Origin of the sequence: Staphylococcus sp. ZWU0021 (genome assembly GCF_000798895.1) — a bacterium.
In the GTDB taxonomy this organism is placed as follows: domain Bacteria; phylum Bacillota; class Bacilli; order Staphylococcales; family Staphylococcaceae; genus Staphylococcus; species Staphylococcus saprophyticus.
This window is the reverse complement of the sequence record NZ_JTLN01000005.1, coordinates 252,824-310,494: the sequence shown is the minus strand read 5'-3', so window position 1 is coordinate 310,494 and position 57,671 is coordinate 252,824. Positions and strand designations below refer to the sequence as shown.

The 57,671-nt window shown below is 33.6% G+C and carries 56 protein-coding genes, 1 tRNA gene and 1 other RNA gene (2 of these 58 running past the window's edge); 44 read left to right on the top strand and 14 right to left on the bottom strand.

Features of this window, described 5'->3' with window-relative positions; translation table 11 throughout:
* Positions 1 to 632, top strand: partial view of a glycerate kinase gene (locus L987_RS02185; RefSeq protein WP_047502719.1) — the 3' portion only. 490 nt of this gene lie to the left of the window's left edge; only the last 632 of its 1,122 coding nucleotides appear in the window; its start codon lies beyond the left edge, outside the window; it ends in the stop codon at positions 630 to 632.
* 248 nt (positions 633 to 880) lie between these two features.
* Here the strand turns inward: L987_RS02185 and pepT are convergent, their stop codons facing one another.
* From pepT to gdpS, 4 genes are all read right to left on the bottom strand, one after another.
* The gene (pepT, locus tag L987_RS02180; protein WP_011303639.1) at positions 881 to 2,113 is read right to left on the bottom strand and encodes a peptidase T; all 1,233 of its coding nucleotides are present in this window, start codon (positions 2,111 to 2,113) and stop codon (positions 881 to 883) included.
* A 13-nt stretch (positions 2,114 to 2,126) separates the two neighbouring features.
* On the bottom strand, positions 2,127 to 2,627 hold the full coding sequence (locus tag L987_RS02175) for a threonine/serine exporter family protein (RefSeq protein WP_011303638.1): 501 nt from the start codon (positions 2,625 to 2,627) through the stop codon (positions 2,127 to 2,129).
* A gap of 16 nt (positions 2,628 to 2,643) precedes the next feature.
* On the bottom strand, positions 2,644 to 3,405 hold the full coding sequence (locus L987_RS02170; protein ID WP_047502716.1) for a threonine/serine exporter family protein: 762 nt from the start codon (positions 3,403 to 3,405) through the stop codon (positions 2,644 to 2,646).
* Positions 3,406 to 3,742: 337 nt separating this feature from the next.
* Positions 3,743 to 4,813 carry a GGDEF domain-containing protein GdpS gene (gdpS, locus tag L987_RS02165; RefSeq protein WP_011303636.1) on the bottom strand — a complete coding sequence of 357 codons (1,071 nt, stop codon included), beginning with the start codon at positions 4,811 to 4,813 and terminating at the stop codon, positions 3,743 to 3,745.
* Positions 4,814 to 5,208: 395 nt separating this feature from the next.
* Between gdpS and L987_RS02160 the strand changes: the two genes are divergently transcribed.
* Complete coding sequence (locus tag L987_RS02160; RefSeq protein ID WP_002483912.1) at positions 5,209 to 6,267, top strand: glycosyltransferase family 4 protein; 1,059 nt, start codon at positions 5,209 to 5,211, stop codon at positions 6,265 to 6,267.
* 121 nt (positions 6,268 to 6,388) lie between these two features.
* Here L987_RS02160 and L987_RS02155 read toward each other — a convergent pair whose 3' ends face one another.
* Positions 6,389 to 7,030: a YigZ family protein gene (locus tag L987_RS02155; RefSeq protein WP_011303635.1), complete on the bottom strand. Its 642-nt coding sequence runs from the start codon at positions 7,028 to 7,030 to the stop codon at positions 6,389 to 6,391.
* 168 nt (positions 7,031 to 7,198) lie between these two features.
* On the opposite strand from L987_RS02155, the gene fakB1 reads away from it, so the two are divergent.
* From fakB1 to L987_RS02055, 20 genes are all read left to right on the top strand, one after another.
* The gene (fakB1, locus tag L987_RS02150) at positions 7,199 to 8,062 is read left to right on the top strand and encodes a fatty acid kinase binding subunit FakB1 (protein ID WP_047502713.1); all 864 of its coding nucleotides are present in this window, start codon (positions 7,199 to 7,201) and stop codon (positions 8,060 to 8,062) included.
* Positions 8,063 to 8,152: 90 nt separating this feature from the next.
* Positions 8,153 to 9,421, top strand: a complete 1,269-nt coding sequence (locus L987_RS02145; protein ID WP_047502711.1) for a DNA/RNA helicase — start codon at positions 8,153 to 8,155, stop codon at positions 9,419 to 9,421.
* Positions 9,414 to 10,085 carry a ComF family protein gene (locus L987_RS02140; RefSeq protein WP_047502708.1) on the top strand — a complete coding sequence of 224 codons (672 nt, stop codon included), beginning with the start codon at positions 9,414 to 9,416 and terminating at the stop codon, positions 10,083 to 10,085. Before L987_RS02145 ends, L987_RS02140 begins: the two co-directional genes overlap by 8 nt.
* Positions 10,086 to 10,151: 66 nt before the next feature.
* Positions 10,152 to 10,724, top strand: coding sequence for a ribosome hibernation-promoting factor, HPF/YfiA family (gene hpf / locus L987_RS02135; RefSeq protein ID WP_037538957.1), 573 nt, complete (start codon positions 10,152 to 10,154; stop codon positions 10,722 to 10,724).
* Between the two features lie 301 nt (positions 10,725 to 11,025).
* Positions 11,026 to 13,557 (top strand): preprotein translocase subunit SecA, encoded by a 2,532-nt coding sequence (secA, locus tag L987_RS02130; protein ID WP_047502705.1) that lies wholly within the window; start codon positions 11,026 to 11,028, stop codon positions 13,555 to 13,557.
* Between the two features lie 212 nt (positions 13,558 to 13,769).
* Positions 13,770 to 14,892 (top strand): peptide chain release factor 2 gene (gene prfB, locus L987_RS02125; protein ID WP_128424809.1). Its coding sequence is split into 2 segments (ribosomal slippage): positions 13,770 to 13,841 and positions 13,843 to 14,892, totalling 1,122 coding nucleotides; the frame shifts between segments, so codons are not numbered across the junction.
* 374 nt (positions 14,893 to 15,266) lie between these two features.
* Positions 15,267 to 16,220, top strand: coding sequence for a COG3942 and LysM peptidoglycan-binding domain-containing protein (locus L987_RS02120; protein ID WP_011303629.1), 954 nt, complete (start codon positions 15,267 to 15,269; stop codon positions 16,218 to 16,220).
* Positions 16,221 to 16,613: 393 nt separating this feature from the next.
* Entirely contained in the window at positions 16,614 to 17,255 is a 642-nt protein-coding gene (locus L987_RS02115; protein ID WP_002483903.1) for a YfbR-like 5'-deoxynucleotidase, read from the top strand.
* A gap of 5 nt (positions 17,256 to 17,260) precedes the next feature.
* Positions 17,261 to 17,491 (top strand): CsbA family protein, encoded by a 231-nt coding sequence (locus L987_RS02110; protein WP_041784833.1) that lies wholly within the window; start codon positions 17,261 to 17,263, stop codon positions 17,489 to 17,491.
* Between the two features lie 332 nt (positions 17,492 to 17,823).
* Positions 17,824 to 19,806, top strand: coding sequence for an excinuclease ABC subunit UvrB (gene uvrB / locus L987_RS02105; RefSeq protein WP_011303628.1), 1,983 nt, complete (start codon positions 17,824 to 17,826; stop codon positions 19,804 to 19,806).
* 5 nt (positions 19,807 to 19,811) lie between these two features.
* Complete coding sequence (gene uvrA, locus L987_RS02100) at positions 19,812 to 22,649, top strand: excinuclease ABC subunit UvrA (protein ID WP_047502700.1); 2,838 nt, start codon at positions 19,812 to 19,814, stop codon at positions 22,647 to 22,649.
* A 303-nt stretch (positions 22,650 to 22,952) separates the two neighbouring features.
* A complete protein-coding gene (gene hprK, locus L987_RS02095) occupies positions 22,953 to 23,894 on the top strand; it encodes an HPr(Ser) kinase/phosphatase (protein WP_047502697.1) in 942 nt (313 codons plus the stop codon).
* Complete coding sequence (gene lgt / locus L987_RS02090) at positions 23,891 to 24,727, top strand: prolipoprotein diacylglyceryl transferase (RefSeq protein ID WP_002483898.1); 837 nt, start codon at positions 23,891 to 23,893, stop codon at positions 24,725 to 24,727. The genes hprK and lgt overlap by 4 nt, the downstream gene beginning before the upstream one ends.
* Positions 24,728 to 24,736: 9 nt before the next feature.
* Positions 24,737 to 25,213: an acyltransferase gene (locus tag L987_RS02085; protein ID WP_011303624.1), complete on the top strand. Its 477-nt coding sequence runs from the start codon at positions 24,737 to 24,739 to the stop codon at positions 25,211 to 25,213.
* Between the two features lie 25 nt (positions 25,214 to 25,238).
* The gene (locus tag L987_RS02080; RefSeq protein WP_047502694.1) at positions 25,239 to 26,675 is read left to right on the top strand and encodes a tetratricopeptide repeat protein; all 1,437 of its coding nucleotides are present in this window, start codon (positions 25,239 to 25,241) and stop codon (positions 26,673 to 26,675) included.
* A gap of 65 nt (positions 26,676 to 26,740) precedes the next feature.
* Positions 26,741 to 27,685: a thioredoxin-disulfide reductase gene (gene trxB / locus L987_RS02075; protein WP_047502690.1), complete on the top strand. Its 945-nt coding sequence runs from the start codon at positions 26,741 to 26,743 to the stop codon at positions 27,683 to 27,685.
* A gap of 345 nt (positions 27,686 to 28,030) precedes the next feature.
* Positions 28,031 to 28,957, top strand: a complete 927-nt coding sequence (rapZ, locus tag L987_RS02070) for an RNase adapter RapZ (RefSeq protein WP_011303622.1) — start codon at positions 28,031 to 28,033, stop codon at positions 28,955 to 28,957.
* Positions 28,944 to 29,954: a gluconeogenesis factor YvcK family protein gene (locus L987_RS02065; protein ID WP_011303621.1), complete on the top strand. Its 1,011-nt coding sequence runs from the start codon at positions 28,944 to 28,946 to the stop codon at positions 29,952 to 29,954. Before rapZ ends, L987_RS02065 begins: the two co-directional genes overlap by 14 nt.
* 38 nt (positions 29,955 to 29,992) lie before the next feature.
* Positions 29,993 to 30,937, top strand: coding sequence for a DNA-binding protein WhiA (gene whiA / locus L987_RS02060; RefSeq protein WP_047502688.1), 945 nt, complete (start codon positions 29,993 to 29,995; stop codon positions 30,935 to 30,937).
* 238 nt (positions 30,938 to 31,175) lie between these two features.
* Positions 31,176 to 32,021, top strand: a complete 846-nt coding sequence (locus L987_RS02055; protein ID WP_047502685.1) for a YitT family protein — start codon at positions 31,176 to 31,178, stop codon at positions 32,019 to 32,021.
* 116 nt (positions 32,022 to 32,137) lie between these two features.
* Here the strand turns inward: L987_RS02055 and L987_RS02050 are convergent, their stop codons facing one another.
* Together L987_RS02050 and L987_RS02045 are read right to left on the bottom strand one after the other, a co-directional pair.
* A complete protein-coding gene (locus tag L987_RS02050; RefSeq protein WP_231558559.1) occupies positions 32,138 to 32,644 on the bottom strand; it encodes an Ltp family lipoprotein in 507 nt (168 codons plus the stop codon).
* A gap of 471 nt (positions 32,645 to 33,115) precedes the next feature.
* Positions 33,116 to 33,187 (bottom strand) — tRNA-Arg (locus tag L987_RS02045).
* A gap of 153 nt (positions 33,188 to 33,340) precedes the next feature.
* On the opposite strand from L987_RS02045, the gene clpP reads away from it, so the two are divergent.
* Positions 33,341 to 33,925 carry an ATP-dependent Clp endopeptidase proteolytic subunit ClpP gene (gene clpP, locus L987_RS02040; RefSeq protein ID WP_002483889.1) on the top strand — a complete coding sequence of 195 codons (585 nt, stop codon included), beginning with the start codon at positions 33,341 to 33,343 and terminating at the stop codon, positions 33,923 to 33,925.
* 66 nt (positions 33,926 to 33,991) lie between these two features.
* Here the strand turns inward: clpP and L987_RS02035 are convergent, their stop codons facing one another.
* From L987_RS02035 to L987_RS14005, 3 genes are all read right to left on the bottom strand, one after another.
* Positions 33,992 to 34,195 (bottom strand): hypothetical protein, encoded by a 204-nt coding sequence (locus L987_RS02035; RefSeq protein WP_002483888.1) that lies wholly within the window; start codon positions 34,193 to 34,195, stop codon positions 33,992 to 33,994.
* Positions 34,196 to 34,218: 23 nt separating this feature from the next.
* Positions 34,219 to 35,115, bottom strand: coding sequence for a TIGR01777 family oxidoreductase (locus L987_RS02030; RefSeq protein WP_047502682.1), 897 nt, complete (start codon positions 35,113 to 35,115; stop codon positions 34,219 to 34,221).
* Between the two features lie 370 nt (positions 35,116 to 35,485).
* Positions 35,486 to 35,677: a hypothetical protein gene (locus L987_RS14005; protein WP_011303593.1), complete on the bottom strand. Its 192-nt coding sequence runs from the start codon at positions 35,675 to 35,677 to the stop codon at positions 35,486 to 35,488.
* 291 nt (positions 35,678 to 35,968) lie between these two features.
* Here L987_RS14005 and L987_RS02020 point away from each other — a divergent pair, with 291 nt between their 5' ends.
* A complete protein-coding gene (locus tag L987_RS02020; protein WP_011303592.1) occupies positions 35,969 to 36,616 on the top strand; it encodes a DUF4887 domain-containing protein in 648 nt (215 codons plus the stop codon).
* A gap of 113 nt (positions 36,617 to 36,729) precedes the next feature.
* Here the strand turns inward: L987_RS02020 and L987_RS02015 are convergent, their stop codons facing one another.
* Positions 36,730 to 36,957 carry a hypothetical protein gene (locus L987_RS02015; RefSeq protein WP_047502678.1) on the bottom strand — a complete coding sequence of 76 codons (228 nt, stop codon included), beginning with the start codon at positions 36,955 to 36,957 and terminating at the stop codon, positions 36,730 to 36,732.
* A 377-nt stretch (positions 36,958 to 37,334) separates the two neighbouring features.
* On the opposite strand from L987_RS02015, the gene L987_RS02010 reads away from it, so the two are divergent.
* The 12 genes from L987_RS02010 (at position 37,335) to ssrA (ending at position 50,100) form a co-directional block, all read left to right on the top strand.
* Complete coding sequence (locus L987_RS02010) at positions 37,335 to 38,363, top strand: sugar-binding transcriptional regulator (protein ID WP_047502675.1); 1,029 nt, start codon at positions 37,335 to 37,337, stop codon at positions 38,361 to 38,363.
* Between the two features lie 40 nt (positions 38,364 to 38,403).
* Entirely contained in the window at positions 38,404 to 39,411 is a 1,008-nt protein-coding gene (gene gap, locus L987_RS02005) for a type I glyceraldehyde-3-phosphate dehydrogenase (RefSeq protein ID WP_011303589.1), read from the top strand.
* A 131-nt stretch (positions 39,412 to 39,542) separates the two neighbouring features.
* Positions 39,543 to 40,733, top strand: a complete 1,191-nt coding sequence (locus L987_RS02000; protein WP_011303588.1) for a phosphoglycerate kinase — start codon at positions 39,543 to 39,545, stop codon at positions 40,731 to 40,733.
* A gap of 79 nt (positions 40,734 to 40,812) precedes the next feature.
* Positions 40,813 to 41,574 (top strand): triose-phosphate isomerase, encoded by a 762-nt coding sequence (gene tpiA, locus L987_RS01995; protein WP_041079695.1) that lies wholly within the window; start codon positions 40,813 to 40,815, stop codon positions 41,572 to 41,574.
* A 1-nt stretch (position 41,575) separates the two neighbouring features.
* Positions 41,576 to 43,093: a 2,3-bisphosphoglycerate-independent phosphoglycerate mutase gene (gene gpmI, locus L987_RS01990; protein WP_011303586.1), complete on the top strand. Its 1,518-nt coding sequence runs from the start codon at positions 41,576 to 41,578 to the stop codon at positions 43,091 to 43,093.
* A 191-nt stretch (positions 43,094 to 43,284) separates the two neighbouring features.
* On the top strand, positions 43,285 to 44,589 hold the full coding sequence (gene eno / locus L987_RS01985; RefSeq protein ID WP_011303585.1) for a surface-displayed alpha-enolase: 1,305 nt from the start codon (positions 43,285 to 43,287) through the stop codon (positions 44,587 to 44,589).
* A 490-nt stretch (positions 44,590 to 45,079) separates the two neighbouring features.
* The gene (locus L987_RS01980; RefSeq protein ID WP_011303583.1) at positions 45,080 to 45,541 is read left to right on the top strand and encodes a hypothetical protein; all 462 of its coding nucleotides are present in this window, start codon (positions 45,080 to 45,082) and stop codon (positions 45,539 to 45,541) included.
* Positions 45,542 to 45,609: 68 nt separating this feature from the next.
* Positions 45,610 to 45,843: a preprotein translocase subunit SecG gene (secG, locus tag L987_RS01975; RefSeq protein ID WP_011303582.1), complete on the top strand. Its 234-nt coding sequence runs from the start codon at positions 45,610 to 45,612 to the stop codon at positions 45,841 to 45,843.
* A gap of 133 nt (positions 45,844 to 45,976) precedes the next feature.
* Complete coding sequence (locus L987_RS01970; protein WP_047502670.1) at positions 45,977 to 46,717, top strand: alpha/beta hydrolase; 741 nt, start codon at positions 45,977 to 45,979, stop codon at positions 46,715 to 46,717.
* 38 nt (positions 46,718 to 46,755) lie between these two features.
* Positions 46,756 to 49,146 carry a ribonuclease R gene (gene rnr / locus L987_RS01965; RefSeq protein WP_011303580.1) on the top strand — a complete coding sequence of 797 codons (2,391 nt, stop codon included), beginning with the start codon at positions 46,756 to 46,758 and terminating at the stop codon, positions 49,144 to 49,146.
* A gap of 22 nt (positions 49,147 to 49,168) precedes the next feature.
* Entirely contained in the window at positions 49,169 to 49,633 is a 465-nt protein-coding gene (gene smpB / locus L987_RS01960) for an SsrA-binding protein SmpB (protein WP_011303579.1), read from the top strand.
* A 106-nt stretch (positions 49,634 to 49,739) separates the two neighbouring features.
* Positions 49,740 to 50,100: a transfer-messenger RNA gene (gene ssrA, locus L987_RS13365) on the top strand.
* A 90-nt stretch (positions 50,101 to 50,190) separates the two neighbouring features.
* Here ssrA and L987_RS01955 read toward each other — a convergent pair.
* The 3 genes from L987_RS01955 to L987_RS13245 are packed head-to-tail and all read right to left on the bottom strand — an operon-like array spanning position 50,191 to position 52,619.
* Positions 50,191 to 50,733: a hypothetical protein gene (locus tag L987_RS01955; RefSeq protein ID WP_047502667.1), complete on the bottom strand. Its 543-nt coding sequence runs from the start codon at positions 50,731 to 50,733 to the stop codon at positions 50,191 to 50,193.
* Positions 50,734 to 50,743: 10 nt separating this feature from the next.
* Positions 50,744 to 51,850 carry a tyrosine-type recombinase/integrase gene (locus tag L987_RS01950; protein WP_047502664.1) on the bottom strand — a complete coding sequence of 369 codons (1,107 nt, stop codon included), beginning with the start codon at positions 51,848 to 51,850 and terminating at the stop codon, positions 50,744 to 50,746.
* Between the two features lie 28 nt (positions 51,851 to 51,878).
* The gene (locus L987_RS13245; RefSeq protein WP_052190934.1) at positions 51,879 to 52,619 is read right to left on the bottom strand and encodes a helix-turn-helix domain-containing protein; all 741 of its coding nucleotides are present in this window, start codon (positions 52,617 to 52,619) and stop codon (positions 51,879 to 51,881) included.
* Positions 52,620 to 52,770: 151 nt separating this feature from the next.
* Here L987_RS13245 and L987_RS01940 point away from each other — a divergent pair, with 151 nt between their 5' ends.
* From L987_RS01940 to L987_RS01910, 8 genes are all read left to right on the top strand, one after another.
* Complete coding sequence (locus tag L987_RS01940) at positions 52,771 to 52,989, top strand: helix-turn-helix transcriptional regulator (RefSeq protein ID WP_047502661.1); 219 nt, start codon at positions 52,771 to 52,773, stop codon at positions 52,987 to 52,989.
* A gap of 13 nt (positions 52,990 to 53,002) precedes the next feature.
* Entirely contained in the window at positions 53,003 to 53,146 is a 144-nt protein-coding gene (locus L987_RS13870; RefSeq protein WP_197050268.1) for a hypothetical protein, read from the top strand.
* Between the two features lies 1 nt (position 53,147).
* Positions 53,148 to 53,561: a hypothetical protein gene (locus L987_RS01935; RefSeq protein WP_047502658.1), complete on the top strand. Its 414-nt coding sequence runs from the start codon at positions 53,148 to 53,150 to the stop codon at positions 53,559 to 53,561.
* Positions 53,561 to 53,869 (top strand): hypothetical protein, encoded by a 309-nt coding sequence (locus tag L987_RS01930; RefSeq protein ID WP_047502655.1) that lies wholly within the window; start codon positions 53,561 to 53,563, stop codon positions 53,867 to 53,869. The genes L987_RS01935 and L987_RS01930 overlap by 1 nt, the downstream gene beginning before the upstream one ends.
* 87 nt (positions 53,870 to 53,956) lie before the next feature.
* The gene (locus L987_RS01925) at positions 53,957 to 56,299 is read left to right on the top strand and encodes a phage/plasmid primase, P4 family (RefSeq protein ID WP_047502652.1); all 2,343 of its coding nucleotides are present in this window, start codon (positions 53,957 to 53,959) and stop codon (positions 56,297 to 56,299) included.
* Between the two features lie 416 nt (positions 56,300 to 56,715).
* Positions 56,716 to 57,129, top strand: coding sequence for a hypothetical protein (locus tag L987_RS01920; RefSeq protein WP_052190932.1), 414 nt, complete (start codon positions 56,716 to 56,718; stop codon positions 57,127 to 57,129).
* A gap of 89 nt (positions 57,130 to 57,218) precedes the next feature.
* A complete protein-coding gene (locus tag L987_RS01915; RefSeq protein WP_047502649.1) occupies positions 57,219 to 57,419 on the top strand; it encodes a hypothetical protein in 201 nt (66 codons plus the stop codon).
* Between the two features lie 13 nt (positions 57,420 to 57,432).
* On the top strand, positions 57,433 to 57,671 hold the beginning of the coding sequence (locus tag L987_RS01910) for a hypothetical protein (protein ID WP_047502646.1). 379 nt of this gene lie beyond the right edge of the window; the window shows 239 of its 618 coding nt (coding positions 1–239); it begins with the start codon at positions 57,433 to 57,435; the stop codon falls past the right edge of the window.

Sequence of the window (57,671 nt, the reverse complement as noted above, 5' to 3'; positions counted from 1 at the left end):
AGTACATTCGAAAAATAGATACTTCTGCATTAAACTCAAAATTAAAAGATGTTCGTTTTCAAGTAATGTCAGATTTTGATAGTAAATTATATGGTAAACATAGTGAGATTATGCAAACCTATGAAACTTATGGTTTAAGTAGAGAAAATGCAGCAGAAATTGATAATTTAATTTGGTATTTAAGTGAAATATTTAAAAGCGAACTCAAACTCGCGCTTGGACCGATTCAAAGAGGTGGTGCAGGAGGCGGTATTGCTGCAGTGCTAAAAGCGCTTTTTGATGCAGAAATTATGACAAGTCATGCATTAGTTGACCAAATAACACATTTAGATTCATTGATTAAACAGGCGGATTTAATTATTTTTGGAGAAGGTGTCAATGAAGAAGACCAAATATTAGAAACTACAACTGTTCGCCTTGCAGAGTTAGCTACGAAATATGACAAACCATCGATTGCAATTTGTGCAACACCAGATAAATTTGATTTATTTGAATCAATGGGTGTTACATCAATGTTTAATACATTTATTGAAATGCCTGAAAGTTTTACTGATTTTAAAATGGGGATTCAAATTAGACATTATACAGTTCAGGCAATTAAATTACTGAAAACACAATTCAGTACAAATTAAACGTAAAGTGAAACAAGCATATCTTATTTTAAGTCGTATAAACTACCATTTATAGCAATTTAATCAGGAACTAATACTTAGATTAGTTGCATAATGGGGCGTATACTGACAGGATGTATATTTTAGATATGTGGCCATGTTCAAAGTAATAAAAATAGAGCTAATCCATATCGGATTAGCTCTATTTTTTGTATTTGTGTCATAGGCGCTACATGTTTAAAAGTAAAAACAACTACTTTTAGTATTACTTACTTATCGTAAGTATTTACAACTTCTTCAGCTATACCGACTACAACTTGTACTGCTTTTTCCATGACATCAATAGACGCGTATTCGAATGGTCCATGGAAATTGTCACAACCTGTGAAAATGTTTGGTGTAGGTAGTCCCATATATGAAAGTTGAGAACCATCAGTACCACCGCGTATTGGTGCGGTATTTGCTGGAATGCCTAATTTTTCGAAAACACGTTTAGGTATATCAATCACGTGTGGGTTAGGTTCGATTTTTTCACCCATATTGTAATATTGGTCATTAATTTCTACTTCAATAGGTTCATCTTCGAAATGTGAGTTAATATCATTTTTTATTTCGACGAGACGTTTTTTACGTAATTCAAATTCGTTTCTATCATGATCACGAATAATATATTGTAAGGTTGTTTTTTCAACATCGCCATTTATTTTCATTAAATGATAAAATCCTTCATAACCTTCCGTTCTTTCTGGAACTTCATTTTGTGGTAATAAAGCATTAAATTGCTGACCTAATAATACAGCGTTTATCATAGCATCTTTCGCTGATCCAGGATGAACGTTCACGCCATGGCATGTCACGATCGCTTCTGCAGCATTAAAGCTTTCATACTGTAATTCTCCGTACTCACTACCATCCATCGTGTATGCGAAATCAGCATTAAAACGTTCTACATCAAATTCATGTGGACCTCTTCCAATTTCTTCATCGGGCGTAAAGGCTACGCGAATTTTACCGTGTTTAATTTCAGGATGTGAAGTTAAGTATTTTAAAGCTTCCATAATTTCAACTACACCGGCTTTATCGTCAGCACCTAACAAAGAAGTACCATCTGTAATCATTAATGTATGACCTTCAACGTTTTTCATAGCAGGGAATACATCTTGGCTTAATGTACGGTTCGTCTTACCTAATTGAATCGGTGTCCCATCATAGTTGTCAATAATTTGAGGATTTACATGAGACGCGTTGAAGTCAGGTGAAGTATCAATATGTGCCAAAAATCCGACAGTAGGTAAATCGATGTCTACATTACTGTCTAAAGTAGCAAATAAGTAACCTTGTTCGTCAATATCTGTTTCTAATCCCAAATCAGTCAATTCATCGTTTAATAAATTTAATAAATCCCATTGTTTCTCAGTTGAAGGCGTCGTTGTAGATTCTGGATTGGATTGTGTGTCGATTGTTACATATCTTGTAAGTCGATCAATTATGTCTTGTTTCATTTAAAAACACCCCTTAAGCTCTATTATTTATATTATAAGATTTTTTATATGTTTTGCCTTTCATTTTACCATAATGCTGTTTAACACGTGTATAGATATAATAAATGATTTCAGCACATAATATACCGAATGCAATAGCTCCAGAGATTAACGTGACCTCAAGGAAGGTATTCACCGCATGCGTATACTGATTACTTACAAGAAAACGCGTGGCTTCGTAAGCTAAACCACCAGGTACAAGAGGTATAATTCCTGGAACGATAAAGATAATAACAGGACGTTTATAACGTCTACTCATGACATGACTCATAATTGCTAAAATAAAACTACCTAAAAATGACGCTAACACTTTACCTAAATCAGCATCAAAGGATAATTTATAAATAATCCATCCCATGGCACCAACAAAACCACAGGCTAAAAGGAGGCGTCTAGGTGCATTAAAAAGAATAGAAAATAACATTGATGCGAAAAAGCTAATCATAAACTGTAAAAAGTAATAAACAATGAACATTATCAGCACTCCTTTTCTAAAAGATTAATAAGACGATGGCAACACCGGCACCAATTGCAAATGAGGTTAGTGCAGCTTCAACGCCACGTGACATGCCTGCAATTAATTCACCAGCCATTAGATCACGAATTGCATTTGTAATCAATATACCGGGTACTAAGGGCATAACACCGGCAATGGTTATGATATCTTGGTTGTGTGCCCAACCTATTTTAGTGAAGAAAGCAGCGATAGCTATAACAACAGCTGCACTGATAAATTCAGAAAAGAATTTAATTTGAATATAGCGTTGTACATAGCTGAAAGTTAAAAAGGCACCAGCACCAGCGATAATTGCAAATATAAAATCATTAATGACGCCACCAAACATAAATAGGAAAAAGCCACAGGCAATTGCTGCTGCAACAAAATTGGTAATTGATGAATACTGCAAGGAAGCATGGTGTAAATGGATAAGTTCAGATTTTACTTGATCAATATCAAGCTTGTTACTAGATATTTTACGAGACAAACTATTTGTTAATGCAATTTTTTCTAAATCTGTAGTACGTTCACGAATTCTAATGAGTCGTGTATTTGTACGATTATTTAACGAAAAAATGATTGCAGTTGATGTTACAAAGCTATATGTATCATCTAAACCATAACTTGCAGCGATTCTTGTCATTGTATCTTCAACACGATACGTTTCAGCACCGCTTTCTAGTAAAATTCTGCCTGCGATTAATACGACATCAATGACTTTATCTTCATCAATGATGGTAATTGAATCTGACATAGCTTCGCACCTCCTGAATTGTTAATAGAACAATTGAAAGTTTACATTGTCGAATAAAAACTTTCAATAGCGTATCTTACGATAATTAATGTTTTATATAACATTATATATTGTAACAAACTCATTTTCATTACTATACTTATTCAATGCTTTAATTGAAACTTTATTTAGAAAAAGTAAAACATATGGATGAATCGCGCTGTGTGAAGGGCATGGTAGGTGAAAGAAACGTTACATTTATTTTTACGAAAAAAGAGTTTGAGACAAAAATAGATGTCTCAAACTCTTTTTCATTTAGGCGATAGGTGGCTGCATTGAAAATGTAAAGTCCCACTCCCTATAATTTAACAATTGGGTTAAACATGACTTGGTTACGGCCTTCGTTTTTAGCCATATGCAACATATCGTCAGCAATTTTAAACACTTTTCGTTGTGATTTGTAATCATCTGTTGTCAAGTATCCAACGCCAATAGATACGGATAATTTAATGACTTCTTTGTTTGGTAAATGGAATGTAGATTGTTCTACACCGCCACGAATACTCTCACTTAATTTGACACATTGGTCTAAAGTATAATCATACAAAACAATAGAAAATTCTTCACCTCCATTACGATAAATACTAAACTGTTGTGGCACATAGTTTTTAAGTAATTGAGCCACTTGTCTGAGTACAGCGTCGCCCGATTTATGTGAATACATATCGTTCACATCTTTGAAACCGTCGATATCAATCAGTAATAAACCTAAACTTTGGTTATTTTCTTCAGATAAACGAGCTGTTTCATTTAAATGTCTATCGAATTCTTTAACATTACCTAATCCAGTTAAGTAATCTACTTTATCTTCGTTCTCATATCGATTGACTAATGAGAAGAAATGCCAAATATCAACAAAGGTAATAGACGAAGTTATTGTTAAGACAAATGAAATCGGAATTAAAAATAAGACTTCTGTAATCTCGTAATATGGGCTGATTAATGATAAAATTGCAAAAATAACTAATGCAATGACATTTAGTATTTGCAATGAAATGATATCACTTTGTTTTAAGAATGGACCTATCGCACCAATGATGCCTGCTATTACGATAAATATCATAGCAGTAATTATTGTATAATCCCCAATCAGAACATTGACTAAGCCGACAATAAAGGCGGATAGAACAGTGTAAAACATATTCGTATATCTACCTAAAAATAGGATAGGTACAAAGGATAAATAGAGTGTATACTCATTGAATATTGGGACAGGGTACGCAGATAGTAAAAGCGCTACTATCGTCATTAAAACAGTGACATATTCTTTTGAAAATACCATAATTCTATTTTCTGAGTATTGTAGACGATGGAATAAATAAATTCCAGCTACGGTAACAGAAATATTATAGATAATAGCTTCAAACATTTTTACTTTACACTCCTTTAAATAAACACTTAGTTATTGTAAGTGAAAACTTACAATTTGTCATCATGGGGTGAATAGAAAATTCTAACATTCACTTAATATTCATGTTAAAATTATTTTTTAGTGAAAAATTAAAAATTCACTAAAATTGATTTAATAAATAATATCCCTAAATATAACGCATTTATTATCGCACTTCTAGTTGTATAAGTAAAAGCGTATAAGGTATTATAAAGTTATGTAAAAATATCAATTGTGTAATGAGACTATATTTTTATTAGGAAGTATTAAAATAGTCATTTTTGAAGTGAATTCACAATTTAATGAAACAAATATTTTCAACATAGACTTTGAAATTTAAAATAATTAAGAACCATATTAATGAAGGTGAACTGATGTATACATTATTACTAATCATTTTTTCAATGATAGTCAGTTTAATACTTACACCAATAGTCATAAAAGTTTCTCATAAATTAGGGATTGTAGATCAACCGAATTTTAGAAAGGTACATACTAAACCTATTTCAGTACTTGGTGGAACTGTGATACTCTTATCGTTTTTAGTTGGAATTTGGCTTGGACATCCTATAGAAACTGAGGTCAAACCGCTTGTTATTGGATCTGTATTAATCTATTTGGTTGGTTTGATAGATGATATCTATGACTTAAAACCAATTATGAAATTACTCGGCCAAGTAATTGCGGCGTTAGTCGTTGTTTACTATGGTGTTACAATTGACTTTATTTCATTACCTATTGGTCCAACGATACATTTTGGTATATTTGGTATTCCAATAACGGTCATTTGGATTGTTGCCATTACGAATGCGATAAATTTAATCGATGGATTAGATGGTCTAGCGTCAGGCGTTTCAATGATTGCACTGATGACAATTGGCTTTATAGCAATATTACAAGCCAATATATTTATTATAATGATATGTAGTGTATTGATAGGTGCACTTTTAGGATTTTTATTCTTCAATTTCCATCCAGCAAAAATCTTTTTAGGTGACAGTGGCGCACTATTAGTTGGATTTATTGTAGGCTTTCTATCATTACTCGGGTTTAAAAACATTACGTTTGTATCCTTATTCTTCCCAATCGTTATTTTAGCAGTACCATTTATCGATACACTATTCGCTATGATACGTCGAGTGAAGAAAGGTCAACATATTATGCAGGCCGATAAATCTCATTTGCATCATAAATTTTTAGAATTAGGCTATTCGCATCGACAAACCGTGTTATTGATATATTCAATTGCGATACTGTTTAGTCTCTCTAGTATTATATTATACTTATCCCAACCTTGGGGTGTATTCATGATGCTCATACTCATATTCATTACAATTGAATTGATTGTAGAATTTACAGGATTAATTGATGATGATTACAGACCTCTATTGAAATTAATAGAAAATAAAGAGCATAATAAAGATGAACAGTGATAGCAATGAAATTGTGAAACTATAAAACCGACAAGTCAGAGGTTACTGACTTGTCGGTCTTTTTGTACGATTCGGTTTGTTTAAGTACTTGTAAAATAAGACATATATCTATCATTTATATTTAATCTGTTGGTATATCAAACGGTAACCTCATGACTTCGCCTTCTACTAAATCATAATTACCAGACGTTGTTCTATTTAAAAATGCAATAAATTCATCATAGTCAGACGCGACAACATCTATTTGATAACTTACTTTGTCTGTATAACTTTGATCACGTAATAAATAGGACGTGCTTTCAAGTTCATATTCGAATTTCCCTGTTAAATCATAATTAATGGTTACAGTTGTAGGTATAGCGGGTTTAAGTTCTACACGACCAATATCGTAAATAACGTCTCTAACGGCACCACTATAAGCGCGAATAAGGCCGCCGCCACCTAGTTTAATGCCACCAAAATAACGTGTAACAACCACGCAAGCATTATGTATTTCTAATTTTTTTAAAATATCTAACATTGGTACGCCAGCAGTACCGCTTGGTTCACCATTGTCATTGGCTTTTTGTATATTCATTTGATCGCCAATTGTATATGCAGAACAATTATGTGCTGCTTCACGGTGTTTTGTAGACACTTGATTAATAAAGGCTTTCGCATCTTCTTCTGATTCTACTGGTTTAATATGTGCAATAAAACGAGATTTATTGATTACATTTTCAATTATATGTTCTGCTTTTATCGTTATAATTGTGTCTTCCATGTGTAACCCTCCAAATGTCTATAGATTTTATCCATTGTAATAATTTTTATTATCATCGCTACCTTTGTATTATACACTGTATTGAATACAAGCATAAATGTAAAAATAAATTTTCTTTTGGTTGAAAATAAGGTATCATAGTTGTGAGTATAATTGAGGAGGATTAGGATGAAGATTGCTGTCTTGACAGATTCAACGAGTTATCTATCTCAAACATTAATAGACAAATATAATATCAAAGTTGCACCACTTAGTGTCACATTTGATAGTGGTGAGAATTATGTTGAGAATGCATCCATTTCAACAGACGAATTTTATGAACGTATGAAGACCTCAGCTACAATTTCAACAACGAGCCAACCTGCAATTGGAGATTTTCTGGAGAATTTCGAGCAACTTCGCGAAGAAGGCTATACAGATGTCATTTGTGTATTTCTTTCTTCTGGAATCAGTGGGTGCTATCAAACTGCGACACAAGCAGGTGAAATGGTCTCAGACATTAATGTCCATACGTTTGATTCTAAGTTAGCTGCGATGGTTGAAGGTGGATATGTACTTAAAGCGATAGAAATGATTGAACAAGGCTATGAGCCTAAAGCTATCATTGAAGCATTACATGCAATCCGTGAAGTAACAGGTGCAGTACTCATGGTAGATGATTTGAAAAATTTACAAAAAAGTGGTCGAATTACAGGTGCGCAAGCTTGGATTGGAACGATGTTGAAGATGAAGCCAGTGTTAAAGTTCGAAGATGGCAAAATTGTTCCAGATGAAAAAGTAAGAACTAAAAAACGTGCTTTGCGTAAAATGGTTGAAAAAGTGATAAATGAAGTCAAAAATCTAGATGAAGTTACGTTATTTGTAATTGAGGGTGATATTCCTGAAGATTCAGATTGGATTCAACAAGAATTAGAAACTAACTATCCTCAGTACAATATTTATCGTTCTAGCTTTGGACCAGTCATTGCTGCACATTTAGGATCTGGTGGTATTGGTTTAGGGTATATTGGAAGTACCATTCGCACAGATTAAATTAATGAATAAATTAGAGACATGTCACGCCTATTGGGTGTTACATGTCTTTTTTTGGAGGTAAGGCAAATAAAATATTATGGTCGACTTATGTTAGATAAAACGTTACTGACCGATGAAATCATTGATAAGACTTCAACTGGCATTATAAAAAAACATAATCAATGGCAGTGTATGCAATGTCATACGAAAGAACCGCGTCATTTTTATAATTATTATTCAACTATATTAAAAAAAGAAATAGTTTATTGTAGAAATTGTATCAATTTAGGAAGAATGGATAATGTAAAGCCAATATTTATTACAAAATCTAAAAATGTTGCGTCTCAGGGCATATATCAGTTAGATTTCAAACTGTCTGAACAACAAACTTTTGCATCGATAGCAATTCTAAAGGCAATTAAAGATTATGAAACTAAAATTTTATATGCAGTCACTGGTGCTGGAAAAACAGAAATGATATTTGAAGGTATTCATTATGCGCGTAGTAGAGGGGATAATGTCGCGATTGTATCACCAAGGGTAGATGTTGTGATAGAAATTAGTATGAGAATTAAAAAGGCATTTTCTTCAGAACAGATTGATGTACTTTACCAAGGTCAAACACAGCGCTTTGATGGGCACTTTATCATTTCAACCGTACATCAATTATATCGATTCAAGCATCATTTTGATTTAATTATTGTTGACGAAGTAGATGCATTTCCATTAGTAATGGATCATTCATTACAAGAAGCGATTACTCATGCATCAAAAGCGACACACTGTCATATATTTATGACGGCCACACCTCCTAGACATTTATTAAAGAAGATGAATCCGTCTGATGTCATCACACTACCTGCGAGATATCATAGACAGCCATTGCCTGTACCGCGTTTTAAATATTTCAAATTAAAGCAACATAAAATACAATATGCATTGCTGAAGATACTAAAAAAACAAATCTTAACAGAGCGTTATACACTCGTGTTTTTCGATAATATCAATTTAATGAAAACAGCATATCATCGCTATAAAAAGGAAATAACGTCATTAACTTATGTATATAGCGAAGATGCCTTAAGATTTGAAAAAGTTAAAGCTTTAAGAAATGGGGGATACCAAGTCATTTTTACTACAACAATATTAGAAAGAGGATTTACCATGGCCAAATTAGATGTCATCGTCTGTAATAGCCAAATTTTTAATAAGAGTGCGTTAATACAAATTGCTGGTAGAGTTGGAAGAAAGATAGAGGAACCAACAGGGCTCGTATTATTTTTACATGAAGGTATTACTTTACCTATGTTAAAAGCTCGAAAAGCAATTATAGATATGAATCAGTTAGCACTAAAAAAGGAGTGGATTGATGGCTAGGTGTATACAATGTGATGCCAAGTTATCAGAAATGTTCGATGCGCTTAATTTTTATAAAAAACCTGTAAAGATGTGTGTAAATTGTATAGAACTATGGGAAGAAAACAAAATCGTATTGGAAGGTCGTTGTTCAAAATGTCTAAAAAAACTTGATCAAGGGGAGCATAAATGTCTAGATTGTGCGTTCTTAGCTGCTAAATTTCCGTTAATGAATCAATTATATTGTAATTATCAATATAAAGGCGTAGTGAAACAACTGATACATCAATACAAATTGTTAAAAGATGTAGCAATTTGTGAAATTTTGGCAGAACAACTCACACTACCGAAACAGTCTTACGATTTAATTATTCCAATTCCATCTCCTGTAGAAAGAGATATCAATCGCACCTTTAATCCAGTTACTTGTGTGTTAGATAAACTGCGAGTACCATATGAATCTATACTTCAAACTAAGGTGAGGCCTAAACAATCATTATTAGGCAAGCTACATAGAGCGCGATTTGATAATCCATTTGAAGTATCAAAAGATATCAATTTAGAAGATAAAAGTATTTTACTTGTGGATGACATTTATACTACTGGCTTAACGGTTCATCATGCGATTGAAAAAGTATATGTTAGAAAAATCAGAAAATTCGATGTGTTTACGTTTGCACGGTAGACTAAACGTGGTATTATATTAGTAAGCAATATTACCAATATAGAGGTTTTAAAGGAGTCGATGATTATGATCAGATTTGAAATTCACGGAGAGAACCTCACTATTACTGATGCGATTCGCAACTATATTGAGGAGAAAATTGGTAAATTAGAGCGTTATTTTAATGATGTGCCAAATGCAACAGCACACGTTAAAGTGAAAACGTATCAAAACTCAGCTACTAAAATCGAAGTAACAATTCCATTGAAAAATGTTACATTAAGAGCTGAAGAACGTAACGATGATTTGTATGCAGGTATTGATTTAATTAATAACAAACTTGAAAGACAAGTTAGAAAATACAAAACACGTGTAAATCGTAGAAATAGAAATCGTGGTGAGCAAGAAGCATTTGCTTCACTACCAGAAGAAAAAGAAGCAGTTGAAATTCAAAATGATGAAAATGAAGCGGATAATGAAATCGAAATTATTCGTGCAAAAAATTTCAGTTTGAAACCAATGGATTCTGAAGAAGCAGTGCTTCAAATGGATTTATTAGGACATGATTTCTTCATCTTTACGGATCGTGAAACAGACGGTACTAGTATTGTATATAAAAGAAAAGATGGAAAATATGGTTTGATTGAAACAACTGAATAAGACGTTTAATGTAAGGTAAGTAGCATTTATACTATAGCGTTCACGATGATGTTAAATCGTGGACGCTTAATTTTTGCTATGTTACTATGTAATAATTTGAAAGTGATATAGCTATTTGTGTATATTTTTATTGAACAAGATTATAATCAATTATTTTAAAATAAATAGAAATGTAAGTGAACAAGAAATATAATTTCAATGTAAGACACTTTAGACAAGTCAATAAGTGTAAATTTAAGCTTATAGATGATATCATAAATTGTTGTAAGCGAAGAGTTAAAAAGCTAAAGGAGCGAACAGAATGGGTTTTTTATCAAAAATTGCAGATGGCAATAAAAAAGAAATAAAACGCCTTGGTAAATTAGCCGACAAGGTCCTTGCACTTGAAGAGGATATGTCGATATTAACTGATGAAGAAATTAAAGCCAAAACAAGCGCATTCCAAGAAAAATTACAGAGCGAAGAAGATATAAAAAAACAAAACAAAATATTGGATGATATTTTACCAGAAGCATTTGCATTAGTAAGAGAAGGGTCAAAACGTGTGTTTAATATGATTCCTTACAAAGTGCAAGTTATGGGTGGTATCGCGATTCATGGTGGCGATATTTCCGAAATGAGAACAGGTGAAGGTAAAACGTTGACAGCGACAATGCCCGTATATTTAAATGCGTTAACTGGTCGCGGTGTACATGTCATAACAGTCAATGAATATTTATCAAGTGTTCAGAGTCAAGAAATGGCTGAACTGTATGAATTTTTAGGACTTTCTGTAGGTTTAAATTTAAATAGTAAAACAACTACTGAAAAACGTGAAGCATATGCGTGTGATATTACGTATTGTACAAATAATGAATTAGGTTTCGATTACTTGCGTGACAACATGGTAAATTATGCAGAAGAACGTGTAATGAGACCATTAAACTTTGCGATTATCGATGAGGTTGATTCCATCTTAATTGATGAAGCACGTACACCTTTAATTATTTCTGGTGAAGCAGAGAAATCGACATCACTTTATACACAAGCAAATGTGTTTGCAAAAATGCTTAAGAGTGAAGATGATTATAATTATGACGAAAAAACAAAAGCGGTACAATTAACTGAACAAGGTATCGATAAAGCAGAACGCATGTTTAAAATTGATAATTTATATGATGTAAATAATGTAGATGTTATCAGTCATATCAATACGGCACTACGTGCGCACGTGACATTACAAAGAGATGTTGACTACATGGTTAATAACGGTGAAGTTCTTATTGTAGACCAATTTACGGGTCGTACAATGCCTGGACGTCGTTTCTCTGAAGGCTTGCACCAAGCGATTGAAGCTAAAGAGGGCGTGAAAATTCAAAATGAATCTAAAACAATGGCCTCAATCACATTCCAAAACTATTTCAGAATGTATAATAAGTTATCTGGTATGACAGGTACTGCGAAGACCGAAGAAGAAGAGTTTAGAAACATTTATAATATGACGGTTACACAAATTCCTACGAACAAACCAGTGCAACGTGTTGATAAACCAGACTTAATTTATATTAGCCAAAAAGGTAAATTTGATGCAGTTGTTCAAGACGTTATTGAAAAACATAAAGCTGGCCAACCGGTATTACTTGGTACAGTTGCAGTTGAAACCAGTGAATACATTTCAAATTTATTGAAGAAAAATGGTGTGCGTCATGATGTTTTAAATGCTAAAAACCATGAACGTGAAGCCGATATTGTTGCAGGTGCTGGTCAACGAGGCGCAGTAACTATAGCTACCAACATGGCTGGTCGTGGTACGGATATCAAACTAGGTGATGGTGTTCAAGAACTTGGTGGTTTAGCTGTTATCGGCACAGAACGTCATGAATCACGTCGTATTGATGATCAATTACGTGGTCGTTCAGGACGTCAAGGTGATAAAGGGGACAGTCGTTTCTACTTATCACTTCAAGATGAACTGATGGTGCGCTTTGGTTCAGAACGTTTGCAAAACATGATGAACCGTTTAGGTATGGATGATTCTACGCCAATTGAATCTAAAATGGTTTCACGTGCGGTTGAATCTGCGCAAAAACGTGTTGAAGGTAATAACTTCGACGCACGTAAACGTGTACTTGAATACGATGATGTTTTACGTAAACAACGTGAAATTATTTATGGTGAACGTAATAGTATCATCGATAGTGATGAAAGTGGTGGTTTAGTTAATGACATGCTACGCTCAACACTTGAAAGAAGCATGAACTACTATGTAAATGAAGAAGCGGACGATCCAGATTATGAACCATTCATTAACTATGTAGACGATGTATTCTTAAATGAAGGCGATATAAAAGTTGAAGATATTAAAGGTAAAGACAACGAGGATATCTTCGAATTCGTTTGGAATAAAGTTGAAATTGCATTAAAATACCAAAAAGAAAAAATTGGAACACAATTTGATGAATTTGAACGAATGATTTTACTTCGTTCTATAGATACGCATTGGACAGATCATATTGATACGATGGATCAATTAAGACAAGGTATTCATCTGCGTTCTTATGGTCAACAAAATCCTTTACGCGATTATCAAAATGAAGGTCATCAACTTTTCGATACGATGATGCAAAATATCGAAGAAGATGTTAGTAAGTATATCTTGAAATCGGTTGTTTCAGTAGAAGATGATCTTGAAAGAGATAAAACAACAGACTTTGGTAAAGCAGAGCACGTTTCAGCCGAAGATGGTAAAGAAAAAGCTAAAGCAGAACCTTATGTGAAAGATGAACATATTGGTAGAAATGACCCTTGCCCTTGTGGAAGTGGGAAAAAATATAAAAACTGTCACGGTGCATAGTTCATAGTGACAGGTTATAAAACCGGAAGTTTTGATGAGCAGTCATTAACTTTCGGTTTTATTTTGTAATTAAGTTTGGTTAGGTATTTATTTGAATTAGATAAAGTTGTAATTAAACCACAAACTTCTGTAGAATAGAGTTATTAACTTCAAATAAATGAAATACGTTATAGTTTATTATTTCATTCAAATAATCATAGGAGAGATGCATGATGGAATTGTCAGAGATAAAACGTAATATAGATGCGTATAATGAAAAACTAGAACAACTTAGGGGGTCTCTTTGACTTAGAAGCAAAAGAGACGAACATACAAGAATATGAAGAAATGATGACCGATTCAACATTTTGGGATAACCAAGAAAAGGCTCAGGACGTTATTGATAAGAATAATGCTTTAAAATCAGTAGTGAATGCATATAGAACATTAGAGTCTGAACTTGAAGATATGGATACTACGAGAGCTTTGTTACTCGAAGAAGATGATGAAACGATGAAGCAAGATTTAGAGCAAAGCGTTCAAGATTTTAAAAATGAATTAGATCAGTTCGAGTTACAATTATTACTTGATGGGCCTTATGACGCGAATAATGCCATCATGGAATTACATCCAGGTGCAGGCGGTACAGAGTCACAGGATTGGACGAATATGCTCTTGAGAATGTATCAACGTTATTGTGAGCAGAAAGGATTCAATGTCGAAATTGCGGACTATTTACCTGGTGACGAAGCAGGTGTTAAAAGTGTGACGCTGATCGTTAAGGGACATAACGCATATGGTTATTTAAAAGCTGAAAAAGGCGTGCATCGTCTTGTGCGTATTTCACCTTTCGATTCATCTGGTCGAAGACATACATCATTTGCATCATGTGATGTTATACCTCAATTCAATAATACTGAGATTGAAATTGATATTAATCCAGATGATATCACAGTCGATACGTTTAGAGCTTCTGGTGCTGGTGGGCAACACATTAACAAAACTGAATCAGCGATTAGAATTACACACCATCCAACAGGGATCGTAGTAAATAACCAAAACGAACGTTCACAAATCAAAAACAGAGAAGCAGCAATGAAAACATTGAAATCTAAACTATATCAATTAAAAATTGAAGAGCAAGAACAAGAAATGGCAGAAATTCGTGGTGAGCAAAAAGAAATCGGCTGGGGTAGTCAAATTAGATCTTACGTATTCCATCCTTATGCTATGGTTAAAGATCACCGTACAAACGAAGAAACGGGTAAAGTAGATGCTGTTATGGATGGCGACATTGGTCCATTTATTGAAGCATTCTTACGCAGTCAAATGGATCAACATGAAAATGAAGGTTAAGTAGCCATTAAACAGCTATTTTAATGAAACATAATATAAGAAAGATATATTTAAATATGTAGAGTCAGCGCGCAATCTTATTAAAAGTTCAGATTGTGATCTGGCTCTTTTTGTTTGATAAAGGATAGATAAATATTTAATTAAATATGTAAAATGCAATCTTTAATATTACGAGTAAGTTTTGAAATCTATCATCTCAAACATGTTAAATACTTTAATGGCAAGGTTTGTGGCGTATTTATCGACTTGTAATATAGGTGTTTGAAATATAAAGTTGACTGTTATGTTACAAAACCATAACAATAGAAAATCTTTGTTTTTATTATGCTATAGTATGTTTGATTAAAATTAAGACAGTAAAGGATGAAAACTTAATGAAGAAAGGTTTAACATTTTCTATCACCTCGGCAGCCTTGTTTTTTGGTATGAATCATGTTGCATCAGCAGACCAAATACACACAGTAAAAGAAGATGCTAAATTGACAGATATAGCACAAACATTTGCAACTACTACGACAGAAATACAAAATTTAAATCACTTACAGAATAGAGACTATGTTCAAGTTGGGGAAACCATCGTATTACCGGATTCTGACATTGTAGAAGTTAAGGATGGAGATACGATTAAAGCAATTGCTGAAAGACATCAAATGACAATGAACCAATTGTATCAATTGAATCCAAATTTAGGTGAAGTCATTTACCCAGGTCAATTAGTTGCGGTATCAGAAAAAGGTTCAGCGCATCTTAATAACCAATTACAGCAAATATTTAACAGTCATGAAGCAGTTCAACCAACAGCACAAATAAATGATGACGAACGCAATAAAGCAGAAAACAATACTATACGTAATGTGCGTACGTCAGGGAATATCACGCCAAGTGCAACGCAAACATGGCAGAACAATGATTATTCCGCTTCGGATAGACAGCAAGTTTCGAATACAACTGCAAATGAACAGGTAACTTCAAATTATCAGTATAGCCCAGTGTCACACGCTTCTAACGGTAGTAACTATTATGATTGGGGTCAATGTACATATTATGCTTTTGATCGTCGACAACAATTAGGGAAATCAGTTGGAAACTTATGGGGAAATGCGAATAATTGGGCTTCAGCAGCACAGCAAAGTGGCTATCAAGTGAACAACACGCCTGAAGTAGGTGCTATATTCCAAAGTACTGCAGGCAACTATGGTCATGTAGGTGTTGTTGAAAGTAAAAATGCAGATGGTTCAATTGTTGTATCTGAAATGAATTGGCAAGGTGTAGGTCAAAAATCATATAGAACAATCCATAACACAGGCCAATATAATTATATTCACTAAAAAAAATCTATCCTTCTGTGAAGAAAAATGATTTGATTTGAAGTGACGTTATCGAAATAAGAGTTCGGGATATGAGGAAATATCTCGAACTTTTAATGTATAGATAACAAGCAGAGTAGCTTAAACAAACGATTATAGCAGTATTTCAAGCTGCATCGTTTTTGATGCGTCATCAATCACCAACGCCATAGAAACAAATCCAATATTTTTGTACTACGCCCAGACTATACCTAAATCATTGATAACTATACCGTTGAAATATAACCTATTTTTATTATATGAGTTAAATTAAATGATTATTATTTTTCAATGATATTGATAAGACATTTAACGCGTTGAATGATATTATAAAATCAAGAATAATCATTTTTTAATAAACTAGGAGGCGATGTCATGGGTGTACATCAATATTTTAAACGTTTATCTGATTTGGAAAAATTAATTAGATTGCCGGGTAAATTTAAATATTTTGAGCATAACGTCGCTGCTCATTCATTCAAAGTGACAAAAATCGCTCAATATTTAGGTACTGTAGAGGAATATCATGGTAATGAAGTCGATTGGAAAAGTTTATATGAGAAAGCATTAAATCATGATTTTGCCGAAATATTTACTGGCGATATTAAGACACCGGTGAAATATGCAAGTGGAGAATTGAAAAAATTATTTTCTCAAGTAGAAGAAGAAATGGTAGACCATTTTATAAATGAGGAAATTCCAGAGCCATATCAAGCTATTTATCGTGAGCGATTACAAGAAGGTAAAGATGATTCCTTAGAAGGACAATTGTTGTCGGTTGCTGATAAAATTGACTTATTATATGAAACTTTCGGAGAAATACAAAAACGTAATCCAGAACAGTTATTTTTTGAAATTTATGAAATGTCACTAGAGACAATCATGCAATTTGATCATCTTAGCTCAGTTCAAGATTTTATCGAGAATATCATCCCAGAGATGCTAACAGAGAAATTCATACCAAGATCTGAATTGCGTGAAACAACAATGGCAATTTTAAATAATAGGAATGGGTGAATTCCATGATTTGGTATATATTGGCATCCTTTTTCCCATGTGTTTTTGTTATATTATTCAGTGTGCTAACAAGAAGCAAATGGGTAGGTACAATATTGACTTTAATTTTAATAGGTGTATCAGTTGAAAAGGGGTTCTTTCATAATGAATGGATCATTTTCATAGATGTCGTTTCATTATTAGCGGGGTATCTTATCATCGACCAATTAGAGTTGCATAAAAAAGATGATGATTGAATAATAAGCATTGAGCAACCTAATTGCTATAATTAAATAAGAGATTTATAATAATATAACTTCAAAAAAAAGAAGTTTTTATGATATAAAATCAAATGGATGCAAACATGGTGACATACTATGTTTGTTTTTTCTTTATAAAAAGAAGTATTAAAACTACGAACAAATGTTTGTTTTTGTATTCATAAATCTGTTAATATATATAACGAGTATAGAACCATTCATCTGAATAAATGATATGTAAAGAATCAATATATGAACGTTTTAAGATAAACAAATTGTAATAGGTTCGAAATAAGAGATATAGACTTAATTAGGAGGCATGTGTCGCCATGGAACATTATCCGTTCAAACTGCATTCTGAATTTGAACCTCAAGGGGATCAGCCAGAAGCAATTCAAAAAATTGTAAATGGTGTTAATGAAGGGAAAAGACACCAAACGCTATTAGGCGCAACTGGTACTGGTAAGACATTTACGATGAGTAATGTAATCAAACAGGTTGGTAAACCAACACTGATTATCGCACATAATAAGACCTTAGCAGGCCAATTATATAGTGAGTTCAAAGAATTTTTTCCTGAAAATAGAGTGGAATACTTTGTAAGTTACTATGACTATTATCAACCAGAAGCCTATGTGCCTTCAACTGACACTTTTATAGAAAAAGACGCTTCAATCAATGATGAGATTGACCAGTTACGACATTCAGCTACCAGTGCGTTGTTTGAGAGAGATGACGTGATTGTGATTGCCAGTGTCAGTTGTATCTACGGTTTGGGTAATCCAGAAGAATACCGTGATTTAGTCGTTAGTATACGTGCTGGCATGGAGATGGATAGAAGTGAATTACTTAAAAAATTAGTGGACGTCCAATATACAAGAAATGATATAGATTTTAGACGCGGTACATTTAGAGTTAGAGGGGATGTCGTTGAGATTTTCCCTGCATCTAGAGAAGAAATGTGTATCCGTGTAGAATTCTTTGGTGATGAGATTGATCGTATTCGTGAAGTGAATTACTTAACTGGAGAAGTATTAAGAGAACGCGATCATTTTGCAATCTTCCCAGCATCTCACTTCGTAACACGTGAAGAAAAAATGAAATCAGCAATTCAAAGAATTGAGAACGAATTAGAAGAACGTTTAGCTGAATTAAATGCAGAAAATAAATTGTTAGAAGCGCAACGTTTAGAGCAACGTACCAATTATGATTTAGAAATGATGAGAGAAATGGGATTCTGTTCGGGTATAGAAAATTATTCCGTTCACTTAACATTACGTCCTATGGGGTCAACACCTTATACATTACTTGATTATTTCGGAGATGACTGGTTAGTCATGATTGATGAGTCGCACGTAACTTTGCCGCAGATTAGAGGTATGTATAATGGTGACCGTGCTCGTAAACAAGTATTAGTTGACCACGGATTCCGTTTGCCGAGTGCACTAGATAATAGACCTTTAAAATTCGAGGAATTCGAAGAAAAAACGAAACAGTTGGTTTATGTTTCAGCCACACCAGGACCATTTGAACTTGAGCATACAGATGAGATGGTTCAACAAATCATACGTCCAACCGGTCTGTTAGATCCTAAGATTGAGGTGCGCCCTACAGAAAATCAAATTGATGATTTACTTGGTGAGATACAGGATCGAATCGATCGAAATGAGCGTGTACTTGTTACAACGTTGACTAAGAAAATGAGTGAAGATTTAACGATATATTTAAAAGAAGCAGGCATCAAAGTAAATTATCTGCATTCTGAAATTAAAACACTCGAACGTATAGAAATCATTAGAGATTTAAGAATGGGTACGTATGATGTCATTGTTGGAATTAACTTGTTAAGAGAGGGTATTGATATACCAGAAGTGTCTCTTGTTGTTATTTTAGATGCTGACAAAGAAGGATTTTTACGTTCTCAAAGATCACTTGTTCAGACAATTGGACGTGCCGCACGTAATAGTCGCGGGGAAGTTATCATGTATGGAGATAAAATTACTGACTCCATGCGCTATGCGTTAGATGAGACGGAACGTCGTCGTACGATACAAGAAGCATATAATGAAAAACATAACATTACGCCTACTACAATTAATAAAAAAATACATGACGTGATTAGTGCTACTGTTGAAAACGATGAAACAAATGAGCAACAACAAACAGAAGTACCGAAGAAAATGACGAAGAAAGAACGCGAAAAAACAATTGCAAATATAGAAAAAGAAATGAAGCAAGCCGCAAAAGATTTAGATTTCGAAAAAGCCACAGAGCTTAGAGATATGCTATTTGAATTAAAAGCAGAAGGGTGACACAAATGAAGCAACCATCCATTGTAGTTAAAGGGGCACGTGCCCACAATTTAAAAAATGTAGATATTGAAATACCAAAAGATAAATTAATAGTTATGACAGGGCTTTCCGGTTCAGGAAAGTCATCACTTGCTTTCGATACAATATATGCAGAAGGTCAACGCAGATATGTTGAATCTCTCAGTGCCTATGCACGACAATTTTTAGGTCAAATGGATAAACCGGATGTCGATACGATTGAAGGTTTATCACCAGCGATTTCAATTGATCAAAAAACAACTAGTAAAAACCCAAGATCTACTGTGGCGACAGTCACAGAAATTTATGATTATATTCGTTTACTATATGCGCGTATCGGTAAACCTTTTTGCCCTAACCATGGTATTGAAATAGAATCACAAACAGTTCAACAAATGGTTGACCAAGTGATGAAATTAGAAGCACGTTCTAAAATTCAAATCTTAGCACCTGTGGTTTCTCATAGAAAGGGCGCTCAAGAAAAACTGATAGACGATATAACAAAAAAAGGTTATGTACGTGTACGTGTTGATGGAGAAATATTAGATGTCAATGAAGTACCAGCCTTAGATAAAAATAAAAATCATACAATTGAGGTAGTAGTTGACCGTCTTGTTGTCAAAGAGGGTATCGAAACGCGTTTAGCTGACTCCATTGAGACGGCGTTACAATTGTCAGAAGGAACGCTCATTGTCGATATCATTGACGGTGAAGAATTGAAGTTCTCAGAAAATCATGCTTGTCCGATTTGTGGTTTTTCAATTGGTGAGTTAGAGCCACGTATGTTTAGTTTTAATAGTCCGTTTGGTGCTTGCCCTACATGTGATGGATTAGGTCAGAAATTAACGGTTGATTTAGAGTTAGTCGTACCAGATACGAGTAAAACCTTAAATGAAGGTGCAATCGTTGCTTGGGAATCATCGAGTTCGGATTTTTATCCTACGATATTAAAACGCGTGTGCGAAGTGTTTAAAATTAACATGGACAAACCATTTAAAAAATTAACTGACAGACAAAAAGATATTATTTTATACGGATCTAAAGGTAAAGAAATAGACTTCACATTTACGCAACGTAACGGCCAATCTCGTAAACGTACGATGGCGTTTGAAGGTGTTATAAATAATATCAGTAGGCGATACCATGATTCTCCTTCTGAATTAGTAAGAGAAATGATGAGTAAGTACATGACTGAGTTACCTTGTGAAACGTGTCATGGTAAACGTTTAAGTCGCGAAGCTTTATCAGTTTATGTAGATGGGAAAAATATTGGTGACGTCGTTGAGCGTTCAATTAAAGACGCATTAGATGCCTATAATCATATTGCGCTTTCAGAACAAGACCAAAAAATTGCCAATCAAATATTGAAAGAAATTAATTCTAGATTAGAATTTTTATATAATGTAGGACTAGAATACTTAACTTTAAATCGTGCATCTGGCTCTTTATCTGGTGGCGAAGCGCAACGTATCCGTCTAGCAACTCAAATTGGTTCTAGACTTTCTGGCGTCTTATATGTATTAGATGAACCATCCATAGGTTTACATCAAAGAGATAACGATAGATTAATTAGCACTTTAAAAGAAATGCGTGATTTAGGTAATACGTTAATCGTTGTTGAACACGATGATGATACCATGCGTGCAGCAGACTATTTAGTGGATGTTGGTCCTGGCGCTGGTGAGCATGGTGGTGAGATTGTTGCAAGTGGTACACCTAAACAAGTTATGAGCAACAAACACTCTTTAACCGGACAATATTTAAGCGGCAAAAAACGCATTGAAGTGCCAGAAGCAAGAAGAGACATTACTGATCGCAAAATTAGTGTTAAAGGTGCGCGTAGTAATAATTTAAAAGGCATTGATGTAGATTTCCCATTATCAACGATGACTGTTGTAACGGGTGTTTCAGGTTCTGGTAAGAGTACTTTAGTTAATGAAGTGCTTTATAAATCTTTAGCGAAACAAATCAATAAATCTAAAGTGAAACCAGGTGAATATGATGAAATTAATGGTATAGATCAATTAGACCGAATTATAGATATTGATCAATCGCCTATTGGACGTACGCCAAGATCAAATCCAGCTACGTATACTGGGGTTTTTGATAATATTAGAGATATATTTGCACAAACAAATGAATCTAAAGTCAGAGGTTATACCAAAGGTCGTTTTAGTTTTAATGTTAAAGGCGGTCGCTGTGAAGCATGTAAAGGCGATGGTATCATTAAAATTGAAATGCACTTTTTACCAGATGTCTACGTACCGTGTGAAGTTTGTGGTGGCACGAGATATAATCGTGAAACGCTTGAAGTAACTTATAAAGGGAAAAATATTGCAGAAATCCTAGCGATGACTGCTGAAGAAGCGACGGCATTTTTCGAAAATGTTCCGAAAATTCATCGTAAGTTAAAAACGTTAGTAGATGTTGGTTTAGGTTATGTTACATTAGGTCAACCTGCGACAACATTATCTGGTGGTGAAGCACAGCGTGTGAAACTTGCATCAGAATTACACAAACGTTCAACAGGACGCTCCATATATATACTAGACGAACCTACAACAGGTTTACATGTGGATGACATCAGTAGATTACTGAAAGTTTTAAACAAGTTAGTTGAGAATGGTGACACCGTGGTTATTATTGAACATAATTTAGATGTCATTAAAATGGCAGACCATATTATTGATTTAGGTCCAGAAGGTGGCGACGGTGGAGGTACTGTTGTTGCAACGGGTACACCTGAACAGATTGCAGAAGTAGAAGCAAGTTATACTGGTAAATATTTAAAACCAGCCTTAGAAAGAGACACGGTAAAACAATAGCAATTGTACCGTATCTATTTTCCAACAGCATAACAAAGCTCTTGCGACACCATGTTACATGCGTGTGAAGCAAGAGCTTTTTTGTGATTGTTAACCTTTGATAACATGTCGCAAACATAAAATGTTAAGTTTATCGTTAATTTTAAAATGAATCAGCTTTTAATAAGAAATATCGTATATTATTTATATAAGGCATATATTAAAATATACTTCGTCTGCACTTTTTAATATAGATTATCAGTTCTTTTTGATATGATATGAACATAGTACAAATGCAGAAGAAAGAATGATAGAGGTGAACGCATGTTAACTACACAGAGTTTAGTAGAACGCTTTAAGCTTGAAGTAATCACAGGTGAAGCGGGTTTAAATAAACAAATTAAAAATACTGATATATCAAGACCGGGTTTAGAAATGGCAGGTTATTTCTCTCATTATGCCTCTGACCGTATTCAATTATTAGGAACTACTGAGTTATCTTTCTATAATTTATTGCCTGATGAAGAACGGAAAGGACGTATGAGAAAATTATGTCGTCCAGAAACACCAGCGATTATAGTGACAAGAGATTTAGAACCTCCGGAAGAACTTATAGAAGCTGCGAAAGAAAACGAAACGCCATTGATCACGTCCACAATTGCCACAACTCAATTGATGAGTCGTTTGACTACCTTTTTAGAGCATGAACTCGCTAGAACGACTTCATTGCATGGTGTGCTTGTTGATGTTTACGGTGTTGGTGTGTTAATCACAGGCGATTCTGGTATAGGTAAAAGTGAAACAGCGCTGGAATTAATCAAACGCGGTCACAGACTTGTAGCTGATGATAATGTTGAAATCAGAGAAATTAGTAAAGATGAATTAACAGGTCGTGCACCTAAATTAATTGAACATTTGTTAGAAATTAGAGGACTAGGCATTATAAATGTTATGACTTTATTTGGTGCCGGTTCAATTCTGACTGAGAAGCGCCTGCGTTTAAATATTCACTTAGAAAATTGGCATAAAGAAAAACTATACGACCGTGTAGGGCTAAACGAAGAAACATTACGTATTTTAGACACAGAAATAACGAAAAAAACCATTCCAGTAAGACCAGGTCGTAACGTGGCGGTGATTATTGAAGTAGCTGCGATGAACTATAGACTGAATATCATGGGTATCAATACAGCAGAAGAATTTAATGACCGTTTAAATGCGGAAATTTTGCGTAATGGTAATCATAGTGAGGGGAATAATCAATGATGACGTTAAGCTATATCGATCCGATTGCGTTTGAATTAGGACCGATTTCGGTACGTTGGTATGGCATTATTATTGCTATGGGCATACTGCTAGGTTACTTTATTGCACAAGCAAGCGTGAAACGTATTGGATTCCATCAAGACACACTCGTCGATATTATATTTTGGAGTGCCATATTTGGTTTTATTGTTGCTAGAATATATTTCGTTATTTTTCAGTGGCCGTATTATGTACAACATCCAATTGAAATCCCAATGATTTGGCAGGGTGGTATTGCCATACATGGTGGTCTTATTGGTGGATTCGTAACGGGTATTATTATTTGTAAACAAAAAAATATTAATCCATTTCAAATTGGTGATGTGATTGCGCCAAGTATGATTTTAGGACAAGGTATTGGAAGATGGGGAAACTTTATGAACCATGAAGCGCATGGGGGCACAGTTTCTAAATCTTTCCTTGAAAACTTACATATTCCTGACTTTATAATTAATAATATGTATATTGATGGAAAATACTATCAACCAACATTCCTTTATGAGTCTATTTGGGATGTGTTAGGATTTGTTATCTTAATTCTATTAAGAAAACACTTACGTATTGGTGATACCTTCTGTCTCTATTTAATTTGGTATTCCATTGGCAGATTCTTTGTAGAAGGCATGCGTACGGATAGTTTAATGCTTGCAGGTGATATCCGAATTGCCCAATTAATGTCCATTATTTTAATCATAATAGGTGTCGTCATAATGATTGTTAGACGTGTTAAATATGATGCGCCACGTTATAAAGCTGTTGGTCCATTATCATGGCCAAGTAAAGAAGTGAAGTGATAGTCATTTATGCGTAATTTAAAGAAACAACAAGTTCAAGGTAAAAATCCTTTATGGCATATGTATCGTTTTGTCAAAGGAATGAAAATGTTTAAACAAACGTTAATTATTGAAGTTTGCCGTTATTTGCCTAATGTGAAATTAAAACATTGGGCATATCGTAAATTATTGAAAATGGATATCGGGGCTCATACAGCATTCGCTTTCAAAGTAGTTCCTGATTTATTGTATCCTGAATACATCACGATTGGTAAAAATTGTGTGATTGGCTATAATTCAACGATTTTAACACATGAATTTTTAGTAGATGCATTTACTACAGGCCCTGTGAAAATTGGGGATCATACCTTGATTGGTGCAAATGTGACCATCCTACCAGGCGTTACCATTGGTAATCATGTTAAGATTGGTGCGGGTTCTATTGTAGCCAAAGATATTCCAGATCATGCATTAGCGTATGGGAATCCCATACAAATAATAAAATAAAGAAACATTTAGGAGGTGACGATGGATGGCGCATAAAGACAATGTAATACCAATGAAATTAGATAGTCAATTTTATAAAAAATTAGGAGATCAAAAATTTCATCAACAAGAATATAAAAAAGCGGCATCTTACTTCGCTAAAGTGCTTGAAATGTCACCTCAGGATTTTGAAACAAAAGTAAAATATTCGGAGTGCTTAGTTAGTTTAGGTATAGGTAGCAAGGCTGAACATCTTTTTTATGAAAGTATTGCACAAGGTGAAGAAGTTGAAGAAAGTTATTTTCAATTAAGCCAGTTAAATATAACGATGAATGAAGCCAATAAAGCATTTTTATTTGGTATTAACTATGTAACAATATCTGGTGATGAGGATTATAAAGAAGAACTTGAAGAAATGTTTGAAGTCTCATATCATACACCTGAAAAAATAGAGATAGAAAGTAAATTATTTGCGATTCAACTTATTTTCCAATATTTATTTTCACAAGGCCGCTTACCAGAGGCTCGAAATTTTATTTTAAATCAAAGTACTGACATTCAAGAACACCGCGTCGTACGTAATTTATTAGCAATGTGTTATTTATATTTAAACGAATACGAAACTGCTAAAGAAATGTTTGAACGTTTATTAAGCGAGGACAACACAGATGTGCATGCATTATGTCATTATACATTGTTGCTATACAACACGAATGATAGTGAAAAATATCATCGCTACTTAAAAATATTAAACAAAGTAATGCCGATGAATGAAGATGAGTCATTTAAATTAGGTATCGTGCTCTGTTATTTAAAACAATATGAAGCTTCGCAAAAGATTCTACAACCACTCTATAGAAGAGGAAAGTTCCTTTCGATTCAAATGTATAATGCACTCAGCTATAATCATTATCATTTAGGCAATCATGAAGAAAGTAAATTCTTTTGGACAAAATTACAAGAAATTTCTAAAGTTGATGTTGGCCATGCACCTTGGGTTATTGAAGAGAGCAAAGCGTATTTTGACCAACAAGTATTGCCGTTATTGTTGAATGATAATAGCCACCATAGATTATATGGCATCTTTTTATTAAACCAATTAAAGGGCCGTGAAGTACTCTTAACCCAAGAAATTTGGGGTGTACTAGAATCTATGAATGATTATGAGAAACTCTATTTGACTTATTTAATTCAAGATTTAAAATTAAACAAATTAGATTTTATTCACAAAGGCATGTTAATGCTTTATGATATTGAGACATTGAAAAATAATGAAGATTTATTTATAGTATGGATTGATCAAGCAGAAGCGATCATTTCGGAAAAAGTTGACCTAGCAAATGTTAGTGATTATGTTGCTGCATTTGTATATATGTATTTTCGTCATTCTGAAATCAAAGTTACAAAGCAACAAGTTTTAGATTGGTTTAAAATTTCATCTTACCGTTTAAATAAGACGATAGATTATTTAGTGAGCATATAAGTTTATAAAATGCAAGAAATCATATATACTTCGCATATTGAATTAGTAAATAGGAGGCAATTAAAATGGCTGAACAAGTGGATTTTGATATTGCAATTATTGGTGCAGGCCCAGCAGGTATGACTGCAGCAGTTTATGCATCTCGCGCAAACTTAAGTACTGTAATGATAGAACGTGGCATGCCTGGTGGACAAATGGCAAATACGGAAGAAGTTGAAAACTTTCCAGGATTTGAAATGGTAACAGGTCCGGACTTATCTACAAAAATGTTTGAACATGCGAAAAAATTTGGTGCACAATATCAATATGGTGACATTAAATCAATCGAAGATAAAGGCGCATATAAAGAAGTGAACCTAGGAAATAAAGTAATCACTGCACATGCAGTTATTATCTCAACAGGTGCAGAATATAAAAAAATTGGTGTGCCAGGTGAACAAGAACTTGGTGGCCGTGGTGTAAGTTATTGTGCAGTTTGTGATGGTGCATTCTTTAAAGGTAAAAAATTATTTGTTATTGGTGGCGGTGATTCAGCCGTTGAGGAAGGCACATTCCTTACAAAATTTGCGGATAGCGTAACCATTGTACACCGTAGAGATGAATTACGTGCGCAAAAAATATTACAAAATCGCGCATTTAAAAATGAAAAAATTGATTTTATCTGGAGCCACACACTAAAAACAATTAACGACAAAGATGGTAAAGTAGGATCAGTCACATTAGAATCAACAAAAGATGGTTCTGAACAAACATTAGATGCGGATGGTGTATTTATTTATATTGGTATGAAACCACTGACAGTACCTTTCCAAGATTTAGGTATTACAAATGAAGTCGGTTATGTCTTAACGAATGAAGATATGAGTACAAGCATTCCTGGTATTTACGCAGCAGGCGATGTACGTGAAAAAGGTTTACGTCAAATCGTTACTGCAACAGGTGATGGTAGTATTGCAGCACAAAGTGCTATCGCATATATTGAACACATCAAAGATACAATAGAAGCATAATCAATCGTGTGATTGTGTTGTATAATAGAATTTAGTTAAAGCTAGAACATGATGCTCAGACATAACTGAAAGCATTGTGCTCTAGCTTTTTACATAAGGATATATATTTATCTATGTTTATAATTGAAGTCTTATGGTTATAGGAGTTAAATTGCAGCCACAGCTAACTTCAATATTAAAGTGATAATGCTACTACCTAAGACCTTTTTCATGTAAAATGAAATATGATAGCATAAGATTGTTAGACTTATTTGAAGTGAAATGAATCACATCACTTTAAAATATGAACTGTTAACAACGAAGTAACATTTTATGATTAAATAAATCAACGAATGGTGTGAAAAGATGCAACCGGATGAAAAAGAAATAGTAAAAAGTGAATTATTAGTCGTTACAGGTTTATCAGGTGCTGGGAAATCTGTAGTCATTCAAAGTCTAGAAGATATCGGTTATTTCTGTGTAGACAACTTACCACCGATACTTTTACCTAAATTTGTAGAATTGATGGGGCAAGGTAATCCATCATTACAAAAAGTTGCAATTGCAATCGATTTAAGAGGGAAAGAATTGTTTAAATCATTAATCCACGAAATGGATTTAATTAAAAGTAACTCTGATGTGATTGTGGATATGATGTTCTTGGAAGCATCTAATGAGCGTTTAATTTCTAGATATAAAGAAACAAGACGTGCGCATCCGTTAAATGGAAATGGACAACGTTCATTGATAGAATCGATAAATGAAGAACGTGAGTTATTAACAGAAATTAAAAGTCTAGCGAACTATACGATTGATACGACGCAAATGAAACCAAAAGAATTGCGTAAACGCATTGGTGACTATTTCAATAAGAGCAATGTACAAACATTTAATATTAATGTAACGAGTTTTGGATTTAAGCATGGTATTCAAATGGATGCAGACTTAGTATTCGATGTGAGATTTTTACCGAATCCACACTATGTTGATGAGTTAAGACCACTCACAGGAGAAGATGAAGCGGTTTATAAATATGTTATGAAATGGAAAGAAACAAATATATTTTATGAAAAATTAATAGATTTATTGAAATTTATGGTACCAGGATATAAAAAAGAAGGTAAATCACAACTGGTTATCGCAATCGGTTGTACTGGTGGTCAACACCGTTCAGTCGCATTAGCCAAACGTATCGGAGCAGAACTTAACGAAAGTTTTGATTACAATGTGTATGTGCATCACAGGGATGCACATGTGGAAAGTGGCGTGAAACATAAAGATGAGAAGAATTAAACTTGTACTAATAGGTGGCGGTACAGGCTTATCCGTTTTAGCTCGAGGCCTTAAAGATTACCCAATAGATATTACGACAATTGTCACAGTTGCCGATGATGGTGGGAGCACAGGAAAAATAAGAAATGAAATGGATATACCTGCACCGGGAGATATAAGAAATGTAATTTCTGCATTAAGTGAAACTGAGTCAACTTTAGAACAACTTTTCCAATATCGTTTTAAAGAAAACCAAGTTGAAGGTCATTCGCTTGGCAATTTACTGATTGCCGCGTTAACGAATATTACGGATGATTTTGGACATGCAGTTAAAGAATTAAGTAAGATTTTAAATATTAGAGGTCGTGTTATTCCGTCTACTAATACAAGTGTGCGTTTAAATGCAGTCATGGAAGACGGAGAAATCGTATATGGCGAGTCTAAGATTCCAAAAAAAAATAAAAAAATCGAACGTGTATTTTTAGAACCTGAAGATGTAAAACCGATGGAAGAAGCAGTTGAAGCGATTGAAGAGGCAGATTTAATTGTTATGGGGCCAGGTTCTTTATATACAAGTGTCATTTCAAATTTATGCGTAAAAGGTATCGCAGATGCATTACTTAAAGTAGATGCCCCTAAATTGTATGTTTCAAATGTAATGACACAGCCAGGTGAAACGAATAATTATTCTGCTGTCGATCATGTCAATGCTATCCATGATCACATGGGTGCGAAATGTATTAACTATGTTATTTGTAGCACGCAAAATTTTCACGGTAATGTATTAGAACGCTATAGAGAAGAAAATGCAGAACCTGTAAAATGCAACACGACAGATATGGAAGCACAGAATATTAAAGTCTTTACACATCCTGATTTAGTAGAAGTGTCTTCAGAAGATTACGTGCGCCATAACACTGAAGTACTTTCAAAAATGATCTATGAAATCGCTATGAGAGAAACGGCGACAATTGAGTTTAATCGAAATAAAGATCATAATAAAGATCATAACGAATAAGCCAGACAATAAACTTATAAGAAGGGACTGATTGAATCATGAGCTTTGCATCAGATATGAAAAATGAACTTACTAGAATTGAAGTAGATGAAGAAAATGCAAAAGCAGAGCTCAGTGCGCTTATTCGAATGAATGGTGCACTCAGTCTATCCAATCAACAGTTTGTTATTAACGTTCAAACCGAAAATGCAACAACAGCAAGACGGATTTATTCGTTAATAAAAAAAGTGTTTAATGTGGAAGTGGAACTACTCGTACGCAAGAAAATGAAATTGAAAAAAAATAATATCTATATTTGTCGTATTAAGGCAAGAGCCAGAGAAATATTAGATGATTTAGGTATTTTAAAAAATGGTGTCTTTACCCATGAAATCGATGAAACTATGATTCATGATGATGAAATGCGTCGCAGTTATTTGAGAGGTGCCTTTCTAGCTGGTGGTTCTGTTAACAATCCAGAAACGTCATCTTATCATTTAGAGGTTTTTTCGTTATATGAAGATCATTCTGAAGGTATCACACAATTAATGAATGCGTATGAATTAAATGCAAAACATCTAGAACGTAAGAAAGGCAGCATTGCTTACTTAAAAGAAGCAGAAAAAATATCCGATTTTTTAAGTTTGATAGGTGGTTATCAAGCACTTTTGAAATTTGAAGACGTTCGTATTGTTCGAGATATGAGAAATTCTGTGAATCGATTGGTTAATTGTGAGACAGCCAATTTAAATAAAACTGTAAGTGCAGCCATGAAACATGTAGAAAGTATACATTTAATTGATAAAGAAATTGGTTTAGACAACCTTCCAGATAGATTGCGTGAGATCGCAAAATTAAGAATTGAGCACCAAGAAGTTTCATTAAAAGAATTAGGTGAAATGATGTCGACGGGAAAAATATCTAAATCTGGTGTGAATCATAGATTAAGAAAGTTAAATGAGATGGCTGATAAATTAAGAGGCGGTGAGCCTATCGAACTATAGCACATAAGATGTATCATCTGTTTTGCATGGTTATCTCTTAATTTGAAAAAGAATTAAGTGTAAATTGAATTTCTTCTAGTCACACATAAAATAAATATGCTAATATAATGAAAAGTATGAATTTCAATTAATGACGCCTCATGGAGGTGTCTTTTTTAATATTTAGGCATTACTTGATGAATATTGAACATTTTATTTATAAACCACAATAATAAAATAGTGAAAAGTGAGGGTATTTATGAAAAATTTAATAAACAAGCATTATAAAAACATTATATTCTGTTTAATTGGTACATTCATAAATGCGATTGGTGTAAACTGTTTTTTACTTGGATCAAATCTAGGTGATGGCGGCACAGTAGGGATATCATTATCTCTTATGTATGCATTCGGTTTATCGCCAGCGTGGACCTCATTTATTATCAATACCGTTGTCGTATTTGTAGGGTGGAAATTTTTAAGTAAAACGGTAGCGGTCTACACCGTTATTTCCAACACTGCGTTGTCTCTATTTTTACATTTAACTGAAAATATTAATCTAGGTGTAGATAATTTTGTTATTAATTCTTTATTTGGGGGCGCTGTGATTGGTATCGGTGCAGGGCTAGTAATTTCTACTGGTAGTACACTGGGTGGTACATCAGTCATTGCGAAAATTGTGAATAAATACTCCGAGATCAAAACGTCACAAGGTATTTTTATACTAGATGCACTTGTTGTTCTTTCATTCTTAATGGTACTACCATTAGAAAATGTGCTGTTTACCATTATTATGTTATTTGTTACGGAACGTGCCACGTCCTTCGTTATCGAAGGTTTCAATCCGAAAAAAGCAGTTACAGTGATTTCAAGCAAAAGTGATTTAATTAGTGATAAAATCAATGCGTTTACCGGTAGAGGGTCAACCATATTAACTGGTAAAGGTGGTTATGGAAAGTCAGAAACACATATGTTGTACGTCGTTGTACCGCAATCACAAGTTACAAGGGTCAAGAAACTGGTAAATGAAGTGGATGAAAATGCATTCCTAGTGATTCACGATGTGCGTGATGTTTTAGGCAGTACCTTTATAAATATGAATTAAGAGGCAAAATAAAAACGATATTTCGGTTTCAATACCGAAATATCGTTTCTTTAATGTTAAGTTTAATTAAGTCCCATCAACAATAATTAAAGTTGAATTAGGGCTTTAGAACTTCACTATTTATCTAATTGATCAATAGTGTATTGCGCTTGTTCTTCGGTGAATCCTTCAATATCTGATGTTAATTGATTGTATATTGCATCGTTTGACATATTCTGTGTATCAGCATAATCTTTAGCTTTTTCGAGAGCATTCTTTTTATAATTCGCTTTTAAATTATCTACTGCATATTGTGCATCTGATTCTTTAAAACCATCAGCTTCAGACATTAATTGATTATAGATGCCATCTTTTGACTTGTGCATAACGTTCGAATAGGTTTTCGCTTTGTTTAATGCAGATTTTTCTTCTCTAGAAGCACTACTGTTGTTTGAATTGTTTGATGAATTATCATTAGTGTCTACGTTGCCTAGGTTTGCAGTACATGCTGAGATGCCTATAATGATAATTACTAACAAAATTAAACAACCGCAACCAGATCCACAACCCCAAAACCAACCTTTACTAATTTTTTTCGATTTTTTGTTGATTTTTATGCGCTTGGTATTCTCTCCACTGCGCATCACTAATTTGCTTGTCTACCAATGTCTCATTTCCCCTTTGTAAAATAATCTAATTTTTACAAGTGTATCAAATGATTGTAAATTTAAAATGAATTTTGTATTACTAATTATCTTTATGTTTATATATTACTCAATGTAAAAAGCGTGAATTTTGTGTATATATTAAGAATTGATTTTTAAGTATCTCATTTAGATAAGGATGTATTTTTAATAATTAAGATAATTTGGTACTTAATATCATAATCAGTGTAGAATATTACATTTCTCAGTGTAATCCATTTTTTATTAATAGAATTTTAAAAAATGAAAAAATCAGATCGAGAATCATTTTTGATGTCTCGGTCTGATTGATTGTACAAGTAGGGGATGACTTAAGTAGGAATATAAAATACATGAGATTGAACTCGTGTGCGCTTTATATTGGTTATCTTCCCTTTTTAATTTGAAAAGTATACTTTTATTACTTATTAGTCCCCTCGAAGGGAATCGAACCCCTATCTTAAGAACCGGAATCTTACGTGTTATCCATTACACTACGAGGGGGTAAAGACGCATTAATATAAGTGTACAAATCTTAACGAAAACGGTCAATAAGAATAATTCAACTTTCATAAAATTTTTGAGCGTTATTTTTTGACCATGTTTGACTTTTAGGTTAAAATAAGTTTATCAGTTAGAAATAAGGAGGCAATATTAATGAATTTAATACCTACAGTAATTGAAACAACAAACCGTGGGGAACGTGCATATGACATTTACTCACGTTTATTAAAAGACCGTATTATAATGTTAGGTTCTCAAATCGATGATAATGTAGCAAACTCTATTGTTTCTCAATTATTATTCTTACAAGCACAAGATGCAGAAAAAGATATCTATCTTTATATCAATTCACCAGGTGGTAGTGTAACTGCTGGTTTCGCTATTTACGATACAATCCAACACATCAAACCAGATGTACAAACAATTTGTATCGGTATGGCTGCATCAATGGGGTCATTCCTACTTGCAGCAGGTGCAAAAGGTAAACGTTTTGCATTACCAAACGCTGAAGTAATGATTCACCAACCATTAGGTGGCGCGCAAGGACAAGCGACTGAAATTGAAATTGCTGCTAATCATATTCTTAAAACACGTGCTAAATTAAACCAAATTTTAGCTGAACGTACTGGTCAATCAATTGAAAAAATTGAGCAAGATACAGATCGTGATAATTTCTTATCAGCTGAAGAAGCTAAAGACTATGGTCTTGTTGACCAAGTTATGGTACCAGAATCGTAAGATTTAATTTCACTAAAAAAAGCCAAGCTACATAATCAGTAGCTTGGCTTTTCTATTTATCTCACATTATGAATTGTTATTAACTTTAAGTCTACGATAGTTGCGCCAAATTAATTTAATGGCTACAAATGTTACACAGATACCACTTATCACCAATATTGATGATATAAATAGCATAGTTAAATTTTGTTCAAAAGCACAGATACCATTAATTAATAATAACAATCCAGCGATAAATAATAAGGCATGTGTTAAACGATCTGTCTTCATGATTCATTTCGCTTCCTATTCACTTAATGTACTAAATCTTCGAGTGCGATTTTTAAATCAGGATATTTAAATTTGAAATGGGTTGCTTGTAATTTATTAGGTATTACTTTTTGTGTATCGAGCACAACAGTCGACATTTGACCTAAAGCTAACCTAATGGCTAACGATGGGACCCATGTATGATGAGGGCGATGAGAAACGCGTGCAAGTATATACCCAAACATGTTTTGATGTTCTACAATCGGTGCAGTAAAGTTAAATACACCTCGTGCACTTTCCGTAATGATAGTATGGAGCAAGGCTCTCACTAAATCATCTATATGAATCCAAGAATACCATTGTCTTCCTGAACCTAATTTTCCACCAAGATAAAAGTCATAAGGCAATTTCATCATTGGTAGTGCGCCGCCATCATTAGACAAGACCATTCCAAACCGACCAATAACGACACGCGTACCAAGCGTTTCAAATTGGCGAGCCATTCTTTCCCATTGATATACGACTTCCGATAAAAAATCAAAAGGAAGTGTTTTATATAATTCAGTATACGTACGATATAAGTCTGGTTTATAGTAACCAACAGCACTCGCATTGAATAATACTTCTGGTTTATGTTTACGATTTTGAAATAATTCGAATAAAGCTTGTGTAGCTTGTATACGACTTAGCATAATGGTTTGTTTATAGGATTTAGTCCATCGTTTATTTAAACTAGCACCTGCAAGGTTAATGACGATATCGATATCAGGTATTTCATTTTCCCAATTTGATTGAGACCAATTGACGTAGGAAATCTTAGGGTGTGATGAAGTCATATCCTGTCTAGTTAAAATCGTTATATGCGCATCACTTTGTATGATAGCTTTAACTAATTGCGATCCTATCATACCTGTACCACCTGTAATTAAATAATGTTTCATTTTATCACCTCATAATTTAGTAATGCCTAATGTTGGAATGATTTGAGTGAATCAATCGAATCACATTTGAAGGTCATAATTTTTTCATTGTTTGTTCAATAATATGTCATTTACTCGTATTAAGAACTATTTAAAATAAAGAGCATTCATTTTATAATTGAGATACCTTCGATATTAATTAATCATCTCTTAATTATTTCGAGTATACCCCATAATATACTAACGAAGGTAAAATTTTGACTCCCTTTAGTAGTGGCCTGTACGCATTGCGTATAGGCCTATATTTATATGTTAACGCAATTTGCTTTGTGTAACTATCTTTTTACATTTAAGTCAAAACATTTTATAAGGATATGAAGGTCGTTATGCCCTATAAAGTAAGTATAGAAATTATTCCAGTGGCTATGAATAACAAAATAATAATCATCATAAATAAGGGGAATCGCTTTTTATCTCGGTCTTTTGATTCGTAATGATCGTTATCGATCATAATTTGACGTAGACCTCTTTTTTGAGATGATTTTTGCTCCTCTAATTCATCAAATGGATCATGCTTTTTCAATTTTAGAACACATCCTGTTATATTAATGTTATAGCTTATTCATATTAATAATAAAAAATTACAAAAGTATTGAAAACGAAGATTACTATAGATTAATATTAAACTATAGTATTAAATTTTAAGTTATATATGTATTTTACTATACATATGTCGTTAAGATAACATCTAGGTTAAAAAATAGTTAATGAGTTTAATTAATAAATGAAATAGTGTAAAATATACATTTGTTATTGAAAGCATGCGCATAAATGAAAACAAATGTTATGATATAAATTGAAGTGAGGGGAGCATATGCCAAACCATAATCCGAACAACAAGAAAATGAGTGGTTTTGCGAAAATTGTAAGTGGATTAATCGTATTATTATTAGTAGGTGGATTAATTTTTGCTATTTTTGCATTTGTAGATCATTCAAACAAAGCGAATGAACGTTTAGCAGATCAGAAACAAGAAGAAAAAGATAAGAAAGAAAAACAGAAGACAAAAGAAGAAAAAGACAAAAAAGATAAAGAGAAATCTACACAAGAGTCTCAACAAACACAACAAACGCAGCAAACAGTTCAAACGCAACAACAAACACAGCAAACGCAACAGACGCAGCAAACACAACAGCCAGCAACGACTGAGCGTCGTACAACAGAAGAAAAATCACCTGAAAAAACGAAAGAAGCTACCACAGAAGAAAGAACAACTGAAGAACGTTCTACTGAAGAAAAAACACGTGAGCCTTCAACAGAAGAAAAAACAACTGAAGAGAAAACATCTGAACCTTCAACGGAAGAAAAAACATCTGAACCATCGACTGAAGAGAAAAAACCAGAACCATCAACTCAACAAAGAAGTTCTCAAAATAATACACAAGAAAGATCAGCACAAAGCAACAATAATAGTTCAAGTACCAATGAACGCTCAAGCGATTCATCTTCAGAAGATGACTAATATATTTAATAGGACTGCGAAATCGATGTTAATCATATGATTTCAAGGTCCTATTTTTATAGCGTTAAAAACACATGTTATATGGTTTGTTTTATAGTATTTAAGCACACAGACTAAAATAAGAAATTTAATAAGAAAGTAATGAGTGAGGATAATAGTATGAGTGTGATACAACCGCTAAGACAACCAATAGGTCCACAGCCACATCCTATGTTTTTAGAATAGTGAAATGTTTGATTTGAATGCGAATAATCTGGTTGTTTAGGATTTTTGAAATAATCTTCATCTTTATAACGTCGATCGTTTGGATCAATGACTTCTGGATGATCGTTCTGTGACATGTATTTTCCTCCCAATTGAATAATCTATACTTTTATTTTATAGATTAAAGATAATGGAAGCAATGATTCTACAAGTGTATTTAAGCCGCTATTATAAGTGGATGCTTACTTATTTTTAAGAATCGGAAAATATAATGATTTATGATTAGTAAATGATTAATCGGGTAATATAACAATGCAAGACATTTTAGAGGAACGATAGAATATATAAAGGTAATAAGTAAAAATTAAGAGAAGTGTATTTCTCTTGCAATTTCAAATCGATAGTAGTATTATTGCAAATATAAGAGGTTATATTTTTTTGTCCTGCTAGGGACGTAAAAAGTCAACCTATGGTTGGAACTTGACCCTTTATAATGAAACGGAGGAGGATAGTAGTGAATGATTTGATAAAAGTTCAACAAAAACTTGTGCCAGAACTTGTTGAAAAAATGTATCGACGTTTTTCAATTCTCACTACTATTGCTAAGCACCAACCCGTAGGTAGACGTAGTTTAAGTGAATATATGGATTTAACTGAACGTGTATTACGTTCCGAAACAGACACATTGAAACAACAAGAACTAATCAAGGTTAAGCCAACAGGCATGGAAATCACTGAAGAAGGTGAAGCAACTGTTCGTCAGCTAAATAGTTATTTTAATGTTTTTTCTGATGACCATCATCTCTCACAGTTGATTAAGGAACAATATGACATTAAAGACGTCTATGTGATACCAGGTGATTCTGAAACTGATAAAGCAGTAAAAATTGAACTTTCACGACAGGCAGGACAGTTGGTTGAAGATGTTCTTTATGATCATGCCATTGTAGCAGTCACTGGTGGGTCTACGATGGCCTACGTGAGTGAGGCAATGCATAAACAGCCACATGATGTTTTCTTTGTTCCGGCAAGAGGCGGACTGGGTGAAAATGTTGTATATCAAGCAAATACCATTGCAGCGAGTATGGCACAACAAACGAATGGTGATTATACGACATTATATGTCCCAGATAATGTGAGTGAAACAACATACAATACACTTATGTTAGAGCCTTCAGTTATTCACACCCTAGAAAAAATTAGAGAATCCAATATTACAATCCACGGCATTGGTGATGCGCTGAAGATGGCGCGAAGACGTCAATCACCAAACGAAGTTATAGAAAAACTTCAACATCACAATGCCTCGGGAGAAGCATTTGGATATTATTTCGATGATCAAGGCGATATCGTCCATAAAGTGAAAACAATTGGACTACAATTAGAAGACCTTGAATCGAAAAAGTTTATATTTGCTGTAGCTGGGGGTAAATCTAAAGGAGAAGCAATTAAAGCTTACCTTTCTATTGCTCCAAAAAACACTGTATTAATTACAGACGAAGGTGCAGCAAGTGCAATCGTAAATAAGAGTAATAAAAAGTGATTACACTTTTTAAATATCATTTTTAAAGGAGGCCATTTTAATGGCAGTAAAAGTAGCAATTAATGGTTTTGGTAGAATTGGTCGTTTAGCATTCAGAAGAATTCAAAACGTTGACGGAATCGACGTAGTAGCAGTAAACGATTTAACAGATGACGAAATGTTAGCTCATTTATTAAAATATGATACTATGCAAGGACGCTTCACAGGAGAAGTTGAAGTAGAAAAAGACGGTTTCCGCGTAAACGGACAAGAAGTAAAATCATTCTCTGAGCCTGAACCAAGTAAATTACCTTGGAAAGACTTAGACATCGATGTTGTATTAGAATGTACTGGTTTCTTCGCTGATAAAGAAAAAGCAGAAGCACACATCAATGCAGGTGCTAAAAAAGTATTAATCTCTGCACCAGCTACAGGCGATTTAAAAACAATCGTTTATAATACAAACCACCAAGAATTAGACGGTTCAGAAACTGTTGTTTCAGGTGCTTCATGTACTACTAACTCATTAGCTCCTGTTGCTAAAGTTTTAAATGATGACTTCGGTTTAGTAGAAGGTTTCATGACTACTATCCACGCATACACTGGTGACCAAAGCACACAAGATGCACCACACAGAAAAGGCGACAAACGTCGTGCGCGTGCAGCTGCTGAAAACATCATCCCTAACTCAACTGGTGCTGCTAAAGCAATTGGCTTAGTAATTCCTGAAATTGATGGTAAATTAGATGGAGGAGCGCAACGTGTTCCTGTTGCAACTGGTTCATTAACTGAATTAACAGTTGTTTTAGAAAAAAATGTAAGCATTGAAGATGTAAATGCTGCAATGAAAAATGCTTCAAACGAATCATTCGGTTACACAGAAGACGAAATCGTATCTTCAGACGTAATCGGTATGACTTATGGTTCATTATTTGATGCAACACAAACTCGTGTAATGACTGTTGGCGACCGTCAATTAGTTAAAGTAGCAGCTTGGTACGATAACGAAATGTCTTACACTTCACAATTAGTACGTACATTAGAACACTTAGCAACTCAAGCTAAATAATTTGATGTAAAAATGAATTTAACAACTTTAATGTGCTGTTAAATTTAAACAATAAGCTTAGGAGTAAGCGGGGAGCACAACGCTTCTCCGCTTATTTTAATTTGTTGTTCCATTTAGAGGAGGAAGCTTACATGGCTAAAAAAATTGTAACTGACTTAGAATTAAAAGGTAAAACTGTACTTGTTCGCGCAGATTTTAACGTGCCGATGAAAGATGGAGAAATCACTGACGACAACCGTATCGTTCAAGCTTTACCAACAATTAAATACATCATTGAACAAGGTGGAAAAGTTGTATTATTTTCACATCTAGGTAAAGTGAAAGAAGAAAGTGATAAAGCAGCATTAACTTTAAAACCTGTTGCTAATGCATTAACAGAAAAATTAGGTGAAGAAGTTACTTTTGTACCTGAAACACGTGGAGAAACACTAGAACAATCTGTCAAAGATCTTAATGAAGGCGATGTTTTACTAGTTGAAAATACACGTTTTGAAGATGTAGACGGCAAAAAAGAATCTAAAAATGATCCTGAATTAGGAAAATACTGGGCTTCACTTGGCGATGTATTTGTAAATGATGCATTTGGTACTGCGCATCGTGAGCACGCTTCAAATGTGGGTATTGCATCTAATTTAGAAACAGTTGCAGGATTCTTAATGGAAAAAGAAATTAAATATATCGGTGGCGTAGTTGAAAACCCTGATAAACCTGTAGTTGCAATTCTAGGTGGTGCCAAAGTTTCTGACAAAATTGGCGTTATCACAAACTTATTGAAGATTGCTGACAAAGTACTGATCGGTGGCGGCATGTCATATACGTTCTTTAAAGCACAAGGTAAAGAAATTGGTTTATCTTTATTAGAAAAAGATAAAGTTGATTTTGCAAAAGAATTATTAGACCGTGCAGGCGATCAAATCGTCTTACCAGTTGATTGTAAAGTTGCAAAAGAATTCTCAAATGACGCTGAAATCACTGAGGTTTCTGTTGATGATATCCCAGCAGACCAAGAAGCTATGGATATTGGACCAAAATCAGTTGAATTATTTAAAGAACAATTACAAGGTGCGCATACGGTAGTATGGAATGGACCAATGGGCGTATTTGAATTAAGTAATTTTGCTAAAGGTACAATCGGCGTTTGTGAAGCAATCGCTGAATTAAAAGACGCTAATACAATTATTGGTGGTGGAGATTCAGCAGCTGCAGCTATTTCATTAGGTTATGGTGATGACTTCAGTCACATTTCTACTGGTGGCGGTGCATCATTAGAATACCTTGAAGGTAAAGAACTACCAGGTGTAGTAGCAATCGCAAACAAATAAGCGCACGACTAAAAACAGCTATCCATGATTATCAGTGGCAACACATTTAATCATAAATTACTAATAGGAGTGTAATATAATGAGAAAACCAATTATCGCAGGTAACTGGAAGATGAATAAAACAGTTAAAGAAGCAAAAGATTTTATCAATGAATTACCAACATTACCTGATACAAAAGAAGTAGAATCAGTAATTTGTGCACCAACAATTCAATTAGATGCATTAGTTACTTTAGTAAATGATGGTAAAGCACAAGGCTTACAAATCGGTGCTCAAAATGCTTACTTTGAAGATAACGGCGCATTCACTGGTGAAACATCTCCAGTTGCATTAGCAGACCTAGGCGTTAAATATGTCGTTATCGGACATTCCGAACGTCGTGAAATCTTCCATGAAACAGATGAAGAAATTAACAAAAAAGCACACGCTATTTTCAATCACGGTATGACACCAATCGTTTGTGTAGGTGAAACAGATGAAGAGCGTGAAAGTGGTAAAGCTAATGAAGTTGTTGGCAACCAAGTTAAAAAAGCTGTAGAGGGTTTATCTGAAGCACAATTACAACAACTTGTGATTGCTTACGAACCAATCTGGGCAATCGGTACTGGTAAATCATCAACTGCTAAAGATGCAAATGAAATGTGTGCATTCGTAAGACAAACAGTTGCAGAATTATCAAGTCAAACTGTAGCTGACGCAACACGTATTCAATATGGTGGTAGTGTGAAACCTAACAACATTAAAGAATACATGGCAGAATCAGACATTGATGGTGCACTTGTAGGTGGCGCATCACTTAAAGTGGATGATTTTGTACAATTGTTAGAAGGTGCAAAATAATATGGCTAAACAACCAACTGCATTAATTATTTTAGATGGTTTTGCAAACAGAGAGAGCGAACACGGTAATGCTGTGAAACTAGCTAATAAACCTAACTTTGATCGCTATTACAGTAAGTATCCAACTACTCAAATCGAAGCTAGTGGTTTAGATGTTGGACTTCCAGAAGGTCAAATGGGTAATTCAGAAGTTGGGCATATGAACATTGGCGCTGGACGTGTCGTTTATCAAAGTTTAACGCGTATCAATAAATCTATTGAAGACGGCGATTTCTTTGAAAATGATGTATTAAACAATGCAATCAATCATGTTAAGAAAAATGATTCAGTGCTACATGTTTTTGGTTTATTATCAGATGGTGGCGTACACAGTCATTACAAACACCTTTTCGCGTTATTAGATTTAGCTAAAAAACAAGGTTTAGAAAAAGTATATGTTCATGCCTTTTTAGATGGACGTGACGTTGATCAAAAATCAGCATTAAAATATATTGAAGAAACTGAAGCGAAGTTTAAAGAACTAGGTATTGGTCAATTCGCATCTGTATCAGGTCGTTATTACGCAATGGATCGTGACAAACGTTGGGACAGAGAAGAAAAAGCATACAATGCTATCCGCAATTTTGGTGGAACAACATTCGAATCTGCTAAAGCAGGTGTCGAAGCGAATTACGATAAAGATTTAACAGATGAATTTGTTGAACCATTTATCGTCCAAGACCAAAACGAAGGTGTCAATGATGGTGATGCAGTCATCTTTTATAACTTCCGTCCTGACAGAGCTGGACAACTTTCTGAAATATTTACTGATAAAGCATTCGAAGGCTTTAAAGTAGAACAAATCAACGACTTATTTTATGCAACGTTTACTAAATATAATGATAACGTGAATGCAGAGATTGTTTTTGAAAAAGTTGATTTAACGAATACAATCGGTGAAGTTGCACAAGATAACGGACTTAAACAATTACGTATTGCTGAAACAGAAAAATTCCCTCACGTGACTTATTTCATGAGTGGTGGTCGTAATGAAGAATTTGAAGGTGAACGTCGCCGTTTAATCGATTCACCTAAAGTCGCAACCTATGACCTTAAACCTGAAATGAGCGCATATGAAGTTAAAGATGCTTTAATTGAAGAATTAAATAAAGGTGACTTAGATTTAATTCTTTTAAACTTTGCTAACCCAGACATGGTTGGACACAGTGGTATGTTAGAACCAACAATTAAAGCAATTGAAGCCGTGGACGAATGTCTAGGCGAAGTTGTTGATAAAATTACTGAAATGGGCGGTCATGCAATCATTACTGCCGATCACGGTAATTCAGACATGGTCCTTACAGATGATGATCAACCAATGACTACGCATACGACAAACCCAGTTCCAGTCATTGTGACAAAAGATGGCGTTACTTTACGTGAAACGGGTCGTCTTGGTGATTTAGCACCAACATTATTAGATTTATTAAATGTAGATCAACCAGAAGATATGACTGGTGAATCACTCATTAATCACTAATCAAAGTTTGATCGCTTTGAGCAAGATTGAGAAGCTAACGATTTCGAAAATGAGATATTTTCATTAAAATGGTTAGTTGCTTATAAACAACACAAGAGAATTAAATTACTTTGTATTTATAGTATTTAAAGCTATAATGAAGATGAAATTTAATATTTCTAAACTACTTATTTATAAAGGAGATTATAAACATGCCAATTATTACAGATGTTTACGCTCGCGAAGTCCTTGACTCTCGTGGTAACCCAACAGTTGAAGTAGAAGTATTAACAGAAAGTGGTGCATTCGGACGCGCATTAGTACCATCAGGTGCTTCTACTGGTGAACATGAAGCAGTAGAATTACGTGACGGAGATAAATCACGTTACTTAGGTAAAGGTGTAACGAAAGCAGTTGACAACGTTAACGAAATTATTGCACCAGAGCTTATTGAAGGTGAATTTTCAGTATTAGAACAAGTTTCAATCGATAAAATGATGATCCAATTAGACGGTACTGAAAACAAAGGTAAATTAGGTGCTAACGCTATTCTTGGTGTTTCTATTGCAGTAGCTCGTGCAGCAGCTGATTTATTAGGACAACCACTTTACAAATACCTAGGTGGATTTAATGGTAAACAATTACCAGTACCAATGATGAACATCGTTAACGGCGGTTCTCACTCTGATGCTCCTATCGCATTCCAAGAATTTATGGTGTTGCCAGTAGGCGCTGAATCATTCAAAGAATCATTACGTTGGGGAGCAGAAATCTTCCACAACTTAAAATCAATCCTTAAAAATCGTGGTTTAGAAACAGCAGTAGGTGACGAAGGTGGTTTCGCTCCTAAATTCGAAGGTACTGAAGATGCTGTTGAAACAATCTTAGAAGCTATTAAAGCCGTTGGTTTAGAGCCAGGTAAAGATGTATTCTTAGGCTTCGACTGTGCTTCTTCTGAATTCTTTGAAGATGGTGTATACAACTACGCTAAATTCGAAGGTGAAAATGGTGCGAAACGTTCAGCTGAAGAACAAGTTGATTACCTTGAAGAATTAGTTAACAAATACCCAATTATCACTATCGAAGACGGTATGGACGAAAATGACTGGGATGGTTGGAAAGTATTAACTGATCGTATCGGTGATAAAGTACAATTAGTTGGTGACGATTTATTCGTTACAAACACAGTTAAATTATCTGAAGGTATTGAAAAAGGTATCGGTAACTCAATCTTAATCAAAGTTAACCAAATCGGTACATTAACTGAAACATTTGACGCTATCGAAATGGCTCAAAAAGCTGGCTACACAGCAGTTGTATCTCACCGTTCTGGTGAAACAGAAGATACTACAATTTCTGACATTGCAGTTGCTACAAATGCAGGTCAAATTAAAACAGGTTCATTATCAAGAACTGACCGTATTGCGAAATACAACCAATTATTACGCATTGAAGATGAATTATACGAAACAGGTAAGTTCGACGGACTTAAATCTTTCTATAACTTATCTAAATAATACAGCATAAAAATTTAAGAGTTCACGCGCTAAACGCAGATTATTGAGGATCTGTGTTAAACTGCCAACAAAGTCACCGATTTTGTTGGCAGTTTTTTTGTGCTCGTTTTTGTACTCGCTTTTCGTGGATACAGATACGGCCCGTAGTCTTCGTATAGTGTTTTCATGCTCGAGTCGATCCAAATTACTGCCTAATAAGTTAATAAATAAATTAAAAAGTAATGATTTTTATCGCTTATTCTGTGGTACTTAGACTTTTATATTTGAAGTATCATATTGCTGTTCTAATAGGCAATCCATAGAGCCACTGACTACAGTCCGACTTGCTCATTTTAAAAAGTATAAATTTATTGAGACAAATACATAAATCATACGAAGCGAATGAACTCGGCGTGTTACTTTATAATGATGATTAACTTAAATTGTTCATCTTTTACAATTAAACTGATATAATTAAAGATGTAAAATAAAGAAGGAGTCTTAACGAATTATGGAAGTAAAACCTAAGTCTAAAGAAATTAAAACGGCTCATCTGATTGCATATAGTTCAGTCATCATTGCGATTCTTTATGTTATACATTTATTCGTAGTTTTAGATGATAGTGTTATTAAACAACTATTATCAAATAGCGGACAGACAACATCTGAAAATGCTGTGGGTACAATTAAAAACAGTTTCCAATTTACAGGAATAATGTATATTTTTGCGAATTTAGCAGGTATCTTCGCAATCTGGAACAGACATATCTATTTATGGTGGTTTATGTTTGCGGTATTCGTATCACAAATATTGTATAATTTAATTAACATTAGTGCAGTTTATGGCGCGATATTAGATATCAAATCTAGCGTGAATATCATTCCTTTAACACTGGTACTCGTTTTATCATTTGTGTTAGCTGTTTATATGTTAATTGTTTCGATTAAACGTAAAAGCACGTTCAATAGATAGAAGTTTGCTAAAGACGACAAACGTATGATATAATGCGTTTCGTATATAATGAATGGAGGACAATTTTCATGCATACATTAATAATGGTACTTTTGATTTTAGATTGTATTGCATTAGTAACTGTTGTATTACTCCAAGAAGGTAAAAGTAATGGACTTTCAGGCGCAATTAGTGGTGGCGCCGAGCAGTTATTTGGTAAACAAAAGCAACGCGGTATTGATTTATTCTTGCATAGATTAACAATTGTATTGTCTGTCATTTTCTTCTTGTTAATGTTAGGCATAAGTTATTTTGGTTTATAAGGTCCGACAATGTTAAAGTCGGGCTTTTTTATTTATAATAGTTAATATAGCTTTTAAAAATAATTGAGATAAATAAAAGGTGAATTTAAATAAACGACACGTACTAAAGCATAAGCGAAAGGATTGAAACACAATGCAGATTAAACTTCCAGAACCATTCTTCTTTGAAGAAGGTAATAGAGCTGTGTTACTGTTACATGGCTTTACAGGGAATTCCTCAGATGTGAGACAATTAGGGCGTTACTTGCAGAAGAAAGGCTACACATCGTATGCACCACAATATGAAGGACATGCAGCACCACCTGAAGAAATATTAAGTTCAAGTCCATTTGTATGGTTTAAAGATGCACTAGATGGCTATGATTTCTTAGTAGACAAAGGTTATGATGAAATCGTTGTTGCAGGATTGTCACTTGGTGGATGTTATGCGTTGAAATTAAGCTTAAACAGAGATGTAAAGGGTATTATAACAATGTGTTCACCTATGTACATTAAGACGGAAGGGTCTATGTTTAACGGTGTTCTAGAATATGCGCGTAATTTTAAAAAGTATGAAGGTAAAGATGAAGCTACCATTGAAAAAGAAATGGCAAAATTTAAACCTACAGACACTTTAAAAGAGTTACAAGGACAAATACAGGATGTCAGAAATCACATAGATGAAGTAATGGATCCATTATTAGTTGTCCAAGCAGAACAAGATCAAATGATTAATACAGATTCTGCAAATGTTATATACAATGAGAGCGAATCTGATGAAAAAGATATCAAATGGTATGCGAATTCAGGACATGTCATTACAATTGATAAAGAAAAAGAATTAGTATTCGAAGACGTATACAATTTCTTAGAATCATTAGATTGGTCGAATTAAAAATTTAGAAGTATTTAAAAATAGAAAGGAGGGGCATAATGAATTTAAAGCAATCCATTGAAGAAATAATTAAACAACCAGATTATGAACCCATGTCTGTGTCTGATTTTCAAGATGCATTAGGTTTAAATAGTGCCGACTCATTTAGAGATTTAATCAAGGTGCTTGTTGAATTAGAACAAACAGGTTTGATTCAACGTACAAAAACAGATAGATATCAACGTAAAGCATCTAACAATGCCAAACAATCCAAATTAATCAAAGGTAAGTTAAGTCAAAATAAAAAAGGTTTTGCTTTCTTACGTCCTGAAGAAGAGGATATGGATGACATTTTCATCCCACCAACGAAAATCAATAGAGCCATGGATGGTGATACTGTCCTTGTGGAAGTACATCAATCTAAAGGTGAACACAAAGGGAAATTAGAAGGTGAAGTTAAGACGATTGAAACACATTCAGTCACACAAGTCGTTGGTACTTATAGTGAAGCACGTCACTTCGGCTTTGTGTTACCAGATGATAAACGTATTATGCAAGACATCTTTATTCCTAAAGGTCAAAATTTAGGTGCAGTAGATGGACATAAAGTACTCGTACAAATTACGAAATACGCAGATGGTACAGATAATCCTGAAGGTATCGTATCGGCAATTTTAGGCCATAAGAATGACCCAGGTGTAGATATTCTATCTATCATCTATCAACATGGTATCGAAATTGAATTCCCTGACAATGTGCTCGCAGAAGCTGAAGCAGTACCAGATCATATCGAGCCATCACAAATTGAAGGTCGTCGCGATTTGCGCGATGAACTAACGATTACCATTGATGGTGCAGATGCTAAAGACTTAGATGACGCGATTAGTGTTAAAAAGTTAAGCAATGGTCATACACAACTAACAGTCAGCATAGCTGATGTAAGTTACTATGTAACTGAAGATTCAGCGCTTGATAAAGAAGCATACAGTCGTGCAACAAGTGTCTACTTAGTAGACCGAGTGATACCGATGATTCCACACCGTCTAAGTAATGGTATATGTTCATTAAATCCACAAGTGGACCGACTTACATTAAGTTGCCAAATGGAAATAGATGAACGTGGCGATGTTGTAGACCATGAAATCTTTGATAGTGTGATACATTCTAATTATCGTATGACTTATGATGAAGTAAATGAAATTATTACAGATCAAGATACGGAAACACGTAATCAATATAGTGAAGTCACACCGATGTTAGATTTAGCTCAAGATTTATCTCAGCGCTTAATCCATATGAGAAGACGTCGTGGTGAAATCGATTTTGATATTAATGAGGCTAAAGTACTTGTTAATGAAGAGGGTATCCCAACGGATGTAGAAATGAGACAACGTGGTGAAGGCGAACGCTTAATTGAATCATTTATGTTAGCGGCTAATGAAACTATCGCGGAACATTTTGATCGTTTAGAAGTACCATTTATCTATCGTGTCCATGAACAACCTAAATCAGAGCGCTTACGTCAATTCTTTGATTTCGTGACTAATTTTGGATTAATGATCAAAGGTACAGGTGAAGATATTCACCCGTCTACTTTACAAAAAATTCAACAAGAAGTTGAAGGTCAACCAGAACAAATGGTGATTTCAACAATGATGTTACGTTCAATGCAACAAGCACGTTATGATGATGTGAACTTAGGACACTTTGGCTTATCAGCTGAATACTATACACATTTCACGTCACCTATACGTAGATATCCCGATTTAATTGTTCATAGATTAATTCGCAAATATATTATTGAACAATCCATGGATAGAAAAGAAAAAAATAAATGGGAAGCATTGTTACCTGAAATTGCTGAACATACGTCTCAAAGAGAACGTAGAGCAATCGAAGCAGAACGTGATACAGATGAATTGAAAAAAGCAGAATACATGGTGCAACATATTGGCGAAGAATTCGAAGGGATTATTAGTTCAGTTGCGAATTTCGGTATGTTTATTGAATTACCAAACACTATTGAAGGTATGGTGCATGTATCTAATATGACGGATGATTATTACCATTTTGATGAACGTCAAATGGCAATGATAGGTGAACGCCAAGCGAAAGTATTCCGCATCGGTGACCCTGTCCAAATTAAAGTCATTAACGTAGATGTTGATGAACGTATGATTGATTTCCAAATCGTCGGTATGCCAATACCAAATAGAGATCGCGGTCAAAGACCATCACGTGGTAAGACCATCCAAGCCAAACCACGTGGCAATTCATCGGATAAATCTAAAGATGATAAAAATGGTAAAGGCGGACGTGGACGTACTAAACAGAAACAACGTAAAGGTAAAAACAAACGTCAAAGCGACCAAAGTAAAGGCAACACAAAGCATAAACCATTTTATAAAGATAAAAATGTAAAAAATAAAGCACGTAAGAAGAAAAAATAACTCAACGAAGAGGTGAAACTCAATGCCAAAGAAAAAATCACCAGGAACACTAGCAGAAAATCGTAAAGCCAGACATGATTATAATATAGAAGATACGATTGAAGCGGGCATTGTGTTACAAGGAACAGAAATCAAGTCAATTCGTCGTGGTAGTGCAAACCTTAAAGATAGTTATGCGCAAGTGAATCGTGGCGAGATGTTTCTAAACAATATGCACATTGCGCCATATGAAGAAGGTAACAGATTCAACCATGATCCACGACGTTCACGTAAGCTCTTACTACACAAACGTGAAATAGCGAAGTTAGGTGAGCGTACACGTGAAGTTGGCTACTCTATCGTACCTTTGAAACTCTATCTCAAACATGGGCACTGTAAGGTCTTACTTGGCGTTGCACGTGGTAAGAAAAAATACGACAAACGTCAAGCATTAAAAGAAAAAGCAGTACAACGTGATGTAGCTAGAGAGATGAAAGCCCGTTATTAAGCGGATATATTGCCAAAGATATGAATCTTTGGTAATATAATATGTGCTTTCTGAAAAAGCGCTGTAACAGATACAGCCTACCAGAAAGTACATTTAATATTATTCAGGGGGCGTTTTTGGATTCGACAGGGGTTCCATGAGCTAGTTAAGCGTGTCGGAGGGCTGTCTCCGTCACTAACACACACAGTTATAATAACTGGCAAAGAAAACAATAATTTCGCAGTAGCTGCGTAATAGCACTCTGCATCGCCTAACAGCATCTCCTATGTGCTGTTAACGCGATTCAACCTTTAGTAGGATACGCTAGGCACTGCCGTTTGAAGTCTGCCTAGAAGAGATGAATCAAACTAGCATAATGACGGATGTCTATCACCTCCCATTATGCGAAACTCATTGATAGACTACGCACGTAGAAGTGCTAGTATCAGAACCTCTGGACGCGGGTTCGAATCCCGCCGTCTCCACTATAGAGCTCTCAACCATTGTGGTTGAGGGCTTTTTATTTTGGAGTGCACAGAAAGTGCACAGATAATGCACAGTAAATAAAAAAACACCCTTTATTTTAGGGTGTTCGGTAAGTAATTTTGATCAAATTTATAATTGAAATCATATTTTTTTTTACTATATTTATCATCGTAATTTTCCCAAAATTCATTATTATTTAAAGGCGAGGGATGTGGGAAGTTATGAACATTGTTGTATCCTTCAAATTTATCAATAGCATGAGTGCCAAAACATAGGATTTTAGTAGATGAATCAAATAATAATTTGTTCTTTTTGTTTTCACTTTGAATAGTAAAACCGTCTAAGTCAAACTCTAGTGCATTAATAAAATATACACCTTTTTCCTTAAAATCATTTGCTAAAGTCTTGGGAGTAGGTAGTTTATTAAATTCAGTTTCTTTGAATTTTTTGTTCTTAATAAATCCTATAATTCTTCTATAAGTTGTCAATTCATATAAATTATAATTCTTTGCTTTTTTATATGGAAAAAAAGCTACATTGTCAGTAGGATAATCATCTATTTGCATATTTGAATAATTTTTATTGGAAGGATTATAAGAATTTTTACCAATAACTAAAATTTTTGCTTTATTCACATTAAACACCTCATAAATATTTTATTATTTCTTTCTGTGTACTAGGATATAAATGACCATAGCGTGATGTGACTTCTTCTGTAGATGAATGTCCTAATCGTTGCGCTATTATCATAGGACTAGCACCATGATTGACTAGCATAGATGCGTGAGAATGTCTTAGCTCATGTATTACAATACGTGGGAAAGTTTCACCATCTGGTAAGGTATCATCTAATACTTTTAATGTACCAGTGAACCATCTATCAATCGTAGATTCACTTAGTGCCTTAAAGAAGGTACCAAACAATACATAATTTTCTTTATAAATGTTATTCTCTTTATACCAAGTTAAATAATTTCGTAAGTCGTCCATCATGTGAGTAGGTAAGTATATATCACGTGTGGCTGCTTTCGTTTTAGGGGCTGTCACTTCACCGTGATAGTCCGTTTTGTTTATGTGGATATAATCATCGTCAAAGTTTACATCGTCCCATATGAGCGCTCTAATTTCTCCCTTACGTGCGCCACTATAAAACAATAGCTTAAAGAATACTTTTTGTTGCAAATTAGGCAGCATATTATAAAATTGATTGAATTGTTCCAACGTCCAATAATTTAAGCGTTTCTGTGTCTCAATTTCAAAATTTCCTACTAATGATGCAACATTTTGTTTTAGATCATGATACTTCATAGCATGGTTCAATATAGAAACTAAAAATACATGCATCTTTTTTAAATAATCTCCAGAATGACCTTCTTTTAATTTCTGTGTTTGAAATTTCATAATCATTTTAGTATCAATATTGAATACGTCCATAGATTTGAAAAAAGGTAATAGATGATTGTTAGCATGTGTCTTTAATGCTTTTACACTTGATGATTTTCTTCTAGCTGTATACCAATCAATATATTCCTCTACCAACTTATCAAAAGGTAACTGATTAATTTTACCTATTCCTTCAATTCCATCCATTATTTCATTACATTTTTTAACTGCTTCCTTACGTTGTTTAAACCCTTTTCGTGTAATAAATTGACGTGTATTCGTCTTATCATAGTATGTGATACGGAAGTAATATGTACCACGTTTAGCATCTTTATAGATGTTGTGGGAAAGCTTTAGGTCGTGTTGCATGGTGATTCACCTACTTATTATTAAAAAATTATTTACTGTATATTTTTATAGAGTCTGTGTATTCGGTAGTGAATATATTTGAGGTATTCAGTTCATTCAATACATCTTCTATAGTTTTATTACTTTCTTCAGTTGTATCTACATAAACAAAAATATATGCTTCTTTCCCTCCACCCGATAATCTAGAATGGATATAATCTAGGTTTATATCAAATGTGTTTTTTATTAACTCAATTTTTTCTTTTTCATTAAACAATACTTTTTTTACAAAATAATCATAAAATATATAAGATAATCTTCTGTCATTTTCAAATAAAGTTCTGAAAAAACTATAAAACTCACTATAATTTAAAGCAATGTCAACAATTAATTGTGGTTTTGGGTTAATTTCTAAATTTAAATTATATGGAATAAAGCCTTTTCTAACAATATCATCTTCGTAAATTGTACATTCTAAAGCAAATCTTTCTGTCTTACTAGGAGATTTGCTTTTTTCATTTGCGTTATCATACGGCTGTCTTCTAGCTCCCGTTATTTTTTGAGTATTATGTAAAACTATTTCTAAGTTATTAAAAGTTTTTTCGAACAAATCACCAATATTAATATCTAAAGCACTAACAATTTTTTCTAAAGTTTCAAATTGAACCCCTCGACTTTTTCCGTTTATTAATAAACTTAATGAATTTCTAGATATTCCAGTAGATTCATTGAGATCACTTATTTTTATGTTTTTATCTTCCATAATTTCCTTTAGTTTGAATTTAATCATATTTGTTCACCTCTTCTATAAAATAATAACACGTTTACATGTTATTTTGAACATAAATCATAATATAGAGTTGACAAAATATATATAACAATTGTATGATATATTTATATCAAGAAATAACATACAAACATGTTAATAAGGAGGAAATAAAATGACAAACTTAGCATATCCAATGTTATACATTGCAAGACGTGAGAAAGGTGATACTCAAAAAGCTATTGCAAAGAAACTTAGTATATCGCCACAACGCTATCAGTTAAAAGAATCAGGTAAAGCCAACTTTACTCTGCCCGAAGCAAAGATTTTATCAGAATTATATGGAATGAGTATTGATGAACTTTTCAGTAATTCAATCACAGTAGGACAATAAGGAGGTTAGTGAATTGAAAAACTATGTGATTTACATGTTACTACTAATTATAGCCACTTTATTTATTGGCGTACTAACAGATATTTTTGTCGCATTTACGTTTTACGGAATTATGGCAGTATCAGGAATTACATTAAAAAAAATGGAGGTTGAGTAAGATGAAGCTAAAACAAAAATACCAATTATCAAAAGTAGTGAAGGTATTAGAGAAGGTGCTAGATGAAAAAGATAAAGAAGTATTTTTATCGGCTAAAGATAGATTTCATTCAATTACTGATTATCGTTATAACGATACAGCATTTTATGAACATATTTTAAAGTTAGTTCATAAAGAGTTATTTAACGTCGTTAGCTGTTTGAAATTTAACACTGAAGAATATGAAATTATCAACGAAGTGGTTAATACACTAAGTGATGTTATGAATGAGACACAAGAAGTTTATAGTTATAGTGTTATTGATGATATAGGTAATTCAGATTATACGACTGATCGTGAAGGCCACATAATTGGAATATTGGAATGGGCATTAGATTACATTGTAGGAAATATTGAAGTGGAGGAAATGGAATAATGTTATACACAGAAAAAGTAGAAGAAACAGTGGAATATGCAGATTTGATGAATAAGGTACAAAGTATTTTAGATTACATTGGTTTAGAAGATGAACAATTAAAAGATGATAGAGAATGGGCAATGAAAAGTAATCAGACAATCGCTTATCAAATGATTAATAACAACATTAAGCAAAATTATGTAATTGAAAGCACGTTATTAGCAATTAGAAGAGATATTGAAAATATGCACGATGATATTCAAACGAATATTAAGCAAGAAAAAAGCGCATCTGTACAGTCGGCAAACTCAACAGATAACGCTTAGAAAATTGAATGTTTAAGAAAGTTTTATAAATCTTATTATAGCAAAAATTACAGTATGTATCTACAAAAACAACAAGAGGGGGATTTGATGGCTATAAAAACCAAAGATTCAATATTAGATGTAGATGAATTAGAAATACCGAATGAGCTTAAACAATTAAATCAATGGGTCTTGTGGCGAGCTGAATGGAATAATAGCCGTCAAGAATACAAAAAAGTACCTTATCAAGTAAACGGTGTAAAAGCTAGCTCAACAAATAAAGATACTTGGAGTAACTTTCAAGATGTTTATTCACTTTATGAAAGTAGTAATGATTACGAAGGCATAGGTTTTATATTAAATGAAGAAAGTAAATATATTTGTCTTGATATTGATAACGCAGTAGATGCTGATACACATCAGTTACAGACAGATTTAGGATTTGAAATGGTTGAATTAACATATTGTGAATTAAGCCCTAGTGGCACTGGTTTACATTGTTTTTTCAAAGGCACTTTACCAGAAAATCGAAAAAGTAAACGTACTGATTTAGATATAGAACTGTATCACACAAGTAGATTTATGACATTTACAGGTTTCACTATTGGTGGTTCAGAAATTAGCGATGATCAAGGTGTTATTGATAATTTAGTAGAACGTTTTTTTAAAGTAGAACCTAAAAAACAAAACTTAAACATTACTAAAACTGGAAGCAGTATTTTTACCGATAATGAAATCGTTAAAATGATAACTAAAAAAAGTAAATATAAAAAATTACTTGCTGGTGATTACGAAGATATTTTTGAAAGCCCAAGTGAAGCAGTACAAAGTCTATTAAGAGTATTAGCTTTTTATACTGGTAGAGATAAGGCACAAATGGAGAGGATATTTTTAACATACAATAACCTTACCGATAAGTGGGACGAATACCGTGGCAATTCAACATGGGGAAATAATGAGTTAGATACAGCAATTGCAAATCAAGAAACCATTTACGAACCTAATTCGAGAGGTACAGGTCAATCACTTAGATATACAATCTCATTAATACGTAAAGAAGAATTAGCGTTTATGAAGGCTGAATTTGAGAAAGCAAAAGAGAACGGTGAAGCATCAGGTAGAGCACCACAAACAATTGGTACAAATAGATGTGCCGTACTGCTCAACGATGTAATAAAATTCGTAATATTTGATTTAGAAGAAAATACAAAATTGGCAATGTATCAAAGTGAAAAAGGTATCTACACACAGAATGCTGCAATTATTAAACGTATTATTTCTTGGTTAGAACCTAGACATAATGAGATGAAAGCACAAGAAGTTATATATCATTTAACTAATATGGTAGATGTTGTAGACAAAACAAACGAACCTCATTTAATACCAGTTAATAATGGTGTATTTAATAGAAAAACTATGAAATTGGAATCTTATACACCTAACTATGTGTTTACTACAAAGATTTCAACGAATTATGTAGATAATCCTAAACCACCAGTAATTAATGGCTGGACTTTTGATAATTGGTTAGATGAAGTCGCATGTGGTGATAGGGAAGTTTTCACATTATTATTGCAAGTTATAAATGATTCGTTAAATGGAAACTATACACGTAAAAAAGCGATATTCCTAGTTGGTGATGGTAATAATGCCAAAGGAACTTTCCAGACACTTCTTACTAACTTAATCGGATTCGATAACGTAGCAAGTCTTAAAGTTAATGAATTTGATCAAGAATTTAAAATGAGTGTTTTAGAAGGGAAAACACTCGTGATTGGTGATGATGTTCCCGTAGGTGTGAATATTGAGGATAGCTCTAATTTTAATAGTGTTGTTACTGGAGATCCTGTTCTAGTTAATATTAAGAAAAAACAGCCATATCGTGCAGTTTTTAGATGTACTGTAATCCAATCGACTAATGGTATGCCTAAATTTAAAAATAAAACTGGTGGTACGAATAGACGACTTTTAATTGTGCCTTTCAATGCAGACTTCAATGGAAGTAAAGAAAATCCAGATATCAAAGAAAAATATCTCGCTGATAAAAAGGTGCTCGAATATGTACTCAACAAAGCTATAAATTTAAACTTTAATAAGTTTATAGTGCCTAAAGTGTCAGCTGAATTATTAGAAGAATATATCCAAGATAATGACCCAGTATATGATTTTAAAGTCACAGAGTTTGATAAATGGAAGATTGATAAAGTACCTAAAGCAGTTGTTTATTACAGATATAAACTATTTTGTGAGCATGGTGGTTATAGACCACTTTCTGAAAGAAAATTTTACAAAAGTTTTGAAAGATATCTTGATAAAAGTTGGAAAGTTGAAAGACCTAGATACTATTCAGTAAATGATTTGCAAGGCAAAGTGGGTTATTTTGAGCCTACACTTTTGCCACATGGTGAACAGAAAAATTCATATATAAATACAAAATTAAAAGCTGTATAAATGAACTGTGCATGAAACTGTGCATGAAATAGCAAAATAAACAAAAATTCGTGCACAGTTAAATTAGCTTGATATAACAGCGTTCAAACAATATTCAGTCAGAATTTTATAAACTACTGTGCATGAATTATTTTAACTCATACTCACCTTTAAACCGTTGATACTACAGGGTTTATAGCTATTACTGTGCATGAATATTTAAAATTTCAAAAGTTAATATATAAATAACTAAAAGAAATAGGACATTAATAAATATGAAGTAATTTCTGAAATTCCATGCACTCGTGCACAGTAAAGCACCTAACCCCTTGCGAGAGTATGGTTTAGAAGTGAGTACGAACTGTGCATGTTGTGCACGAAGTGGCGTTTTTGTGCACGAACTAAGTTAAGTAAAGGACAAAAAGGAGATTAAGAAAATGAGATACCTATACAACAGTGGCAATAGATATGGAACAGTAACAACTAATAATAATGTACATCGTATGATTACAGAATATCCTCGTGAAGTATTTAATTTTACCGATGATGAACTACATCAATATATGGCAGATAACGATTTAGGCTTTAACGCAATTGATTTTAACGATATGACAATGCAGGAACTCGAAACAGTCTTAATGTGGTGTAAACAGTTAGAGCCTATAAAATCAGTTAATGAAAACTATTCTAGTTATAACTTAAAGCATATGTTTGAATGTGAGCCGTACGGTTTTTATATATCAAACAGTAACATGAAAGAAGCGATGGCATTAGCTGGATTTAAGCCTAAAAGTGCTGATGATCTAAATTGGTTTTATCCAATAAGTGAACGTAGTATCAAGAAACTTTAATAGTATATTCATTTAATTCTATGTAATTCCAAATTAATTAAAGATATTAGAGATTTTCTATATCTATAATATTTAAAGGGGATTTGCACATGTGGTATAGAGATGTGGTTAATCAAATTGTTGCAAGACTACCAACTAATATAAGTAATGTATCAGATAGTTATTTAGATACAGTAATCAAGCATTATGTATCTAAGCAAGATGATATTAATGAAATTAAACAAAGTATCAAAGATATGAAAAGTAGTAAAAAAATTAAAACATACAAAGATTTTATAACTAAAAAATAAGGGAGTTTTTTAAATGGCTAAAGTAAATGAAAAATCAATCGAAGTATTCAATAAGGTAATTGAACCAAAGGTAGAAAATAAGAAACATGTGGCACTGGAAAAGATTAAAGTAACTGACAAACTTAAAGAGTTTGATTATAAGATGTCTCACTACCGTGATGAAAACGACTATACAATGATTGCTTCACTTAAAAAGGAACAAGGCAAACTAGAAGATGAAATTGTAGCATTACATGAACAAAGTGAAGATGT

Excerpts from the sequence above, each read along its gene's own strand:
- pepT (WP_011303639.1), bottom strand. The coding sequence starts at position 2,113 with ATGAAACAAGACATAATTGATCGACTTACAAGATATGTAACAATCGAC.
- L987_RS02175 (WP_011303638.1), bottom strand. The coding sequence starts at position 2,627 with ATGTTCATTGTTTATTACTTTTTACAGTTTATGATTAGCTTTTTCGCA.
- L987_RS02170 (WP_047502716.1), bottom strand. The coding sequence starts at position 3,405 with ATGTCAGATTCAATTACCATCATTGATGAAGATAAAGTCATTGATGTC.
- gdpS (WP_011303636.1), bottom strand. The coding sequence starts at position 4,813 with ATGTTTGAAGCTATTATCTATAATATTTCTGTTACCGTAGCTGGAATT.
- L987_RS02160 (WP_002483912.1), top strand. The coding sequence starts at position 5,209 with ATGTATACATTATTACTAATCATTTTTTCAATGATAGTCAGTTTAATA.
- L987_RS02155 (WP_011303635.1), bottom strand. The coding sequence starts at position 7,030 with ATGGAAGACACAATTATAACGATAAAAGCAGAACATATAATTGAAAAT.
- fakB1 (WP_047502713.1), top strand. The coding sequence starts at position 7,199 with ATGAAGATTGCTGTCTTGACAGATTCAACGAGTTATCTATCTCAAACA.
- L987_RS02145 (WP_047502711.1), top strand. The coding sequence starts at position 8,153 with ATGTTAGATAAAACGTTACTGACCGATGAAATCATTGATAAGACTTCA.
- L987_RS02140 (WP_047502708.1), top strand. The coding sequence starts at position 9,414 with ATGGCTAGGTGTATACAATGTGATGCCAAGTTATCAGAAATGTTCGAT.
- hpf (WP_037538957.1), top strand. The coding sequence starts at position 10,152 with ATGATCAGATTTGAAATTCACGGAGAGAACCTCACTATTACTGATGCG.
- secA (WP_047502705.1), top strand. The coding sequence starts at position 11,026 with ATGGGTTTTTTATCAAAAATTGCAGATGGCAATAAAAAAGAAATAAAA.
- L987_RS02120 (WP_011303629.1), top strand. The coding sequence starts at position 15,267 with ATGAAGAAAGGTTTAACATTTTCTATCACCTCGGCAGCCTTGTTTTTT.
- L987_RS02115 (WP_002483903.1), top strand. The coding sequence starts at position 16,614 with ATGGGTGTACATCAATATTTTAAACGTTTATCTGATTTGGAAAAATTA.
- L987_RS02110 (WP_041784833.1), top strand. The coding sequence starts at position 17,261 with ATGATTTGGTATATATTGGCATCCTTTTTCCCATGTGTTTTTGTTATA.
- uvrB (WP_011303628.1), top strand. The coding sequence starts at position 17,824 with ATGGAACATTATCCGTTCAAACTGCATTCTGAATTTGAACCTCAAGGG.
- uvrA (WP_047502700.1), top strand. The coding sequence starts at position 19,812 with ATGAAGCAACCATCCATTGTAGTTAAAGGGGCACGTGCCCACAATTTA.
- hprK (WP_047502697.1), top strand. The coding sequence starts at position 22,953 with ATGTTAACTACACAGAGTTTAGTAGAACGCTTTAAGCTTGAAGTAATC.
- lgt (WP_002483898.1), top strand. The coding sequence starts at position 23,891 with ATGATGACGTTAAGCTATATCGATCCGATTGCGTTTGAATTAGGACCG.
- L987_RS02085 (WP_011303624.1), top strand. The coding sequence starts at position 24,737 with ATGCGTAATTTAAAGAAACAACAAGTTCAAGGTAAAAATCCTTTATGG.
- L987_RS02080 (WP_047502694.1), top strand. The coding sequence starts at position 25,239 with ATGGCGCATAAAGACAATGTAATACCAATGAAATTAGATAGTCAATTT.
- trxB (WP_047502690.1), top strand. The coding sequence starts at position 26,741 with ATGGCTGAACAAGTGGATTTTGATATTGCAATTATTGGTGCAGGCCCA.
- rapZ (WP_011303622.1), top strand. The coding sequence starts at position 28,031 with ATGCAACCGGATGAAAAAGAAATAGTAAAAAGTGAATTATTAGTCGTT.
- L987_RS02065 (WP_011303621.1), top strand. The coding sequence starts at position 28,944 with ATGAGAAGAATTAAACTTGTACTAATAGGTGGCGGTACAGGCTTATCC.
- whiA (WP_047502688.1), top strand. The coding sequence starts at position 29,993 with ATGAGCTTTGCATCAGATATGAAAAATGAACTTACTAGAATTGAAGTA.
- L987_RS02055 (WP_047502685.1), top strand. The coding sequence starts at position 31,176 with ATGAAAAATTTAATAAACAAGCATTATAAAAACATTATATTCTGTTTA.
- L987_RS02050 (WP_231558559.1), bottom strand. The coding sequence starts at position 32,644 with ATGCGCAGTGGAGAGAATACCAAGCGCATAAAAATCAACAAAAAATCG.
- clpP (WP_002483889.1), top strand. The coding sequence starts at position 33,341 with ATGAATTTAATACCTACAGTAATTGAAACAACAAACCGTGGGGAACGT.
- L987_RS02035 (WP_002483888.1), bottom strand. The coding sequence starts at position 34,195 with ATGAAGACAGATCGTTTAACACATGCCTTATTATTTATCGCTGGATTG.
- L987_RS02030 (WP_047502682.1), bottom strand. The coding sequence starts at position 35,115 with ATGAAACATTATTTAATTACAGGTGGTACAGGTATGATAGGATCGCAA.
- L987_RS02020 (WP_011303592.1), top strand. The coding sequence starts at position 35,969 with ATGCCAAACCATAATCCGAACAACAAGAAAATGAGTGGTTTTGCGAAA.
- L987_RS02015 (WP_047502678.1), bottom strand. The coding sequence starts at position 36,957 with ATGTCACAGAACGATCATCCAGAAGTCATTGATCCAAACGATCGACGT.
- gap (WP_011303589.1), top strand. The coding sequence starts at position 38,404 with ATGGCAGTAAAAGTAGCAATTAATGGTTTTGGTAGAATTGGTCGTTTA.
- L987_RS02000 (WP_011303588.1), top strand. The coding sequence starts at position 39,543 with ATGGCTAAAAAAATTGTAACTGACTTAGAATTAAAAGGTAAAACTGTA.
- tpiA (WP_041079695.1), top strand. The coding sequence starts at position 40,813 with ATGAGAAAACCAATTATCGCAGGTAACTGGAAGATGAATAAAACAGTT.
- gpmI (WP_011303586.1), top strand. The coding sequence starts at position 41,576 with ATGGCTAAACAACCAACTGCATTAATTATTTTAGATGGTTTTGCAAAC.
- eno (WP_011303585.1), top strand. The coding sequence starts at position 43,285 with ATGCCAATTATTACAGATGTTTACGCTCGCGAAGTCCTTGACTCTCGT.
- L987_RS01980 (WP_011303583.1), top strand. The coding sequence starts at position 45,080 with ATGGAAGTAAAACCTAAGTCTAAAGAAATTAAAACGGCTCATCTGATT.
- secG (WP_011303582.1), top strand. The coding sequence starts at position 45,610 with ATGCATACATTAATAATGGTACTTTTGATTTTAGATTGTATTGCATTA.
- L987_RS01970 (WP_047502670.1), top strand. The coding sequence starts at position 45,977 with ATGCAGATTAAACTTCCAGAACCATTCTTCTTTGAAGAAGGTAATAGA.
- rnr (WP_011303580.1), top strand. The coding sequence starts at position 46,756 with ATGAATTTAAAGCAATCCATTGAAGAAATAATTAAACAACCAGATTAT.
- smpB (WP_011303579.1), top strand. The coding sequence starts at position 49,169 with ATGCCAAAGAAAAAATCACCAGGAACACTAGCAGAAAATCGTAAAGCC.
- L987_RS01950 (WP_047502664.1), bottom strand. The coding sequence starts at position 51,850 with ATGCAACACGACCTAAAGCTTTCCCACAACATCTATAAAGATGCTAAA.
- L987_RS13245 (WP_052190934.1), bottom strand. The coding sequence starts at position 52,619 with ATGATTAAATTCAAACTAAAGGAAATTATGGAAGATAAAAACATAAAA.
- L987_RS01940 (WP_047502661.1), top strand. The coding sequence starts at position 52,771 with ATGACAAACTTAGCATATCCAATGTTATACATTGCAAGACGTGAGAAA.
- L987_RS01935 (WP_047502658.1), top strand. The coding sequence starts at position 53,148 with ATGAAGCTAAAACAAAAATACCAATTATCAAAAGTAGTGAAGGTATTA.
- L987_RS01930 (WP_047502655.1), top strand. The coding sequence starts at position 53,561 with ATGTTATACACAGAAAAAGTAGAAGAAACAGTGGAATATGCAGATTTG.
- L987_RS01925 (WP_047502652.1), top strand. The coding sequence starts at position 53,957 with ATGGCTATAAAAACCAAAGATTCAATATTAGATGTAGATGAATTAGAA.
- L987_RS01920 (WP_052190932.1), top strand. The coding sequence starts at position 56,716 with ATGAGATACCTATACAACAGTGGCAATAGATATGGAACAGTAACAACT.
- L987_RS01915 (WP_047502649.1), top strand. The coding sequence starts at position 57,219 with ATGTGGTATAGAGATGTGGTTAATCAAATTGTTGCAAGACTACCAACT.